This is a genomic window from Chryseobacterium sp. YIM B08800 (assembly GCF_026163565.1).
Classification (GTDB): domain Bacteria; phylum Bacteroidota; class Bacteroidia; order Flavobacteriales; family Weeksellaceae; genus Chryseobacterium.
On sequence record NZ_JAPDKN010000005.1, the window covers coordinates 1 to 57,671 of the forward strand.

The 57,671-nt window shown below is 32.6% G+C and carries 47 protein-coding genes and 1 riboswitch; of the genes, 22 read left to right on the forward strand and 25 right to left on the reverse strand.

Going from position 1 to position 57,671, the window contains the following annotated elements; translation table 11 throughout:
- Positions 1–49: 49 nt before the first annotated feature.
- Positions 50–1,696, reverse strand: coding sequence for an alkaline phosphatase PafA (gene pafA / locus OEW74_RS02645; RefSeq protein ID WP_265427017.1), 1,647 nt, complete (start codon positions 1,694–1,696; stop codon positions 50–52).
- A 409-nt stretch (positions 1,697–2,105) separates the two neighbouring features.
- Here pafA and OEW74_RS02650 point away from each other — a divergent pair, with 409 nt between their 5' ends.
- Positions 2,106–2,810, forward strand: coding sequence for a hypothetical protein (locus OEW74_RS02650; protein ID WP_265427018.1), 705 nt, complete (start codon positions 2,106–2,108; stop codon positions 2,808–2,810).
- Positions 2,811–2,861: 51 nt separating this feature from the next.
- Here OEW74_RS02650 and OEW74_RS02655 read toward each other — a convergent pair whose 3' ends face one another.
- Positions 2,862–3,236: a Fur family transcriptional regulator gene (locus OEW74_RS02655; RefSeq protein WP_265427019.1), complete on the reverse strand. Its 375-nt coding sequence runs from the start codon at positions 3,234–3,236 to the stop codon at positions 2,862–2,864.
- Between the two features lie 98 nt (positions 3,237–3,334).
- Between OEW74_RS02655 and OEW74_RS02660 the strand changes: the two genes are divergently transcribed.
- The 3 genes from OEW74_RS02660 to OEW74_RS02670 all read left to right on the forward strand — a co-directional run bounded on the left by OEW74_RS02660 (position 3,335) and on the right by OEW74_RS02670 (position 6,200).
- Complete coding sequence (locus OEW74_RS02660) at positions 3,335–4,240, forward strand: NAD(P)/FAD-dependent oxidoreductase (protein ID WP_265427020.1); 906 nt, start codon at positions 3,335–3,337, stop codon at positions 4,238–4,240.
- A 231-nt stretch (positions 4,241–4,471) separates the two neighbouring features.
- Positions 4,472–5,695, forward strand: a complete 1,224-nt coding sequence (locus OEW74_RS02665; RefSeq protein ID WP_265427021.1) for a glycine-rich domain-containing protein — start codon at positions 4,472–4,474, stop codon at positions 5,693–5,695.
- 127 nt (positions 5,696–5,822) lie between these two features.
- Positions 5,823–6,200, forward strand: coding sequence for a hypothetical protein (locus OEW74_RS02670; RefSeq protein ID WP_265427022.1), 378 nt, complete (start codon positions 5,823–5,825; stop codon positions 6,198–6,200).
- Between the two features lie 72 nt (positions 6,201–6,272).
- On the opposite strand, the gene OEW74_RS02675 is transcribed toward OEW74_RS02670, so the two are convergent.
- The 5 genes from OEW74_RS02675 to OEW74_RS02695 all read right to left on the reverse strand — a co-directional run bounded on the left by OEW74_RS02675 (position 6,273) and on the right by OEW74_RS02695 (position 13,109).
- Positions 6,273–7,199 carry a malate dehydrogenase gene (locus tag OEW74_RS02675; RefSeq protein ID WP_265427023.1) on the reverse strand — a complete coding sequence of 309 codons (927 nt, stop codon included), beginning with the start codon at positions 7,197–7,199 and terminating at the stop codon, positions 6,273–6,275.
- A gap of 161 nt (positions 7,200–7,360) precedes the next feature.
- The gene (locus OEW74_RS02680) at positions 7,361–7,912 is read right to left on the reverse strand and encodes a biliverdin-producing heme oxygenase (RefSeq protein ID WP_265427024.1); all 552 of its coding nucleotides are present in this window, start codon (positions 7,910–7,912) and stop codon (positions 7,361–7,363) included.
- A gap of 9 nt (positions 7,913–7,921) precedes the next feature.
- The gene (locus OEW74_RS02685) at positions 7,922–10,129 is read right to left on the reverse strand and encodes an ATP-binding protein (RefSeq protein WP_265427025.1); all 2,208 of its coding nucleotides are present in this window, start codon (positions 10,127–10,129) and stop codon (positions 7,922–7,924) included.
- Positions 10,130–10,336: 207 nt separating this feature from the next.
- Positions 10,337–12,064, reverse strand: a complete 1,728-nt coding sequence (locus tag OEW74_RS02690; protein ID WP_265427026.1) for an RDD family protein — start codon at positions 12,062–12,064, stop codon at positions 10,337–10,339.
- A 31-nt stretch (positions 12,065–12,095) separates the two neighbouring features.
- The gene (locus OEW74_RS02695) at positions 12,096–13,109 is read right to left on the reverse strand and encodes a nucleoid-associated protein (protein WP_265427027.1); all 1,014 of its coding nucleotides are present in this window, start codon (positions 13,107–13,109) and stop codon (positions 12,096–12,098) included.
- Between the two features lie 621 nt (positions 13,110–13,730).
- Here OEW74_RS02695 and OEW74_RS02700 point away from each other — a divergent pair.
- The gene (locus OEW74_RS02700; protein ID WP_265427028.1) at positions 13,731–14,129 is read left to right on the forward strand and encodes a hypothetical protein; all 399 of its coding nucleotides are present in this window, start codon (positions 13,731–13,733) and stop codon (positions 14,127–14,129) included.
- A 120-nt stretch (positions 14,130–14,249) separates the two neighbouring features.
- Here the strand turns inward: OEW74_RS02700 and OEW74_RS02705 are convergent, their stop codons facing one another.
- Complete coding sequence (locus OEW74_RS02705) at positions 14,250–15,788, reverse strand: RagB/SusD family nutrient uptake outer membrane protein (RefSeq protein ID WP_265427029.1); 1,539 nt, start codon at positions 15,786–15,788, stop codon at positions 14,250–14,252.
- 10 nt (positions 15,789–15,798) lie between these two features.
- Complete coding sequence (locus tag OEW74_RS02710) at positions 15,799–18,705, reverse strand: SusC/RagA family TonB-linked outer membrane protein (RefSeq protein ID WP_265427030.1); 2,907 nt, start codon at positions 18,703–18,705, stop codon at positions 15,799–15,801.
- 327 nt (positions 18,706–19,032) lie between these two features.
- Between OEW74_RS02710 and OEW74_RS02715 the strand changes: the two genes are divergently transcribed.
- From OEW74_RS02715 to tenA, 5 genes are all read left to right on the forward strand, one after another.
- A complete protein-coding gene (locus OEW74_RS02715) occupies positions 19,033–19,389 on the forward strand; it encodes a response regulator (protein WP_139423057.1) in 357 nt (118 codons plus the stop codon).
- A 205-nt stretch (positions 19,390–19,594) separates the two neighbouring features.
- Positions 19,595–19,687: riboswitch (TPP riboswitch) on the forward strand.
- Positions 19,688–19,746: 59 nt separating this feature from the next.
- The gene (thiM, locus tag OEW74_RS02720; protein ID WP_265427031.1) at positions 19,747–20,544 is read left to right on the forward strand and encodes a hydroxyethylthiazole kinase; all 798 of its coding nucleotides are present in this window, start codon (positions 19,747–19,749) and stop codon (positions 20,542–20,544) included.
- Positions 20,541–21,179 (forward strand): thiamine phosphate synthase, encoded by a 639-nt coding sequence (gene thiE / locus OEW74_RS02725; RefSeq protein WP_265427032.1) that lies wholly within the window; start codon positions 20,541–20,543, stop codon positions 21,177–21,179. The genes thiM and thiE overlap by 4 nt, the downstream gene beginning before the upstream one ends.
- Entirely contained in the window at positions 21,176–22,009 is an 834-nt protein-coding gene (thiD, locus tag OEW74_RS02730; RefSeq protein WP_265427033.1) for a bifunctional hydroxymethylpyrimidine kinase/phosphomethylpyrimidine kinase, read from the forward strand. The genes thiE and thiD overlap by 4 nt, the downstream gene beginning before the upstream one ends.
- The gene (gene tenA / locus OEW74_RS02735) at positions 21,996–22,646 is read left to right on the forward strand and encodes a thiaminase II (RefSeq protein ID WP_265427034.1); all 651 of its coding nucleotides are present in this window, start codon (positions 21,996–21,998) and stop codon (positions 22,644–22,646) included. The genes thiD and tenA overlap by 14 nt, the downstream gene beginning before the upstream one ends.
- A gap of 50 nt (positions 22,647–22,696) precedes the next feature.
- Here tenA and OEW74_RS02740 read toward each other — a convergent pair whose 3' ends face one another.
- Positions 22,697–24,274, reverse strand: coding sequence for a GMC family oxidoreductase N-terminal domain-containing protein (locus OEW74_RS02740; protein ID WP_265427035.1), 1,578 nt, complete (start codon positions 24,272–24,274; stop codon positions 22,697–22,699).
- Between the two features lie 170 nt (positions 24,275–24,444).
- Between OEW74_RS02740 and OEW74_RS02745 the strand changes: the two genes are divergently transcribed.
- From OEW74_RS02745 to OEW74_RS02775, 7 genes are all read left to right on the forward strand, one after another.
- Positions 24,445–24,894, forward strand: coding sequence for a hypothetical protein (locus OEW74_RS02745; protein WP_265427036.1), 450 nt, complete (start codon positions 24,445–24,447; stop codon positions 24,892–24,894).
- Positions 24,895–25,231: 337 nt separating this feature from the next.
- The gene (locus OEW74_RS02750) at positions 25,232–25,741 is read left to right on the forward strand and encodes a hypothetical protein (protein ID WP_265427037.1); all 510 of its coding nucleotides are present in this window, start codon (positions 25,232–25,234) and stop codon (positions 25,739–25,741) included.
- 359 nt (positions 25,742–26,100) lie between these two features.
- Positions 26,101–26,571: a hypothetical protein gene (locus OEW74_RS02755; RefSeq protein WP_265427038.1), complete on the forward strand. Its 471-nt coding sequence runs from the start codon at positions 26,101–26,103 to the stop codon at positions 26,569–26,571.
- A gap of 55 nt (positions 26,572–26,626) precedes the next feature.
- Positions 26,627–27,325 carry a hypothetical protein gene (locus OEW74_RS02760; protein WP_265427039.1) on the forward strand — a complete coding sequence of 233 codons (699 nt, stop codon included), beginning with the start codon at positions 26,627–26,629 and terminating at the stop codon, positions 27,323–27,325.
- Complete coding sequence (locus OEW74_RS02765; protein WP_265427040.1) at positions 27,322–27,870, forward strand: hypothetical protein; 549 nt, start codon at positions 27,322–27,324, stop codon at positions 27,868–27,870. The genes OEW74_RS02760 and OEW74_RS02765 overlap by 4 nt, the downstream gene beginning before the upstream one ends.
- A 211-nt stretch (positions 27,871–28,081) precedes the next feature.
- The gene (locus OEW74_RS02770; protein ID WP_265427041.1) at positions 28,082–28,525 is read left to right on the forward strand and encodes a hypothetical protein; all 444 of its coding nucleotides are present in this window, start codon (positions 28,082–28,084) and stop codon (positions 28,523–28,525) included.
- A gap of 9 nt (positions 28,526–28,534) precedes the next feature.
- Positions 28,535–30,007: a phytoene desaturase family protein gene (locus OEW74_RS02775; protein WP_265427042.1), complete on the forward strand. Its 1,473-nt coding sequence runs from the start codon at positions 28,535–28,537 to the stop codon at positions 30,005–30,007.
- Positions 30,008–30,488: 481 nt separating this feature from the next.
- Here the strand turns inward: OEW74_RS02775 and OEW74_RS02780 are convergent, their stop codons facing one another.
- The 5 genes from OEW74_RS02780 to dcm all read right to left on the reverse strand — a co-directional run bounded on the left by OEW74_RS02780 (position 30,489) and on the right by dcm (position 40,412).
- On the reverse strand, positions 30,489–32,261 hold the full coding sequence (locus tag OEW74_RS02780; protein ID WP_265427043.1) for a UvrD-helicase domain-containing protein: 1,773 nt from the start codon (positions 32,259–32,261) through the stop codon (positions 30,489–30,491).
- The gene (locus OEW74_RS02785) at positions 32,261–33,979 is read right to left on the reverse strand and encodes an ATP-dependent nuclease (RefSeq protein ID WP_265427044.1); all 1,719 of its coding nucleotides are present in this window, start codon (positions 33,977–33,979) and stop codon (positions 32,261–32,263) included. The genes OEW74_RS02780 and OEW74_RS02785 overlap by 1 nt, the downstream gene beginning before the upstream one ends.
- Positions 33,980–35,122: 1,143 nt before the next feature.
- Entirely contained in the window at positions 35,123–36,802 is a 1,680-nt protein-coding gene (locus OEW74_RS02790; RefSeq protein ID WP_265427045.1) for a hypothetical protein, read from the reverse strand.
- A 2-nt stretch (positions 36,803–36,804) separates the two neighbouring features.
- A complete protein-coding gene (locus tag OEW74_RS02795) occupies positions 36,805–38,859 on the reverse strand; it encodes an McrB family protein (RefSeq protein WP_265427046.1) in 2,055 nt (684 codons plus the stop codon).
- Between the two features lie 59 nt (positions 38,860–38,918).
- A complete protein-coding gene (gene dcm, locus OEW74_RS02800) occupies positions 38,919–40,412 on the reverse strand; it encodes a DNA (cytosine-5-)-methyltransferase (protein WP_265427047.1) in 1,494 nt (497 codons plus the stop codon).
- Positions 40,413–40,482: 70 nt separating this feature from the next.
- Here dcm and OEW74_RS02805 point away from each other — a divergent pair, with 70 nt between their 5' ends.
- Complete coding sequence (locus OEW74_RS02805; RefSeq protein WP_265427048.1) at positions 40,483–40,914, forward strand: very short patch repair endonuclease; 432 nt, start codon at positions 40,483–40,485, stop codon at positions 40,912–40,914.
- Positions 40,915–40,996: 82 nt separating this feature from the next.
- Here OEW74_RS02805 and OEW74_RS02810 read toward each other — a convergent pair whose 3' ends face one another.
- Positions 40,997–41,254 carry a helix-turn-helix domain-containing protein gene (locus OEW74_RS02810; protein WP_322645503.1) on the reverse strand — a complete coding sequence of 86 codons (258 nt, stop codon included), beginning with the start codon at positions 41,252–41,254 and terminating at the stop codon, positions 40,997–40,999.
- Positions 41,255–41,610: 356 nt separating this feature from the next.
- Between OEW74_RS02810 and OEW74_RS02815 the strand changes: the two genes are divergently transcribed.
- Positions 41,611–42,426 carry an RNA polymerase sigma factor gene (locus tag OEW74_RS02815; protein WP_265427050.1) on the forward strand — a complete coding sequence of 272 codons (816 nt, stop codon included), beginning with the start codon at positions 41,611–41,613 and terminating at the stop codon, positions 42,424–42,426.
- Position 42,427: 1 nt separating this feature from the next.
- On the forward strand, positions 42,428–43,522 hold the full coding sequence (locus OEW74_RS02820; protein WP_265427051.1) for a hypothetical protein: 1,095 nt from the start codon (positions 42,428–42,430) through the stop codon (positions 43,520–43,522).
- A 307-nt stretch (positions 43,523–43,829) separates the two neighbouring features.
- Here OEW74_RS02820 and OEW74_RS02825 read toward each other — a convergent pair whose 3' ends face one another.
- The 9 genes from OEW74_RS02825 to OEW74_RS02865 form a co-directional block, all read right to left on the reverse strand.
- Complete coding sequence (locus OEW74_RS02825) at positions 43,830–44,990, reverse strand: hypothetical protein (RefSeq protein WP_265427052.1); 1,161 nt, start codon at positions 44,988–44,990, stop codon at positions 43,830–43,832.
- A 278-nt stretch (positions 44,991–45,268) separates the two neighbouring features.
- Positions 45,269–46,252, reverse strand: coding sequence for a toprim domain-containing protein (locus tag OEW74_RS02830; protein WP_265427053.1), 984 nt, complete (start codon positions 46,250–46,252; stop codon positions 45,269–45,271).
- Positions 46,253–46,472: 220 nt separating this feature from the next.
- On the reverse strand, positions 46,473–47,702 hold the full coding sequence (locus OEW74_RS02835) for a primase-helicase family protein (protein ID WP_265427054.1): 1,230 nt from the start codon (positions 47,700–47,702) through the stop codon (positions 46,473–46,475).
- Complete coding sequence (locus tag OEW74_RS02840) at positions 47,699–48,076, reverse strand: helix-turn-helix domain-containing protein (RefSeq protein WP_265427055.1); 378 nt, start codon at positions 48,074–48,076, stop codon at positions 47,699–47,701. The genes OEW74_RS02835 and OEW74_RS02840 overlap by 4 nt, the downstream gene beginning before the upstream one ends.
- Before the next feature lie 125 nt (positions 48,077–48,201).
- Positions 48,202–48,981 (reverse strand): hypothetical protein, encoded by a 780-nt coding sequence (locus tag OEW74_RS02845; protein ID WP_265427056.1) that lies wholly within the window; start codon positions 48,979–48,981, stop codon positions 48,202–48,204.
- Positions 48,978–50,225 (reverse strand): site-specific integrase, encoded by a 1,248-nt coding sequence (locus OEW74_RS02850; protein ID WP_265427057.1) that lies wholly within the window; start codon positions 50,223–50,225, stop codon positions 48,978–48,980. Before OEW74_RS02850 ends, OEW74_RS02845 begins: the two co-directional genes overlap by 4 nt.
- Positions 50,222–50,791, reverse strand: coding sequence for a helix-turn-helix domain-containing protein (locus OEW74_RS02855; protein ID WP_209787873.1), 570 nt, complete (start codon positions 50,789–50,791; stop codon positions 50,222–50,224). Before OEW74_RS02855 ends, OEW74_RS02850 begins: the two co-directional genes overlap by 4 nt.
- 237 nt (positions 50,792–51,028) lie before the next feature.
- Positions 51,029–52,918 (reverse strand): molecular chaperone DnaK, encoded by a 1,890-nt coding sequence (dnaK, locus tag OEW74_RS02860; RefSeq protein WP_265427058.1) that lies wholly within the window; start codon positions 52,916–52,918, stop codon positions 51,029–51,031.
- Between the two features lie 154 nt (positions 52,919–53,072).
- Positions 53,073–54,356 carry a zinc-dependent metalloprotease gene (locus tag OEW74_RS02865; protein WP_265427059.1) on the reverse strand — a complete coding sequence of 428 codons (1,284 nt, stop codon included), beginning with the start codon at positions 54,354–54,356 and terminating at the stop codon, positions 53,073–53,075.
- A gap of 112 nt (positions 54,357–54,468) precedes the next feature.
- On the opposite strand from OEW74_RS02865, the gene ppk1 reads away from it, so the two are divergent.
- Together ppk1 and OEW74_RS02875 are read left to right on the forward strand one after the other, a co-directional pair.
- Complete coding sequence (gene ppk1, locus OEW74_RS02870) at positions 54,469–56,541, forward strand: polyphosphate kinase 1 (RefSeq protein ID WP_265427060.1); 2,073 nt, start codon at positions 54,469–54,471, stop codon at positions 56,539–56,541.
- A 101-nt stretch (positions 56,542–56,642) separates the two neighbouring features.
- Positions 56,643–57,527 carry an exopolyphosphatase gene (locus tag OEW74_RS02875; RefSeq protein ID WP_265427061.1) on the forward strand — a complete coding sequence of 295 codons (885 nt, stop codon included), beginning with the start codon at positions 56,643–56,645 and terminating at the stop codon, positions 57,525–57,527.
- Positions 57,528–57,671: the final 144 nt, after the last annotated feature.

The following is a 57,671-nucleotide window of genomic DNA, read 5'->3' on the forward strand; positions in this document are numbered from 1 at the left end:
TCGGGCGCAGCAAAGCTGCGCCCGACTCTTTATTTAAAATACCAAAATATTACTTTCCTAAAACCTCAGTAATCGGATTACCCACATTTCCACTTGGAAACTGAATGTGTAACAAGGCTGAAACCGTCGGTGCAATATCGGTCATGTGATATTCTTTGTTGCTTTCGCCATGCTTAATTCCCCATCCCATAAAAATCAAAGGAATGTGTGCATCGTAAGAATTCCAAACACTGTGTGTAGTTCCTGTTTTCGAATAAGGAGGAAGCATAGAATCATGAGAAATCAATTGAATATCGCCACTTCTCTGTCTGTTGATCCCATTGATAATTCTTTGTTTTATCGGCTCAGGAATTGTTGCTTCCTGTACTTCTGTTGTAGAAACTGCGTATAAAACGGTAGGATCTTTTTCCAATTCGTGAATTGCAAATTCTTTAATATCTTCAAGCTCAAGCTTATTATCAGCCATTAATTTTCTGTCGAAATAAATTTGATAATTATCAACTCCGTTAATTAATTTATCAACTCCAAACTTAGCTTTCAGTTTTTCATTTAAGCTTTTTTCCATTCCTTCGCCAAAAAATCCGGTATTGATCTTATGTTCTTTCAGAAAACCTACAGAATGCGCTCCACCATGATCCGCAGAAACAAAAACCGTATATTGATTTTTCCCTACTTTTCCGTCCAAATATTTGAAAAATTTGGCTAAATCCTGATCTAATCTTAAATAAACATCTTCTACTTCAATAGAGTTCGGACCAAATTTATGTCCGGCATAATCTGTTGAAGCTAAATTGATGGCTAAAATATCAGTGATATCATCTGCTCCTAAATTTTCACCTTCTACAGAAGCTTCAGCCAGTTTTAAAGTTAAAGTATTTCCGAAAGGAGTGTAACGGATGTTGTCTTTTTTAGTTTTATAATCTTCAGCCAAATTACTATAAGGAAAAACAGGCGTTTTTGAACTTCCTAAAAGTCCTTCCCAAGGAGAATTGTCTGGCGAGCTCTCTGTGTATTGATTGATTGGCAATAAAGTATTCCAACCGTTTGCTACCAACTGGTCAGGAAGATTTTGAGAATTGAAAGACTTTACCCATTGTGGCAAATCATTCATATAATAAGTACTCGTAATAAAATCTCCGGTAGAATCGTCAAACCAATAAGCTCCATTTGGCGTGTGACCAGCCGGAAGAATTGAAGCTCTGTCTTTCAAAGAAACTCCAACTACTTTTCCCTGAAAATTAGTCGCTAATCTCAGTTCGTCTGTAACGGTTGTAGACCAAAGATTTTTCGGAGAATGACTTCCTACTTTTACATTGGTTGTACCAACAGGCTGTACGTTCTCATCGGTTGTGCAGTAAACATTTTTACCGGTTTCTTTGTCTGTCCAATCATTTCCGGCAATCCCATGAATCGCTGGAACCGAGCCTGTATAAATAGAAGTATGCCCTAAAGCTGTGACCGTAGGAACATATGGAATATGTACATTATTTAAAGAGTATCCTTTATTTAAAAGTCTTTTAAAACCATCATTTCCGTATTTGCTATAATATCGGTAAAGATAATCCCACCTCATCTGATCAATGACCAAACCTACGACAAGTTTGGGTCTATCAACCTGATTGTTTTTATTTTTCTGAGCATTGATTGTAATTACAGACAGCAATGCAGCTGCAGCAATTGAAATTTTCCTAAACATTGAATAACTTTTTAGTGACCACAAATTTACGGGTTTTGAAAGTTTTGGTGTGTGAAATTTTAATTAAATTTAATGAAACACAATTGTATTATCTATGCAAAGGGCAATGTAGTAAGATAAAATCTTTTCGGAAATTATCTTTTAGAATTTACAGGGAATGAAATTTTTATCCCGACAATTCGCAAACACAACAAACTGGAATTAGGATTGATGAATTAATTAAATATAAAGATCAGGATTTTTTGGATAAAAAAGATTTGGAATTTGAAAGGGTTTTAAATGCTTTAAAATAATTTCAACTTAGTTCGATTATTTACAATTTAACATAATTTTAAACTTTCTTCAAGCTCTTTAGCACCAATTTTGCTACCACAAAAAGGCAGAATTGCATCTCTCAACCTATTGAATTATGAAGAATACGCTTTTAACAAGTGCTTTGGCAGTGCTTACTTTGTGGTCGTGCAATAATAAGGATCAAACTGTAGCTCAAACAGAAAATACAAACTCTGATAAACATCAAAATTCACCCGAAGTAATTTCAGATACAGGTTATAACATCAGCAAAATTCCTGTTACCGATAAATTCCATGGGACTTTCCCTTACTTCCAGCTTCCAGAAGGATATACGTTCACCGACCCAAATTCTTATCACGGAGACGGACAAATCAAAGATTTTGACAAAGAATATTTCTACGATCACGGCTCATATACTTCAATGGAGGGCAAAACTTTCAAAGCCGAAATTCGAATTTCTGAAGAATTTAAAGACAAGAAATTTTCACCACTTGAGATCCAGAAAAGTTTTGATGAATTAATTAAAAACGTCGGAGGTGTAAAAATCAATACTGGAGAACCTTTACGAGACCGCGAAGAAGAACGCATAAAAAGAGAAGATCCAGAAGCTTATAACTTAGGTTATATGCATTCTTGCAACAACTGGAAAAATGTAAATACCTACATCATTCGATCTGCCGAAAAAACAGTTTTTGTACAATACAATCTCGGAAAAGACCAAACTAGCATCACCGTTTTAGAAACTAAGCCTTTTGAAAATAAAATGTCGATCGTGGGTGAAAAACCTAAAGCGGATTCTTTAAATAAGAAGAAAAAGTAACTTTTTAAAATACTCAAACATAACCTATATATTTTTGCAGGGGTTTTTATTTCATGCACAATCTTTACAAATCCCAGTCAAAATACAATTTACGCTTTCTACCAAATAACCTTTCTCCAAGGAAAACTGAACTTCATTCGGCAGACATTCTATTGTTTCGCATTTTGTACATCTGAAATGAAAATGATGATCTGCCAGTTTTTTTTCTTCATATTTTATACAAACGGCAAAATACTGCTTTCCGTCTTCGGCAACGATTTTATGAAGAATTCCGTCTTCGCAGAATCTATTGAGAACACGATAAATAGTTGCACGATCAATACTGATATCAACTTTTTGCATCACTGCATCTGAACTCATCGCTTTTCGAGAGCCTGCTAAAACATTCAAAACTGCTTCTTTGGTTGGGGTACTTCTTCTTATCATTTTATTAATGCGATTGTGTTGCAATAATAAAAATTTATTCTAACTTTGCCAAACATTCAAACAAAAATATTTTTGCAAACCTCTTAAAATCAGAAATTATGAACGAAACAGAATACGAAGTGATCATTATCGGCGGAAGTTACTCCGGGCTTTCTGCAGCAATGGCTTTAGGAAGATCATTAAGAAAAACTTTGGTGATTGACAGCGGAAAACCATGCAATGAACAAACACCACATTCTCATAATTTCCTGACTCAGGATGGAAAATCACCTAAAGAAATCGCAGAAAGCGCACGAAAACAGGTAAGCGAATACGAAACCATACATTTTTATAATGGAAAAGCAGTCGATGCTAAAAAAACTGAAACCGGTTTTGAAGTCACCACCGAAAAAGAAGAAAAATTTCATTCAAAAAAACTGATTATTGCAACAGGAATTGTAGATGAAATTCCGAACATTAAAGGTTTTAAAGAATCTTGGGGAATTTCTCTGATTCACTGTCCTTATTGTCACGGTTACGAGTACAAAGGCAAAAAAACAGCAATTATTGCCAATGGCGATAAAGCCGTACATATTTCTTCGCTTGTTAAAAATTTAACCGAAGATGTTACACTTATCACAAGAGAAGAAGCCAATTTAACCGATGAGCAAAGAGAAAAATTAAAGCGAAACAATATTCAAATTATTGAAACTGAAATTTCAGGATTGAAGCACCATAACGGAATTGTTGAAAGCATTGTTTTCACAGACGGCACAGAAATAAAATTTGAAGCAGTTTATGGAGCTTTTCCTTTTCATCAGCATTCAGAAATTCCTCAAAATTTAGGGTGTGAGTTTACAGAATTTGGTCATATTAAAACCGATCAGTTTCAGAAAACAAATGTTCCAGGAGTTTTTGTTTGTGGTGATAATTCTTCGATGATGCGCTCGGTTTCTAACGCAGTAATGACCGGAAATGTAGCCGGAGCAATGGTAAATATGGAATTGGTGACGGATTGTTTTTAAATAAATGTTAAATCTTTTTATCTAAAGATCTATATTGAATATTGAGCTTAAAAATTATTTATATTTAAGTTCAATATTCAAAAAATGATGAATAAAGATCTTTGGACTAAAATTGAGCAGTTTGATTTTGATCAACCTCCAAGTGAATATGATTTTACATTGCGGTTGGCTCATGAAAATTACTAGACTCAGAATTTCACAAAGCAGGCGGTTTTAGAATATAAAAAATTCATGTATCTGGCTGCAGTTTCAGATATGATGGTTTCTCCTTCAGAAACTGTAGATACGGTTTGGCATCAACATCTTATTTTCACAAAGTCTTATTCAGATTTTTGCACGATTTTAGGAAAACAGATTCAACATATTCCTTCCACGCACAATAAAGAAGATTTTCAAAAATTTAAACTCGCCAAAGAACGTACTACAAAATTATATGAAAACTTTTTTGGAACACAACCAGAAAACATTTGGAATCATGCAAATCCATTTGAAAGTTTGAATTTAAAAAAATCAAAATTTAAATTGAGAACTTCATTAATTATAGGAATAGTTGCATTCATAATTCTAAGTTTCCCACTCTACTTTTTACTGAAACCTTTATATCTCAGCATTAAAAATCCTGATTTTATTTTTTTATTTTTAGGATTAATCATCGTTTCCATTCTTGGATTGGAATGGTACAATCGAAGAAAATTTGCACAAACTATTCATTTATTCGACAAAGATTCTTTTATATTTGATCTTCAGCCTTATGAATTAATTTATCTTAAAAACAAAAATATTTCATCTGTCATCAACGGAGCCGTGAACGAATTAATTGATAATGGTTCGATAAAAACAAATGAAGACCAAACGATCAGCACTAACAAATTAACGTTTATAAAATCACGAGAACATCAACAGGTTATTGACTTATTGAATGAGCTTGGAAAAACCTCTTATCCCAATTTTTTAATTCAGTTGATTACAAAACCCGTGTTTTCAAACATTATTAAATCAATGGAAGCTGTTAAAAAATATTTTAACCGATCGAAAGCTTTCTCTAATTTATTCGTTCTAAATTTTGTTATTTTTCTAGCATTAATTATGCTTGGATTTCTAAGATTGGTGACTGGAATTTTACGTGATAAGCCAGTTTTACTGATAAGTTTTGCTGTTATTATTCTAAGTTTTATGATGATAGGATATTTATTCAGACTTACCACTTTATTTAATTCTAAAGTTTTACCCTATTTATACAAAACCGTGATATTGCCAAAGAAAGACACCAAAAACGATTGGCAATGGAGCTATTTTCTTATGGGAACGGCAGTTTTAACAACTTCTTTCGTTCCTTTAACCAACCGATCTGTATCAGTCAATTCGGATGGTGGTTGTGGAACCTCATCTTCATCATCAGATTCTTCATGTGGAGGTAGTTCTTGTAGCAGTTGCGGAGGTTGTGGTGGAGATTAATTTGAATATAGGGTTGAAAAATTTGAGTTAGATTCTTAAAACTACTTCCTTAATTGAGATTAAAGTTTTTCTTGATTTGAATCGTCATACAAATTATAGATAGTCTATCAAATTAAAAAAACTAATAATGAAATATTTAAAGATATTCTCAATTATCTCTTATTCTCTAATCATGCTGATAGGACAAATGATAGCAATTCCTTTTATTTTTTGGTTGGGTTTTACTGTTTTTGACTTTGGAAATATTGATCAGCTTTTTGCATTTTTAGGTCTTGTAGGAATGATTCTCAGTTTTACAAAAAGTAAACATCCTATTTTAATTTCATTAATCAGTTTTACACTTATGATTTCTGCAGTTGCAAGCAGATTGATTCACGTTTCTATTGAAGCTTTAAATTATTCAGCTTTTACAATTCCATTTTTTATATTTATTGCAACTCAAATATTATTTATATTCTTAAACATAAAAGCTAAGAGAAAATCAAATCTATTTTACAAGATTTGATTTCACATAAGAAAATAAACAAAGAATCCGCGCCCTTCGGGCGCGGATTCCATTTATGTAAAATCTAATTAATTAGAATTTCAAATCACCATTTACTTCTCTTACCGCTTGTGCAGCTTCAGCAAATTTAGCTTGCTCTTCTTCAGTTAAAGAAATATTTACGATGCTTTCAACACCGTTTTTCCCGATAATTGCTGGAACACCTAGACAGATATCGCTTTGTCCGTATTCTCCGTCAAGCATTAATGAGCAAGGGATCATTTTCTTTTGGTCACAAGCAATTGCCTGAACCATTACAGAAACTGCAGCACCTGGAGCATACCAAGCTGAAGTACCCAATAATTTAGTTAATGTAGCACCACCAACTTTAGTTTCTTCGATTACATATTTTTGTTTAGCTTCGTCAAGGAACTCAGTTACAGGAACTCCGTTTCTTGTTGCTTTGCTCAATAAAGGAAGCATTCCTGTATCACTGTGAGCAGCGATTACCATACCATCTACATCAGAGATTGGAGCTTCTAAAGCTTCAGCCAATCTGTATTTGAATCTTGCAGAATCTAAAGCACCACCCATACCGATGATTTTGTGCTTAGGAAGACCTGAAGTTTTGTGTACCAAATAAGCCATAGTATCCATTGGGTTAGAAACCACGATAATGATTACTTCAGGAGAATTTTTTACTAAGTTTTCAGTAACTTCTTTTACGATTCCCGCATTGATACCGATCAATTCTTCTCTGGTCATTCCCGGTTTTCTTGGGATACCAGAAGTGATTACTGCTACATGAGAACCTGCTGTTTTGCTGTAATCTCCTGTTGTTCCTGTAATTTTTGTATCAAATCCGTTCAAAGATGCAGTCTGCATCAAGTCCATTGCTTTTCCTTCAGCAAAACCTTCTTTGATATCCACTAAAACTACTTCTGAACAGAAGTTTTTCATTGCGATGTATTCTGCACAACTTGCACCTACAGCGCCTGCACCTACTACAGTTACTTTCATAATATATTGATTTATTGTTTTTAATGGTATTATGGAACTTTACAGTTTCATAATGTTACTTTTTATTATTTATTTGTTAGTCTAATTTTTTGCTTCCCAAATGTACAAATTCCCGAAAAATTGAGCAATCTTTCGGGAATTTTAATTCTTATTTAAGGAAATTAATTAACGTTTAGTAAAAACGTATATAATTTTTTAGCTCCAGATAATACTTCGTTGTAGTTTTCTTCAGTCACTTCAGTGTCTAAAACCTCTTTAAAGTTTTTCCACATTGGTCCTGTATTTTCCTGATAACATCCGAAAAAATTGAATGTTACATTATCAAAACCTTCCGTTTTAGAAAGCTGTTTTGCAATAACATTTCCACCTAAAGTAGAACCTTCAATGACATACATTGCTCCCAAAGCCTCATGCTCATTCGCCAATTCAAAATCGTGAGAAGCTGTTTGGTTTTCTAAAGCTAAACTTGCCAGATCTTTTTCGATTAAAGGAAGCTTTACTCTTTGATCTAACTGAAGTTTTTCAGAAAATCTTTCAGAAAGGTTGCTGAATATTTTGTTTTCACTGTGAAGAAGCATCAAATAATTGGTATTGATGATTTTTTTATAATCTTCTAAAGTGAAAGTTTTATTAAAAATTTTTTCAGAATTAAAAAGCTTTTCGGCAGCATCATGATACTCCGCCGTATTTTGTTTTAGATATTCAGATACCATATTTTTGTTTTAAAGTTTCACAAATTTAGGTTTTTGAAACGTCAAAATAAAACAAGTTCCTTCTTTATTGCTTTCATAATCTACATTTCCACCCAATCTATTCATAATTCTGTGAACGATTGAAAGCCCTACTCCATTTCCTTTAAACTTTTTGGCATTATCCATTCTGTTGAAAATTTTAAACATTCTATGTTTATTTTCTTCAGGAATACCAATACCGTTGTCTTTAATTCGGTAGATAATCTGATCTCCGGCTTCCGTACCTTCTATTTCAATAATCGGTTGCTCCTGATCTGAAGAATATTTTACAGCGTTATTGATGATATTTAAAAATACCTGATGCAACATCGTTTTATCGGCCAAAACTTCCGGACATTCTTTAATCACTACCATACTTTTCTGGCTGTCGTAGGTAATTTTAGCATTCTCGGTAATTTTCCGAATGGTAAGATTGGTTTCAATGGTTTCAAGCTGTATTTCACTGTGTTTTGCACGGCTTAGCTGAAGCACATTTTGCATCATTTCTGCCATATTATCGATCTCGCCGATAATAGAATTGATTTTATTTTTATCCTTGTCTGTAATATCTCCTAAACTGTTGAGCAACATTTGCGCATTTAGTTTCATCACGGTAAGTGGCGTTCCCAAATCATGCGAAATTGTGTATGAAAAACTGTCTAATTCTTCATTTACTTTTTTCAGCTGGTCATTCAGCTTTTTTATGGTAATATATTGTTTATGCGAAGTTTCAAGAATCAAATCGCGGATAAGGTGTACTGCAATAATGTTTTTCGAACTCCATCTTTTAGAATTACCACGAATATTTTCTGTAAAAATCTGAAAAGAGGTACGCGGAGAAACAAATTGCGTTTCTATACCATCTTTTGAAATCACACCGATGTTTTTCTCCGGATTTCCTGCCCAATTGATATGTTCATCAAATTCTTTTCGGAACCAGATTAAAATCTCTTTTTTACTTCTTTCAACAAAATAAATGATGACACCTGCAGTATCAGAATTTAATCCTAATTCTAAACCGTAATCTTTCAGAAAGCTATTGCTTATAAAAATATTGTCTGAAGTATTTTCATACGCCCAGTTTACAATATTATTGATAATTTCTCGCTCCGGAGTTGCTCCGTCGGTTACAATTTCAGTGTCTGAAATAATGGCCAAACCATCTGCTTTTGGCATTAATCTTAATTCAGATTTGTTGAAATCTAACGACTCAAACAAAGTCCCGTGTTTTAAAAACTCAGACTTAAGCGCATACAATTTTTCATTAAGATCAATCCTGTATTCTAATTCTTTTTTAGATTTAAAAGAAGAATAAGCGTTGGATGCCAAAACAGTAAAAATTCCCGCCTGTACACGATCTTCGAGGTCGATATGTTTCGCTTCAGAATTTTGGCAGGTTACTAATCCCCACAATTGGTCATCAATAATAATCGAAATACTGAAACTTGATGAAGCTCCGGAATTTTTGATGTATTGACCATGAATAGGCGACATTGCTCTGGAAGCCGCAAAAGTAAGATCGATATTTTTTTCATTGCGACTCAAGATGCGTACTGGCTCTGAATACACATTAGAAAAGATTCTTTTTCTTTTCTTTTTATAAAGTTCACGTGCCTGTCTTGGGATATCGTGTTCAGGATAGTGAAGTCCCAAATAACTCTCGAGGTGACTGTTTGTTTTTTCTGAAATTACCTTTCCTGAACCGTCGTTCATAAATTTATAGACCATAATTCGGTCATAATTGATGATCTTGGAAATCGTATTGAGGAGTTGATCCCAAATTTCCTGTTCGTTATCGATAATATAAAAATTATCATATTTATTGGTAATTCTTTTGTTTGGGTTTTCATAAACCGCTTCAAACTCTAAGAAAATATAATCATTTGCCCTGAAAACCGAAAAATGGTATTGTTTTTCGGCAATTATAATTTTGTCGAAATAGGTTTCATTTTCTCTTTTAGAAAGAAATCCTGCATCTTTGAAAATATCAGAATCAATCACAGTCTGAAAAACTTCAGGAAATTGTGAAAGTTTTTTTCCTAAAAGATCCTCACAACTTTCTATTGGGAAAACATCAGAGATATTTTCGCTAACGAAAGAAACGGTAAGAGAAGTTGTCTCGATGCCAATCAAGTATCCGAAACTTTGTATGTAGCCCGGAATATGAATGGGCTCATCATGACATTCAACAAAATTCATAATATGGTAATAATAATCAAAGATAGTTAAATATTATGCTAAATCCCTCTTCCTGTGGTACGCAATGTGATATTTACATTATTTATTAACAATAATTATGATTTATTAAAAATAATATTAGAATAAACCAATCTCAACATCTTTTTTATTAATATTTTTTAACATATCAATTAAAAAATATATAAAAATTTTTCCTTATTTTCAAAATCACTTCTGCTCAGTTACTTCTGCCTGCAAACCATTGGTTTTCAACAGATAGATATGTTTTTGCTTTAAAGAATCCAAAACTTCAATTCTTGAAATATTTCTTTCACCTGATTTAAAATTTTCTATCGGAATAACTGTTGGATACTGCACATCATGTGTTATTTCTAACGGAAAAGAAGTATTCCATTTAATATCATTATTGGTGTTTTTTATACTTAGTATCGTTCCGCTTCCACCAACATTCTGAAAATAGACAGATGCTTTATTATTACCATAATCGCTATTTTCACGGCTAATTGCCACTTCAAAATAAGGTGCGCTAAAATTGTAAACATTTTCAATTCCGTAGCGAATTCCGGGTTCAAAAAACTCTAATGTTTTTACCGGACGGTAAAGCTCATCCTTATTGGTCGGAAAAATATTGACCAGATCATTTTTTCTGATGACAAATGTTTTTGCAGTATCTTTCTGCTGCTCATAAAGATATTTTGCCTGTGCAAAGTTAGATTCAGACAGAGATTCACCGGTAATTCTTTTAATCGTTATTTTATTGCCTTCAATTTTTTCAATTTTAAAACCGTAATTGTTTATGTTTCCGTAATAATCAACATCATTTACTACAAAAAACTGATTGGTATTTGGATTTTTAATTTCAGATGTTAAAAAGTCTATCTTTTCAGACTTCATATTATTGTATTCAATATTGGCTTTGTATTCCGTATAATATCGTTTTCCGAAATACATTACTAAAAGATAAATTGCTAAAACCGGTAAAATCCATAATAATCTGTTGGTTTTAAAGCCGGTTCGTTTTTCTTTTACCACATACGTTTCAGAAAGCGAATCGTGCCATCCTCTTTTTGAGAAAAAAGACAGCGCATCAAAAGGAATATTCCTGCATAAAGTTCTTAAAAATATTGTGGAAGAATTGGGAGATTCTGCTTTTGAATTTACAACTCTTGATTCTGTTAAAAATTTTGCAGGTGTAGATCCAAAAAGAATTTCGGAAAGCGGATAATAGATAAAAATGAAAAATATAACAAGAAAATAAAGTGCCCATCTGCTTTCTAAAAACATTGCTAAAGCCTCATTTTTCATTAAAAAATCAGATTTCATCAGTGAATATCCTAAAGCAATTATTATTGGAATAAATATCAATGACATTACCGTCACATCTACAATCCAATGAAAAAAACGCTGCCATTTCGGAGTATCTGTAACGGTAATTTTGTTTTCAGTTTCTAAAATATCAATTTCTTTCTCGCTTTTAATTATTTTTAAAATACGAAGACTGATGAAAATAAACATAACAAGCGTAACAGTACCAAACGTAGAATAAAATATCTGTAACGAACTAAGCTCTCCCCATTTTATTATAAATATCTTATAAAGTAAGCTTTGTAAAAGTATAATGATAGAATTTAAAAAAATAACAGAAAACACAAAACCTACTAAACGTGTTTCACGTCCTTTAGTCTTTATGAACCGAAGACCACCAATAAAAAGCAAAACATAGAATACGAAGTTCCAAATTTCAAGATGATCAAAATTATTAGTAAAGTTGAGATTAAGAGGTGTGAAAAAAAAGAGAAACTGTATGACATCCGGAATTGTATTAAATTCTGAAGAGCCTTTCCATGTACCGTAAAACATATACGAACAGCAAAATATGCCAATGAGGGAAATTGCCAGCGAAGAGATGGCAATAAATCTGTAGTTTTTTTCCATAAAATGATCGAAATTTATTTTATACTAATCTCTATACTTCTTTATCAAAATAAAGCATATAAAATTTCCCTTTCTCATCCTGCCCCTGCTCAAGCATTTTTCGATCACCATGAATGTAAATATGGAAATTTTTATCTAATTTAATAATACTTTTGAAATGTCGCTGAGTTTTTTTCACTGCCGCTTCACTGATCGGGAATTCTTCAGCAATATTGATCTGCATTTCCTGTTCGTAATCGGTTTTATAATTATTAAAACTTTCAATTACATGTTCGTCTTTTAAGACTTCAGCAGCAAATTCATCCAGTTTAAACTCTTCTTTTTCTTTGAAGAAATTAATAGACTGATTCAGAAAATCGGCCTGATCTGCTCTTGAAACTTCAAATTCCTGAGGAAGCTGTTTTGTGATATAGTCTTTGTAAACCATCAAAGCTTCCTGTGTGTGGAAATACTCATCGTCACGCTGTTTTACCTTTAAGAAATCTTCAAACCAGTAATACATATCTCCGTTTTTGTTGTTATCAACCACGGAAAGTACATAGCCGCTTTCTTTATTGTTATTGTAAATTAAGGCTGCTTTATCTATTTTTGAAAGACTGATTCCCTGGTCTTTTTCAATTTCGAAAGACTCGTTTTTAGGGAAAATCTTTAAGAAAGAATCTCTTTTTTCGGTTTTAAAAATTCCTATTTTATCTACTCTTTCGTCACTTTCTCTTTCGTCTTCAAAGAATATGATAAATAATTCTCCACCCTGAACTCTAGGATTTTCTGCAGCTTCGAAAAGATGTTTTGCAATATTTTCTGCTTCCCAAAGAAATTTGGCTTTATCATCAAAAATTTCAGATACCGAACTGAAAACCGGGTTGTTTACCAAATAAGAATCGCTGTAAAATTGATAGGTTTCTTCTGTTTTAAAAGAACCTAAAAAGTAATTTTCAAGCATTTCTACCGTGCCTTCATCCAATTGAAGCTCTTCCTGTGAAAGTATAAGTGATTCTCCGTTGATTTTATTTCCGACTCTGTGGACTACAATTTTTGTAAACATCTCTGATTTTTATGGATTGCAAATATATTTATTCTGAAAATTAAAATCGACTAATTGTATCTTTTCTTTAACTGAATATCTTTAATTGATAATCCTTTGTGCATTTTGAATCTTTGTCTTTCAAAAAATAAGTGAAATCACAGATTAGATGTAGTCAAACAGCTTTATATATCCTTGCATTTTTTACCGCCAAGGCAAACAAAGTTTTACAATAAATGCTTTTTTTTAAGATAAACAAAGGCATTTTATTTAACAAAGAAATACAATTGTTTAAATATCAATCATTAAAGGTACACACACTTAAAATCAAAGCTTTTTTCTAAAATTTTAATTTTTAGAATTTCATCAAAATCTTAATTAAAAATTTTCATTACATAATTTAAATGTTTCATTACAAAACAATAAAAATCAATCTCTATTAATTGTGTTAGAAATCAATTCATTATAAATTTAATCACTAAACAAAGAAATAAAATCTCATTAAAATAACTATTAATAAAAGACTTAGCAAAAGATATGAAATTAAAACAAAATTAATATGAAGAGCGATTTTTTAACATTTCGATGGAAAAATTGGTACGCTTTTAGCTAATACAAGAATGTTTTGAAAAAATATTTAAAATGAAAAATATTGAGAAGAAAGCAATTAATGAAAATGGGGCAATTGAACATTTAAAAGTATTCTATCCTTCACTACAAAAGGAAATCGTGCAACTTTCAGCACAAGATAACTTTGCAGGAATTATTCAGACAACGGTAGATCATCTAAAAAATCTATTGCAGGAATCAAAGATTAATATTGTAAATCACAACATCAAAATGATGGACTGGTTGTACAGAAACGGAACACAAAACGTAAAACAGATTATTGAGAATCTTTTTGTGAGATCATTCAGAAGCTTTAAAAAACAAACCGACACCCACCAATGGAATATTTTGTATCAATATATGCCGGTGAGTTTTCAGAAGATTTATGTAAAACAATCAAAAATGGACGAAATCTTATTCAAACGACACTAAATCACATCATATATCACGAAAAATCCCGGAGCAAATTTGCTCCGGGATTTTCTATTTTTATAAAGGTAAAATTGACTGATATTCATTTTTCAGAAACATCAATCAACTTTTAAAAAAAAATTAAGGATTCTGTTCATATCCCGCTATCTGAATTTGAGATAAAGGAATCTGATACAGATAATCATTGGTAGTAATGGTAAAGTTATAATTAAGACTTGCCGCAGCCTGATTAATAACATCCACAGCAGTATTCCAACGTACCAGATCGTGCCAATAAACACCTTCACCTGCAAATTCTACTCTTCTTTCTTTACGAAGCGCCGTTGTAAAATCATTTGCAGAAATAGAAGTAGAAACCGGAGTAAGACCAGCTCTTTGGCGGATTCTGTTTAAGTATAGAACAGCTGCAGCCGTATTTCCCTGATTGTTTAAAACTTCCGCATACATCAAAAGAACGTCTGCATAACGTATAATCGGGAAATTAATTGGCCAGTCGTAACGGTTACTGATTACCAACCCCGGCTCACGGAATTTAATAAAATAATTAGCATTGTCGGGCTGACCATTCTGTGCAATAAATGATGTTTTTATCGTAAGGTTTTTTCTTAAATCACCTGTTTCGTAAGAATTTATCAGTGAAGTAGAAACTCCCAATTCGGCAGAACTGTAAAGACTGCTCTGTGCATTATAAAGAGGGTCGCTTACACCAAAGTTTGGCGACACATAACTTGGTAAATAAGATCCCTGAGAAACTCCTCCGCTGATATGCTGGATTTCAAATAGGTGATACTTATTATCGTTAGTACTTTTGAAAAGATCTGCATAATTGGGTGCGAAGGTGACATATTGCCCTTCCGCCTGGATAACCGCAAATAAATGATCTTTAGCTTTGATAAGATAAGAACTATTATTTAAAGGATAACCATAGCCTGTAAGATACATTCTTCCTAACATCGCATGAGCCGCTGATTTGGTGATTCTTCCTTTATTTTTTGTATCATAGGTATCTTTTAGACCTACAACAGACGCTTCGATTTCTGATGTAACAAAATCATACAAAGTTTGAAGATTAGTTCTGGGAACTGCTGCCGCTTCTGTCGGAGTCATCGGATGATCTATTAAAGGAACTTTTCCGAACATTCTCATTAACTCAAAATAAGCATACGCTCTTAAAAATTTAGTTTCTGCACGATACTGTTCTTTCGTCGCATTGTCAGCAAAAGGAACCTCATCGATTCTTGCTAAAATATTATTGGCATAACTTATCAATTGATAGGCATCATCCCAAAGAATTGACATTTCTTCGGTAGAAGAAGTATCCTGAAAACGGTTGATGGCAAAATAATCTCTGTTTCCGTTCTGAGAAATAGCATTAAAGTTATTTGAACGAACCTCTGATGCCAAAAGGTAGATATTTACATCATACCCACCTCTTGAGGAAGAATTGATCATCGCAGAATAAACTCCTGAAACCGCCTGCTGAATTTGTAATTCTGTGGTGTAAAAAGACGTTTGTGTGATATTATTTTCCGGCTCGAGCATCAAATCTTTTTCACAGCTAACTGCTGACATCGTAAGTGCTCCAAAAATCAAAGCTTTGCCTAAAGTTTTAAAATTCAATGGTAAAAGAAATTTATTTTTAATATGTATTGTTTTCATTATAATAAAATTAGAAGTTAAAGTTTAAACCCATCATATAGACTTTTGCATTAGGATATGCTCCGTAATCGGTTCCGTCTGACTGTACAGATTCTGGGTTGTAGCCTCCATAATAGTGATCTTTTCTCCAAACGTTTTCTAAACTCACATAGAGTCTGAGGTTTGAAATTTTAAGTTTTTCAGTAAGTTCTTTATCGAAACTATACCCAAGTGTAATATTTTTCAACTGAATATAAGTGGCATCATACAACCATCTTGTGTCTAACAAACCTCCTGTAGTACCATCCAGTCTCGGTGTTTTTCCGTCTCCTGGGTCTGCATCAGAACGCCAACGGTTTGCCCAGTTCCCCATCACGTTTTGCGTAGTTCCCATACTTGTACGGTCGATAGCTCTCCCTAATAATGCGTAGCTGTAGCCTCCTTTCTGCCCTTGGAAAAATACCGACAAATCGAAATTTTTATAAGAGAATGTATTGGTAAAACCCCAATAATAATCAGGAGTCGGTCCACCGATAATGTGACGGTCGTTCTCATCAATTTTACCATCACCATTTACATCTCTATATTTAACGTCACCTGCAATAGCTCCTACAGTTTTTGCAACACCTGCATTAGCTATATCAGCACTTGAAAGCACCCCGATTGCTTCATAAAGATAAAAGGAATTAAGCTCCTCTCCCACCATAATAATATTAGTAAGGTCGCTGAAACCCGTCGGAATCGGCTTGTTGTTATTTCCTAATTTTGTAACTTTATTATTATTAAATGCGATGTTGGCAGAAGTATTCCATTTGAATGCGCCCACTAAGTTTTTTGTACTTAAATCTAGTTCCAAACCTGTGTTTCGTACAGAACCTACATTCCTCCATATTGTGTTATATCCGGTAACTGAAGCAATAGGTTCCTGAAGAAGAAGATCGTTGGTATTTTTGATGTAGTAATCTGCGGCGAAATCTATTCTTTTAAATAAACCTACTTCTAAACCAAAATCAGAAGATTTTGTTTTTTCCCAGGTAAGATCCGGATTTGCAATGGTATTAGGAATAAGACCTGTAGAAACTGCCCCTCCAAACGAGTAATTACCTCCAGATAGTGTTCCGAATGCTCTGTAATCTCCGATAGAATTGTTTCCGTTTTCACCCCAACTGTATCTCAGTTTTAAGTTGCTCAGCCAAGTCTGATTTTGCAAAAATTCTTCTTTATCGATTTTCCAACCTCCGCCGAATGCGGCAAAAGTTCCCCAAAGATTATTCCATCCAAATCTTGAAGATCCGTCTCTACGAATACTCGCAGATAACATATATTTACCTTTATAATTGTAGTTTACACGCCCAAACATGGAAACCAGCATCCATTCTGAAGCAGTATACTCTGAATTTAAAACAGCCACCGACTGTGTGAAGTTGAAGGTTTTTAAATCATCATTAGGAAAACCTTTGTTCCTGTTGTACTGAGTTGTTGTTCTGTAATTTTCTGCACTATATCCTGCAATACCATCTAACTCATGATTTCCAAAAGATTTTTTATAGCTTAATAAACCTTCCCCTAAATATCTGTTGTAGTTTACCGTTCTTCTGCTTCCAATACTTACCTGCCCCGGAACGTTGGTAATTAAATTAAACGTTGGCGTATAACCTGTGTTTGTATTAAAATTGTTGGTTGCCCCTCCTAATAATTTGAAATTTAAACCCGGCAAAATATCATACGAAACGTACAAAGTTGATAATAATCTGAATTCGTTGGTATCGTTGGTTGTGTTTTCCATTAACCCAATCGGACTTTGAGTAGAACCCGCCCATCTGTATTGTAAATTTTTCCAGAAATTGGTATAAACGCCTGCTTCCAATTCGGCAACAGGAACCATCGACAACATTTTGTGAGCAGTGTTATCTTTTCCGTCAACAGTAGCTCCATAACTTTTAGAGTAGCTTGGTCTTAAAGTTATTCCTGCTTTTAATTTATCTGAAAGATTTACATCAATCGCTGCACTCAGATTAAATCTGTTGAAACCTGTATTAATAGCTAAACCTTCCTGATCAAAATAAGCTCCTGAGATGGCATATTTTATTCCTTTACCACCTCCTCTTACAGCAAGCTGATAATTCTGAATGGCAGCCGGACGATAGAATTCGTCCTGCCAGTCGATGTATGCTAACTTATCGGTTCCCCATCTTGGGTCAATCATGTATTGAATGTTGGCTAAATTATAATCTGTAGTATTGGCTAGATTAAAATATTGTGCTCTTTTCTCATAACTGTCTGAAGCCGAATTTCCGGGTGCTAAAGCTGTCCATCTTTTATTGATCGCTTCAGTCGCAAAATCAATCCACTCCGAACTGTTCATAATATCTAGTTTTTTCTCAATAGTCTGAACTCCATAATATTGTGAAAAACTAAAAGTTGGTTTACCTGAAGCCCCTTTTTTAGTGGTAACAATTACAACTCCGTTTGAACCTCTGGATCCGTACATCGCTGTGGAAGCAGCATCTTTAAGTACATCAATCGATTGCACATCATCCGGAGAAATATTTGCCATATCGTCAACTACCATTCCATCTACAACATATACCGGTGAATTGCTGGCCGAAATGGATGCCGTACCACGAACTCTGATTTCCAATGGCTCTCCGGGTTTTCCTGAAGTAGCACGGGTTTTAACACCCGCAATCTGACCAGTTAATGCCTGATCAACTCTTGCAATCGGACGATCTTTAAAAGTTGATGTATTTACTTTACCGACAGCACCTGTAACCTCTCCTTTTTTTTGGGTTCCGTAGGCAATAATCACAACTTCCTCGATCTCCTTTGTTTTAGATTTTGTACTATCAGTAGCCTTATTGGTAGTTTCTTTTTCCTGTGCGAAGATAAAACTTGTGGTACTTAGTAAAAGACCAAGAGTTATAATAGATTTCTTCATTTCGTGACTGGTGATTAATAATTATTATTTTTATACTTTCTCGTAAATTAAAACGTAAGAAAAGTTAAATCTGAAAGACATGATATTTCTCATATTTTTATTTTTATAAAAGTATACTTATCGAAAATTTCTGCTATCCTGCTGTTACCTGCTCAAATCTCATTAGAAAGAAATAATGGTAGAGTAATTTATTTACAGCCAACTTTTAAGCTTTATTTTTTCAAAAAATAAAAGATATAAATTTATGAATGTCGATTTAATAATGATTTGTTTCGAAATATTTCTTTACAATCTCAATGTTGGCTTTGTTTTTGCCAAGCAAGAGGTATGAAAACAATTTTTATCGTAGAAGATGAGACAGGCATCAGAGATGCATTACAATTGCTCCTGTCATTTGAGAATTATGACGTACGTTCATTTGCTACCGTTGAAGCTTTCAACAATAGAGATCAATCGGTCGTTCCGGATGTTTTTATTTTAGATGTAAGATTACCTGATGGTTCAGGAACCGATTTATGCAATCAAATAAAAGAAAACGAGGCTACCTCAAAAATTCCTGTAATGATTATCAGTGCTCATGCAAAAGCCGAAAATGTAATCAATTCTTGTGATGCCGATGAATTTATTTCTAAACCATTTGACATTGATGATGTTCTTGTTAAAATTGAAAAATTAACAGCTTAATATTCTATCAATTATTATAAATAAAAACACTCTGAAACACTCTGTTTTGGGGTGTTTTGTTTTTTTTAAAAAGATAAATTCAACAGTTTACAAAATTTAAATTTTCATTTAATACTTGTTTTTCTAATTTTTGAATAACTTAATTTCATCATAAAATCTTTTGTCGTTTTTTATGGTTTTAAAAAAATATTTTTCAATACTTTTGTGTACGCTTTAGGGGTATTCTGAAAAGAATTGAGAGAGTCCCTTTGAACCTGATACGGCTTACACCGACGTAGGGAAAAGCAATATGTCATATTCTTAACTATGACTGTTGTTCCGGATTTATCCTAAAGCTTTTATTGAAAAAATATTAGAATGGAAAATAATCTGTGGAATAACATCCTTCAAGTACGAAGCACCTCTCCCCTTGTTCACAGCATCACCAATTATGTGGTAATGAACAACACGGCAAATGCTCTTTTAGCAATTGGTGCCTCTCCTATAATGGCTCATGCAAAATCTGAAGTGGAAGAAATGATAAATATTTCTCACTCATTGGTCATCAATATTGGTACAATCGATGAATATTGGGAAGAAGCAATGCTTCTGGCTGCAAAAAAAGCGAATGAATTAAACAAACCCTGGGTTTTAGATCCAGTTGGAGCCGGAGCGACCTCTTATCGTGATTCGGTTTTAAGCAAGATTCTTTCTTTAAACCCAACTGTCATCAGAGGAAATGCATCTGAAATTATCGCTCTTTCAAAAACCAGTAATACGATTACAAAAGGAGTCGACAGTACTGCAAAAAGTGATGAAGCGATAGAAGCTGCCAGAACATTAGCACAGCATCACAAATCGATAGTTTGTATTTCAGGTGAAACTGACATTATTATTAGTAAAAATCAAGAGATTCATTTAAAAAACGGCCATCCGATGATGACAAAAGTTACCGGATTAGGTTGTACAGCAACTGCGATTATCGGTTCTTTCATTGGGGTTATTGAAAACAAAACTGAAGCGGTTGTCTCTGCAATGAGTTTACTAGGTATTGCTGGAGAAATAGCTGCAGAACAAAGCGCAGGTCCGGGAAGTTTACAGCTTAATATTACTGATAAGCTGTACAATATTACAGAAGATGAGTTTTATGATCATTTAAAAATAATAAAACAATGATCTTAAAACCATCATTTCCTTATCAGCTGTATTTAGTTATTTCCGAAAAAGATTGCTTAGGAAAAGATATTCTTGAAGTTGCAGAAAAATCGATTCTGGGTGGTGTTGATATTATTCAGTTGCGCGAAAAAAATACCTCAACAGAAGACTTTCTTCGAAAAGCATTTGCTTTAAAAGAGGTTACCGATAAATACAATATTCCGCTTATTATTAATGACCATTTTGAGGTTGCTGAAAAAGTTGGTTCAGCAGGAATTCATGTCGGGAATAACGACAAATCTCCGGCAAGTCTCAGAAATGAATTGTTCTTTAAAGATAAAATGATTGGATATTCCATTGAATATTTAAGTCAACTTGAAAGTATAAACACAGAATTGTCAGATTATCTGGGAATCAGTCCCATATTTAGCACTAATACAAAAAAAGACACAGTGACAGAATGGGGATTGGAAGGTTTATCAAAAATAAGATATCTTACAGACAAACCACTCGTGGCTATCGGAAATATTAATTCCTCAAACGCAGCCTCCATTATAAAAGCCGGAGCAGATTCATTAGCTGTTGTATCTGCCATTTGCAGCGCCAAAAATCCGGAGAAAGCAGCTTACGAAATTAAAAATGAAATAGTAAAATGAAAAAATATACTTATCCTACTGTTCTTACGATCGCAGGTTTTGATGGCAGTGGCGGCGCAGGAATACAGGCTGATATCAAAACATTTTCAGCTTTGGGATGTTATGCAACATCGGTACTTACTGCACTTCCGGTTCAAAATACAATGGGTGTGAGAAAAATATATCCTGTTGCAATGGAAGCTGTTGCAGATCAAATAGAAGCTGTACTCGAAGATATTTTTCCTGATGCCATTAAAATTGGAATGGTTCACACTTCTCAATTGGTCGAAACCATTGTGAAAACTTTAAGTAAATATCCAAAAATCCCTATCGTATTTGATCCTGTAATGGTTGCTACAAGTGGACATCGCTTGATTGAAGAAGAAACCATTCAAACCATCATTGAACAATTATTTCCCATCGCAGAAATTATTACCCCGAATATGGATGAAGCTTCTATATTGGCAAAAATGGAAGTTAAAACGTTAGAAGATATGAAAATTGCGGGTGAAAAGATTTTAAGATCAGGCTGTAAAAATATTCTTCTTAAAGGTGGACATCAGGAATTACCAACTGTCACCTCATTACTTTTTGAAGAAAACGGCAAACAATCTAGTTTTGAAACGATTAAGTTTGCAACGAACAATACTCACGGTTCCGGCTGTACACTTTCTTCAGCAATTGCAGCTTTTATTGCACAAGGCGAAGATTTGTATCATTCGGTTGAATTGGCACAGCAATATGTTTTTGAAGCTATTAAAAATGGAAAAGATGTTGTCGTCGGAAAAGGAAATGGTCCTCTTAATCACTTTTTTGATCCTCATAAAATAATTAAAAATGAATTGGTCTGAATTAACCTGGAAACAAACTGAAGAGCGCTATCAAGCCATTCTTACCATGCCTTTTGTTTCTCAATTGGCAGACGGAAGTCTTCCCAAAGAAAAATTTCAGTTTTACATGGCTCAGGATTCTTTATATCTCGAGCATTTCGGAAGAGCATTGGCGCTGATTGCAGCCAGAGCGCATGACATCAGTAACACTTTGCAATATCTGAAATATGCAGAGACGGCAATTATTGTAGAAAATGCTCTTCATGAATCGTATTTTAAAGATTTTGGCTTAAAAGATAAAGGTACAATGCAGCCTGTCTGTCATCATTATGTACACTTTCTTAAAAGTACAGCTGCCCTAGATTCCGTAGAAATAGCGATGGCGGCAGTATTGCCATGTTTTTGGATCTATAAAAAAGTAGGAGATCATATTTACAATACCTTACAATCTGAAAATAATCCTTACCAAAAATGGATTGAAACGTATGGCGGTGAAGAGTTTGCAGATGCCGTACAACAAGCTATTGCAATTTGTGATGAGGTAGCCGCTTCTACAACTCCTGCGATTAGAGAAAAAATGACAGAAGCATTTCTGACCTCATCCCGAATGGAATATTATTTCTGGGAAGCAGCTTACAACAATAAAACTTGGATTTAAATGTAAAGCTGTTTAAACTAATTTGAAATTCAACCAGTAATTAAACCCTATCAATAATCTTCAGAAATAATATGCTCTATACAATATTCTGCCAATGCCGTAATCGTTAAAAACGGATTAACACCAATTGTTCCGGGAATTAAAGAACCATCAATAATGTAAAGATTTTCAGATCCCAAAAGTTTGCCCTTCATATCCGTTGCTTTTCCCAAAACGGCGCCACCTAATGGATGGTAACAAATATCAGCACCAAAACCATTATTGAAAAGCAAATGCGCTCTTGTTCCGCCGTTTGCTTCATTCATTGTTTTAATAAAAAATTCGGCATTTTTTCTGGCAAGAGCTACGTTATCTGCAGACCATTTTAAATCTATTTTTCTAGAAATCGGATTAAAAAACACAGCACCTTTTTTAGGCACCGGATTAATCATTAAATAAAGTGAAGTTGCGACATTCATTCCCATTGGAAGCGGTGCAATTTCAGCAAAAAATGGATGCTCTTTATCTTCCCAATTATCAATTCCACCAACAGGAATCGTAGAATGATTTACGCCAGTTCCGCCAGAAAATGTTTTGACAAAATTTCTGCCCGTCATGAAGTTCCCGTTGTTGCCCCAGTTTTTTCCAACTTCAGAATTTAGGATTAACTTATTATCGTTTGATGATTTTAAAAGCAACTCTAAAGTTCCCATTGTACCGGCGCATAAAAACAGTTTTTTGCCTGTGATATTCTTTTTCGCAACTGTTTCACCAAGAGTATCTGTCTGGATAACTTCTAGAATGTAGGTGTTATCTGAAGATTTTGTTATGCTTTCAACTCTATGCAAATCATGAATTTGAACTTTACCCGTTTCTTGGGCTTTTTTAAGATAAGTTTTGTCTAAAGATTTTTTACCATGATTATTTCCGTAAATCACTTCACCCGCCAAAGCAGAACGGGGAACTTTATTTTCGTACTCAGCTTCCATGTATTTAAAATCGTAAACATTGGGAACACGCACGGTTTTAAACCCAGCTTTGTGAGCTTCATCTTCACCCACTTTATTGAATTTATAAAAACTGCAGTTTTTGAGAAAATTTTCATCAGCAGAATTCACTTCAAGCTCCTTTTCAGCCAATGGAAAATATTTATTATAAAAATCTTCAGTACTCAGTTCGGGAAATATTTCTCTGAAATAATCTTTTTTGGGTAAAACAGCCATTCCTCCGTTGACAAGAGAACCGCCACCAACTCCCCTTCCCATCCATATTTTGATGTTATCAAAATCCCATCGGTCAAGCGTTCCTGTATATTTTGGGGTATTGAAAATATTAAAAAATGGAGCAATCGTTTTCGTTCGTAACCAAGCTGCAGATTTGCCGGGACTAATCATTGGAGAAAACTTTTCACCCGACTTTTCCCAATTAAGACCCATTTCAAGAATCGTTACCTCATGTCCGGATTCAACCAAACGCAGCGCAGCAACAGCTCCACCGTAACCGGAGCCGATAATAATATTATCAATTTCTAGATTTTCCGTCTCGACTTTAACTTCATTATTTTTTGCAAACAAAACTGATGAAAAGCTTGTGAAATACAAGGCTCCCATACCTAAAAGTGAATGTCTGAGAAATTCTTTACGGTTCATAAAATGGTCTTTTGATTTGCTATAATTTTTTTTAAAAACTATGGTATCTTTAGTAACTACTTCTTTTTGCAAAATCAAGACCACTCTGAGAAATCCTTTATAAATAATAAAATCAACTATTTTTATAAGTTTGTTGTACTTAATTTATGCAATAGTTAAATTTAAAACGTATGAATATATCAGACTTAATTTTAGAACAAAAGCTTCTGAATATCAAAATTGGAGATAACATAAATCATATTTCAAACCTGGAATTAATTTCTGATCAACAAGGAGATATTCCCGCATTATTCGGATATTATATCGATTATTTGTACTTTGAAATTACTGTTATAGAACATACTGTTATCGGCATACAATTCGATTTTTCGTATGATATCGGAAAAATTTCAATAGAAATACAAGGGAACAAAATTGAACTTGATAGAAAAACTACAGGGTCTGATTTAATTTATTTTTTGAAAAATATAAACTGTGATTTTGAGAATATAGAATCAGAAACTGAACCCAAAAGAATTGTTTTGCCTCAAACTAAATGTTGTTTTTATTTTGGTGATGATGACAGGCTTTTAAAAATAAATAATTTTGATATGAAATTTTATAAAAAACTAATAACCTGAAAGAATAGGGCAAAAATAAAAGCCTGCAATTAGCATTATTTATTACATTTACAAAAAATGAAAAAGAATTGAAACTAATTTCCTTTGTTCTAACAATTTTTATTGAGTTTTTACTCATTGTAACCCTAAAACTATTAGATAATTATTCTTTAATAGTATTGATAATGGCATTTTGTGGTTTAGTGGGACTTTTAATTACTTTAAATCGCCCGAAAAAATCAAAAACACAAAAGTTTGGATGGGGTCTTTTGTACGGATCATTAACCTCTTTAATCCTGACAATATCCTTTGTAACCTGGTTATCAAATAACTTTCCACAATAATTACAAAAACAATTATGTTAGAAAGTTTATTATTTATTTTGTTGATTTTAGTGAGTGTATTATTCATTATCATTGCTTTAATCACAATGTTAATTGGTTTTTTAAAAAAATCTTCTGCATTAAAAAAAACTGCTCTTACCATTGCCATTATTCCCATTGTATGTTGGGTATTAATTGCTTTTTGGTATTTGGTAACACTACCGTCATTCAATAAAAGTAATATGAAAAATTTTGCAGGAACTTATACTTCGAATATTTCAAAAAATAAAATAAATAGTCCAAAATTAATCTTATCTGAAGACGGAAATTACCAGTTTGACGGACTTGAAGGAATTGGTCTAAAAAAACAAGGAACATGGAAAACAGGTGGTAATGATGGATTAATAGAATTTTATGACAAAAATGGTAATCTGTCTGAATGGGCAAGTCCTTATGACAATGACGATGGATATAGCTTATCATTTGAATATCGAGGAACGCAAGATTTTGAAACAATAATTTTTGTAAAATCCAAGCATGAATAATCCAACTTAACAATCTATCTTTCAATATTTTAAAACAAAATTAAAATTACTAACTTAATACTTTAAAATCAGAAAAAAATTTAAATTTTAAAGATTTCATGAAAGAACTAAAACTAATAACCCAAATTCTAATAATAACATTCGTTATTCTATTTTCATTATCATTCTTAGCCATGATCATTGTATGTATTGCTATGATGGCTTCTTATTGGGGGAAAACAATGGGCAATGAGACCTCCGGATTTTTTAATGCAGCCCTCTTGTTAACATTCTTTATTGGGATAATTACATTTATTTTATGGACAATCTTACTTAAGCAAAGAAAAAAAAACGATACGAAATAACTAACTAATACTACAATGAAAATCATTATTTCTTCTTTATTCATGATAGTCACCGTTCTATTCTTTCCGAAAAAGGAAATAAAGAAAGATATTTCCGGGACCTGGAAACTGAATCTCTATACAATGGATTCTGACACCATTTATTATGAAAATACCGAAAAATACACCCTCAATTATTTTGAAAAAACGCTGGGTCACGTTAAAGATTCAGACGAAAAGAAGAAAATAGGTGAAAAATTGTATAATCAGTTTAAATCCACCGAACTTCGTATCAATAAAAACACCATTACAACCTATACGTATGATGGAAATCAAACAGAAATCAACTTAAAATATAAGCTTGTGGACGGAAAAATTGTTCTTGATGAAAAAGCCAACCGCAAATACAAATACACCGTTAATTATAATCAAGAAACAGATATTCTGACAATACACCAAGGCGATGCTAAAATGAGTGTGGTTAATAGATATTCGAGAATAAAATAAGGAAAACAATCTTAAAAAATATAAACCAATTGTAATCAAACTGACTGATAAAAAAATGACCGTATTTTCGTATCATCTTGTAAAACTACCCTTCATTTCTGCACTCAAAATGATGTTTTCTCCTGTTAAGTCTAAACAGGTAAAAGGATTAATGTATGCGGAAACAATGTCTGCTATGGTTTTAGGCTCACCGATTCTCTCTAGATCTAGGATTTTTAACCGAGAAATTGTGTTTTTTGCTCAATGGGAAAATGAAAATTACCTGAATGATTTTTTACAATCAAATGCTAAAGGACAAAAAATAGCAAAAGGTTGGCATATAAGGCTGGAGTTTTTAAGACAATGGGGAAAAATTTCAGGATTTCAAATTCCTGACAAAAAATTAGAAATAGAAAACGAAAACATTCCTGTTGTAGCTGTCACCATCGCTCGAATGAAATACATCCAAATACCAAGATTTCTTCGTTGGGGAAGACCTGTGGAAAAACAAGTTCGAGATGATGATGGTACCACTCTATCTTTGGCATCTATTCGATATCCAAACACGATTTCTACTTTTTCCATCTGGAAAACGCAAAAGGCAATGACAGATATGGTTCATGGTCACAGTAAAATGCCACAACCCAAAAGACATATTAATGCAATGAAAGAACGGGATAGAAAAGATTTTCATTTTGAATTCACAACATTACGTTTTAAGCCATTAGCAGAATATGGTGAATGGAAAAATCAACAATATTTAAAATACTTATGAAATTTTTCGTCTTCAAATTGCTATTGATTTTAATTGTATTTTTTTCATCTTTTTCTGAAATCAACGCTCAGGAATCGCATTTTTTCGATTTTGACCAAGTAGATTATTATTCGACAGATATTAGTACCCAAGGTATTTCTAAAATAGAATATCAGAGAAAGAAAAACTCATACGAGTATAAAAAAATAAGTAAGAAAGATGCTTTGTTTTTATCAATATTAAGAAATAATTATCCTGAAAAAATAGAAGAAGATTTTCCCAAAAAACTTATAAAATATGGTTTTAAGAAAAATAATATCAATAAAAAACTGTACCCTGAAATAAATGATATTTTCAGCGAAAAGAACTGTAATGATAATTTGGAAAGTTTATGCATCCCTACATTTAGAGATATTTTAGTTTTCAGGAAAAAAAATAAAATTGTCGGCATCGCCAAGATTTGCTATAGTTGTCATCTTGCAACAATAATCGGAACCGAAAAAAGCATCAGGAATTTTGGAAGTTGCGGAGATTTTATCAAGCTGGAAAAAATAATGGGAAAATAGACTTTAATTTTCTAATCGACCAATGTAAAAATACGCCAAACAATGGCAAGAATACCAAGAAAAATAAAACTTGCAAAGCATAAAAAATTAATTTTACACTATTATCATTATTACTTATTAAGTCAAAAAAAAAAAGTTTATTCATAAAAATTCAGATTGACTAAATTATATATTTTTCAATTATTCAAGACTTTAACAAAACGACGCAACTATGAAAAGTATTATTAAAACCATTTTAATTGTAAGTATTGTAATTGGCGGAATTTTAGGAATTCTATATTACATTTATACACAAATTGATTTTGTCGGGCATAAAGATCCAAAAATTGTAGCAGAAAATGTAAAACGCTGGAATAACACAATCCTTTCTGCGGAATACAGAAATGGGACAGATTATTGTAACGTAGATCTTTTAGACTCTGTTAATATTCAAATTAATACTGGTAATAGTTCTTCCGGGGTAATATTGGATAAAGAATATAAAATATCAGGTGATACTATCATTATTGTAGGAGGAATTGAAGATGCTGCAAAATATATAAATAGTGACAAATTTTTAATACAAAAGAACAAGCTTCTTTATAAAATTAAATCTCCCGGTAATTTCGATACCATTCAGGCAATGACAATAAAATTTAATAAAATCAAGAAATAGAAATCTAAAATGATTGAAGAGTATGATATAGCGATTTTCGGAGGCGGAATATCAGGGTTTTCAGCAGCATTAAGACTACAAAGTAAAGGATTGAAAACAATCGTTTTTGAATCTCACGGGCAGTTGGGAGGATGCGCCGGTTTTTTTACCAAAAAAGGCTTTTCATTCGACGTGGGCGCTACAACTTTAGTAGATTTTACAGAAGGCGGAGTAGGAGGAAATTTTTTCAAAGATATTAACTTAGATATACCAAAAGGAAAATACATTGATTATATAGCATGGCTTCCTGACAGACAAATTACGCTTTATCAGAATACTGAAAAATGGAAAAAAGAAAGACTTGATAAAATAGGCTCAACCCAAAATCATATAGAATTTTGGAAACTTATGGATGAGGTAACAAAAGTGTTCTGGGCAGCAAGCAGAAAAAACATTAAACTCCCCGTTCGTACTCCGAAAGACATTTATATTCTAATAAAATGCATTGGAATTAAAAACATTTATTTAGCCAAATATCTGAATTCAACAATGCTGGATATTTTAAAAAAATATAATCTGGAAAATGACAAACCTTTAATTGGGTTGCTCTCAATGTTGATAGAAGATACCGTTCACAGCACTATTGATAAAGCTCCGTTTATTAACTCAGCTTTGGGGGTTACCATCAGAGGAGCCGGATTAATGAGAGCGGAAGGAGGGATGAAAAGTTTTTGGAATCATTTATCAAATCATTATTTAAAAATAGGTGGCACTGTAAAAAAGGGAAATAAAGTTTTAAATTTTAAACAGGAAAACAACGGTTGGGACATCAAGACGAGCAAAGGCTATTTTAAAGCAAAAAAAGTAATCAACTCTTTACCTATCGACTCACTACAAACAATTTGTCCTGATTCAATAAAAAATAAATTACAGCCATTCATTATAAAAAATGAAAAAAATCTAGGAAGTGCAATCGTTGTTTTTTTAGGAGTTCCGGAAGAGGAAGTTTCCAATCAGATTTTAGATCATCATCAGGTTTTAATTGATTATGAATCGAAATTAGGCAATGGAAATAATATGTTTATTTCTGTTTCTGAAAAAGATGATCTTATTTCTGCGCCACAAGGATTTCGTTCAGTAATGATTTCAACCCATTGCGAACTTGCAGAATGGCAGAATCTTTCGGAAAAGGAATATCAAATAAAAAAGGAAAACATTGGAGAGTATTTAATAGAAATTGCAAGAAAAATCTATCCAAACTTAGGGAAAAATTCTGTTATTTATGAAATCGGAACACCGTTGACCTATCAGAAATTCACCAACAGAATCCATGGAAGTGTTGGCGGATTTAAACAAACTAAAGAAACTACCAACCTTAAAGCAGTTCCTCATGATATCGGAGTTAAAAATTTTTGGCTTACCGGCGATAATACCTGGCCCGGATTAGGTACAGTCGCAGGATTAATTTCAGGACGAATAGCAAGTGAATATGCAGAAAAATAATAAAATTTAGACGAAAAACTATCCTATAAACTAAAAACAAAAAAAAATCCCCAAGCTTACACTCGGGGATTTCTATTTATACTGACTCTCTGAGTCTTATTTTCTTCTTCAAAAATAACATATATTGAAAATCAATTATTTATGATTTTACGGTACAAATAAGATACCGATTATTAGTGTAGTTTGTTGATATATAGATAAAAATTAACATCTCTTTCATTAGTAGATTCTTTTATTGCCATCTAAAAAAGAATTATTTTTCTCGACGAGATACAAAATCAGTACTTTCTCTTCCAAATTGGAAAAAATCATTTTCTCTATAACCTTTCACTTTTTGAGCAATTAACTTTGAATATTTTAAATTGAGCACATTATTCGGATTTGCAAAATTATTCAAATACAAATCATTTTTCTATCAAGCTATTTGCTCAAATCAGTTTTAATAGCTGTTAAATTGCCCTTTTATTAATTGTGAAGCATTTTATTTAGCTTTAAACTCAATTCCAGGAAGTTTAAGCAAGCAACTTATATTTCTACTTACATTTTGATTTTTAAAATCTAGTTGAGTTTTACTAGCAGAAAAATATACTTGTTTTCTTGCTCTTGTTACTGCAACATAAAAAACACTTAACTCTTCTAAAAATCTATTTTCAATTTCTTTCGTGACATTTAGATTGCAATTTGTTCCACAACCGCAATATCCACATAGTCCATAATAATTGGGAAAAGAAAAGGCCTCCATGTCAGGCAATATTACAAAATCCCATTCTAATCCTTTTGAACCATGAACGGTTGAAATAATAATTTTTGCTTCAACAAATTCTACATATTGTTTTAGACCATAACTTTCAAATGTATCTTTGATTAAAGACACTTTTTCATCGTTTGATAAAAAAGAAAAATCAGTAAAAACTTTAGATAAAAAAATTTCTAAAAGGATAAATAAAGAATTTGTTAAAGCATCCGAATTAGTTATTTTTGATTTAATTTTATTAATTAATGACGTTGTCATTTTTTTAGTCACTTGATCTTTAATTCTAATAAGTTCAATAAATTCAAATAAACATTCGCGATTGAATTTCAAATAATTTGGGTCATCATCTGTAAATAGTCCATAAAAAAATGCAACCTCTTTGTCGTTAAATTCGTCAATAATTGCATTTATATTATTTCCTCGTTGTTTTACAAGTATTGCTATTTTTGAATCTGGATTTTTTTCAATTAATTCTAAGGATTGATTTATCAAATACTCTGCTTCTAATGATTGGCTATCAAATACTGAAAATTCAATTTTTGCTATTTCCGAAATATTTGGCGATGTTGGTGTTTCTGCATTCTTCCTTATATTACTGTCTAACAACAACATTTGTTTATTATGTTGGAATCTATAATTTTTATTTAATTCAATTTTATTTAGTTTAAATTGTTCTTCGGAATGAGAGATTAAGTTTGGAATAGCACCTATAAAGCCATAAATGCGTTGTAATGTATCACCCATTAAAATTATTTTCGATTTTTCTGTAAATAATGAATTTAGAAGCACATAACTTAAAATATTTGTATCTTGATATTCATCGACTAAGATTGTACTATATAATCTTTGATAAAAATTTCGAATCACCGAATTATCGGTTAATAGTTTAAAAGCTAAAGATAATATTGCATTGTACGGAATTATTTTTAATGGCAACAATTCTTTAATAACAGTTGTGTTATACGAGTCAATATTTTCCTTAACATATTTTCCGCTTACATTTTTTACTGCTGTATTAAAATTTGAGAGTATTTCAGCATTTGCATAACTTAATCCTGATATTGATTGCATTAATTTTTTTGTATCACTATCATCAACTGATTGTAATTTTTCAATTTCAATTAAACTTGTGTGAATTTTATAACCATAACGTTTTAAAATTCTTCTGGCAAATCCATGATAATTTGTAACTAACATTTTATCTGAAATACTAAAATCTGACTTTGTCCCTTCTAAAATAATTGGTATATTTTGAGTTACATCTTTTTTAATTTTATAAGCTGCATTTACACTAAAAGTAAGGGCTAATAATCTTTTTGGATATGGAATTTGGTTGGAGGCCAACATATAAGCAATCTTACTTACCATTGTTTTTGTTTTTCCATAACCAGCAGGGGCTTCAATTATCAATCTACTTTCTTGAGAAAAGATTATTTCTAATTGTTTCTCATCTCCAAAGTGACTTTCTCTAAGTTTTTCTTCTATTATTGAATTATTCATTATTCGGAAAGTTCGACTGCTTTTGCAATAACTGTTTTGTATACTAAAGGAATTTCGTCAATTAACAATTTTTCACCAATTAATTTCCCTAAGGGATATGATTTTTTACCAGCAAACCATGATAAATAAAATGCTTTAAGGCTTAAAATATCTGTTTTTAGGATATCCAATAACCTTAAGTCGGAAATGAAATTTGTTGGTTGAATATTGTAAGCTTTTACTGCATATTTGTTTAAAGAATTTATTTGAACAATTGCATTATCACTGTCAAACTCTTCTACAATTTCAGATAAAACACTTTCTTTACCATTATCAATTAGTGAAATTAGTTCCTCTTCAAAATCCTTTTTTGTAGTTAAATAAAGAGGTGGTAAAACAGGACTGTTATTATCTCTATCGCCTATCCCTGTTGATGGTATATCAAATTTACTTACTAAGTCAATTAACAATTTTATGGCAGCAACTTCTCCTCCACGTGATTGTATTACACTAATTCCCAATTCATCAAAATCAATTGACATTTTTTCTGCAAAATGAGAAAATGAACTTTCTTCAGAATCACCTTCTACAAAAATAACACATCTAGAAAAAAAAGCTTCCTTAATTGAAGGAAAATGCATGTGCAGTCTTTTAGAATGTTTTTCAGTTAATATTACTTGTGACCCCGATTTTATATTTGTTATGCCATTTTTAGGATAAAGTCTGATTATCTGAGTATAATCATCTAATAGAATATTTGGAGAATGTGTTGCTACAATTATTTGTCCGTTAAAACCATCAATGTCAAATAGTTCTTTTACAAGTTTCTGGAATTCGACGTTTTTATTTGAAATAATATTGTTTAAGTATTTTATAAGAGATCTTTGCATATAGGGATGTAAATGAATTTCCGGTTCATCTAAACCAATAATTAGAGATATATGTTTAGTATGATTGGTATCATGTTCAAAAATTCCTTTTTCTTTTCTTTGTTCCTTTATAGATTGTATGCGTTCTAAAATTGACAATGTAATAAGAATTAAGAATTGTACACCGTATCCTGATTTCGTTAGTGAATTCCCTTTGTCATCTTTTAAAACAATAATCTTTGAAAGTAAGCTTTCTAAATCACTTTCTGATGTCGCATTTATTTTAAAATCATTAAATGTCTTTAATTTTGAAATTTTACCGTTAAGATTTCCTAATAATTCATTTAGTTTCTGCTCATTTATAAAGTCAGTGTCTTTTAATTTTTTCTCTGCTAAATAATTAGCAACAATATTAGATAAGAATTTACCAACGCCTCGACCTTTGTCAAAATTGATTTCTGAAATAGGATTGCGTAAAGAATCATAATGAATATAATTGACGCATCTGATAACAGTTGGATGAATATATGTGTTAGTTTCTGTGTGATAAAATTCAATATTATCATCAGTAGTTATTTGCCTACAAGAAATATTGATTAAATGATAATCATTAGTATCGAAAAGGTCTTCAAAGTGTCCTATTTCAATATCTTCCAATTTTACTTGAAGAGAAATTTCTATCGGTTTTGAGATATCCGTAAAATCATTAAATTTAAATGCTCTGTTAGTAAATAATATTTGTAAAAGATTTAGAAGGTTTGATTTTCCTAGATTATTTTCACCAACTATAAAATTACAATTATCAGCGAATGATACAGATTGACAATCTAGATTTCTATAATTGTTGATAGTTAGTTTTTTTATTTGCATTGTTTTTTTTTATTTACGTGAATTATTTGGTTAACTTTTTCCGTCTTTTGTAACTAGGGTTGCTAGTACCCTTTATATACCCGCTATATTATTCAGTGTACTCACCCATACTCGACTTTATATAAAAAAAAGTGAGCGTTTGTCTTTTTATAGTTTAAATAACCTGCTCAAAGATAATTGATCTAATATAGTATCAATTACGTGTTACCGTAAATTGCTTAAAATTCAAACTCCAGTTGTTGTTTTTTATTGAGACAATCTTCAGCAACTTTTTAAAAAACGGAATAAAATACATCTGTTTATTTCTTGTTCCCAAATTCCTTATTTCTTCATCTGTATGATTAGCAAGAATCTTGGCAATCGGTAAAATGTTACCCGCCTCAATCCTAAATGGTTTGTAAATATCTTTTGGACGTTTAGTAAATTTTTTGTTAATAGCACGAAGCAGCAGCAGTTTGGAAATTGTTTCAGCAGTATAATCTTTCGGTGTACATCCCTATCTTACGCTTGTTCTAGCAGATTGCAATCCTACACTGTCTCTTTTTCTTATTAATTCCTTTTCCTAGTAGGCAAGAGAAGCCATTAAATTTCAAAATAGTCGCCATCAATAGTTACAGTATCTATATCCTTAACAAGACATTTCATTATGACCTTGATCACTTAAACTTAAGATTAGATCAATTATGCTTTTCAAACTTCAGCCTAACCTCCTATATGATTTTAAACAAGGAAAAATAAATATGATCTAACGTCCTTATAATTTTCGATACGATACAATATCTAAAAAAATTTTTATTAATTTTTGTTTATATAATAATGTCGTACAGAATTTAGATGCTGTAACATCTTTTATTTCTATCTTTCCGCTAGAATCTCTCCTTCGCAAACACCTTTAAATAGAAGGTTATAACTAACTTAAAGTCAAAGTAAAAGTAACATTTGTACTACTTTTGTATACCTGTAATCTTGTAATTCAATGTAAATCATATAATTAAAATTTCCCAACTAACCCCTAATAATTGATAATTCCGTTTGTACAGTTTCATGTACAGATACTTTAAGATAAATAAAGTTTACATTTCTAACAAGTAAAGTTAGGATATTATTTTTGTAGATAACGAGCGCAAAGAGGAGAGTTATAGTTTAAAATAATTTTGTGATTTTTTGAAAATTTTGTAATAAATGATCTATATTATTATCATCAACCGATTTTGCAACAATCAATTCTTTTGTATTTGTTAAAAAGCATTTACCATTAAGTTGTCTGAAATTATCATTTACAAAAATTGCAACATGTTCTTCACTTAAATTACATTTATAGAACGAGTATTTGCATTCAGTTTCATTATTAAAGTAGTTTAAAAAATTATTTCTAAAGGTCTCTTTTATTTCGTTTCTAAACTTTTCGATATCGGAATTGTTGAATGTAGTGTATGATTTTAATACATAAAGAAAATTTATCTTATATTGATGTACAAATAAGGTATCTCTATCGAATAATCGATCTTTAAAATGGTATGAAGTTATAGGTTCCCCTTTCTTAATAATTGAATGCTCATCGTAGTTGTCAACATTGTCAATATAACCATAAATGAAGAAATTTGGTGAAATATTGTAGCCTTCAGTTACTTTATCTCTATATCGCAGAGGTTTTATATGCTCTTCTCCTTTCTTATTTAAAAGGTCAATATTGAATTGAATTACATTTTTTGCATAAGTGAACTGCTTATACTTTGATATTTTTCCAGCCTGACTATTAGATTTATAATATTTAGAATCTCCTATGTAAAATATATCGCTGGTGTCAATTAAGGATTTATAATCGTAAATATGGTCAATGATTTTACCATCGTCATTATGTTTCAACTTATCGATTGTAACCCCATCAACTTCGTATTTTTTAAGTTCATCTGAGAAAAGCTTATCTACCATATCTTCAAAAACTAAGTTGTAGTTGGTAATTGCCATATAATCCTCTCTTTTTCGTTTAATGCTGCTAAAATCATATTGAGAGAAATACATTTCACAAAGTCCGTACATACGTCTTAATACATCACTAAAATAGCGGTACTTAATCTTTCTTAATTTCGATAAACCCGTTGTACAAAGATACTGGAAAGCAGTACCTGATATGATTTGGTAGGATTTATCAATTTTTAAATTAAGATGGTGCTCGTGGTTAAGATGGTTGAGAATACTAAAGAAATAAGTAATCAATTCTTCTTCGGTATTTATGACTTTCTTTCTATTTGCAATCTCAGTATAAATTGGCGTTTTACCCCCAATAAAAATAGGTAATGATTTTCTTATCGTTTTCTCCCACTTTGGTTTCCTAGCTTGGTTGGAAGTGAATTCAATATGTTTAAATAAGATTTGCTGCTTGTTTTTCTTATAGAAATTGACAAAACTTAAAAGTATATCTAGAAATGAATAATCCTTTACTCCTAAATTTGTATTCAGTTCAAAGGTTTCAGTTTCATGGATAATTGAAGTATCATTATATCTTTTGCGGTATTCAATTAAACTATTGTAGAAATACACCGAAAGCTGCCTTACCCAATTGTATTCTGTTTTATGCTTTATTGATTCCTCTTTAATTAAATTAAGCAAATTGTCCTTATGTGTTCCCAAAACGGTTTCTTCGCCATCTTTCATAAACACTTTTGGAAGCATGAATACCAATTTGTTTTTATCAAAAGAATGATAATAACCCACGGACGTAAGAGTTCCTTCGAGTCCGTTAAGTTTATAAAACTTTGGATCCTCGAATAAATCTCTTAAAAGATCTTCGGAGTAATTTTCGCCTTCAATCAGAATATGCATTTCTATTCTATTATCGGTTGATTTTCTTCTGCAACTTGACCTAAATCTTGCTCTTCCTCTCTAGAAGGATAAGCTGTAATTGATGCTAAATCTATTCTTTCGAAAAGTTCCTTTACTTTGGTTAAACCATTGGTAAAAATCGGAAAAAAATCTTCGTAAGAACCATTCGATTCAAACACTTTGTTATCTTCGTCTTTAAATACATCGTTCCATAGGTAAAAAATAACTTTATTGATAAATGGCTTGAGCGAAATGTTATTGGCGTCATCAGGTTTAATAAAGTAGTTCCCAATACATTTATCCATTCCTAATGCCTGATTGTTTTTGATGTGATTGTTATTGATTTTTGCAATAAAATCTATCCATTTGTATTTTGAACCATCGCCCAAATCAATTTCAAAATTGAAAGACTCGTTACTTTTTCCTTCTTCATTTTGTACATCATAACAAATTGGAACATACTCCCATTCCCATCTTCTTTTAAAGGCAGAATCCATCGGGAAAAGCGATTGGTCAGAAGTATTCATTGTTGCCAAAATATGCAAATTAGAAGGTAATTTTAAACCTTTAGCAATGCCTTCATGTTCTTTATTATTATCAAACTTCTCAATTAAATGATCATTAAGTTCTTTTGATGGAGTAACCGTATAATTAGAATTACGGTCTAGTAATTGGAAAATTTCACCGAAAATTTCGGCACAATTTCCTCTATTTATTTCTTCGATTACCAAATAGTAATCGTTATCCAAATCTTTCCACGCTTCTGTATAAATTTTAGCAAAAGCTTGTGGTACAAACTTATAACTAACTATATTTTCCCTATCATCTTTTTTTTCTGATGAAGGTTTATAGCCGCCAACAAAAGACGCGTTGTCAAATTCAGGATGAAAAGTTACTCTCTGGTAAAATTTAGGATCTAATTTTTTTATTATTTGGTCAACCTTGTAAGATTTACCTGTACCTGGAGCACCGTAATAAATAGTATTTGATGCTTTTTTCGCTGTACTGATTAGTTTAAAAAGATCTCCATCTTTTATTATCTTTAACTTATTTAAAGAAATTTCTGCAATATACTTATTAAAATTTTCAAGTCTTAAAGCTCTATCACTTATTTCATACCATTGATTATTTAAATAGTTGTTATCTTTATTTAATAAAGTAAATTTATCTAAAAAGAAGCGACGAGTATCAGATGATTTTAAATTTTCAATTGATTGCTCTTCATTAAATTGTCCAAACACAATTTCAAAACCAAAATATTTGGGAATTGTAATGCCTACATATTCTCTGTCTTCAATTGTTGCATTTTTTGTTTGGTAGCCTGACAGTATTGTTGCTTCATCGTAATTATTAAATAAGTATTTAAAACTATCACATATTGCTTGACGTAAATTTTTATTTTCAAATAAAACAATTTCCTTTTCTGATAGTTCTGCTTCTTTAGTTTCTTGATTAGATATACTAATTTCCAAGAAATCAAAAAAACCTTTTTTATCACCTCTTGTTGGAAGAGAATAATCATAAATACATGATTGTAAATCTTCGTATACAATGCCTTCTTTTAGTTTTAATTTATTATTTTTAACTTGATAAAGCTGCGAATATGTATTTATAACATTTATTAAAATATCATCATTGCCAATTGCTTCTCCGAAAAGTTCCATTTTAACTACAGACCAATCTAATTCGGTTTTGCTTTCAAATAAAAGTTTAGAAATTTCAACATTAAGTATTTTAGGTTGGATGTTTTCAAATCCACGAGCAGTATATGGATTAGGTACATAATAATTCTTAAACCAATTGTCAGAATACTGTATTATTTCGAAAGGATGAGGGTTATAGTGAAACCTAGTGTGTAAAATAAGTTCATCTTCGTAATATAGACCAAGTTGAGCAGCTAATTGATAAGGAGTACGAAAAAAATCTTCAGAGCCGAATGCGCTATTAGTTTGTTGTCTTGCAATGTTCTTTACTAAATCTTCTTTTGGTAGAACAGTAATTAATTCTCTTACAGTTTTAAAATATGGATTTCTCCATCTACAAATTGGGTCAGCCATTATTATTAGTTATTTTACAAAATTAAAATTATTTAAATATCCGAAAATACTTACAATAATCAATTATAACTTGTTTTTTTTTCTCTTGGTGAACTTTTCTTTTTATCAGCAAATTGTGTAATATCCATTTGCTTTAGTAAGGCAATTAGAACATCAACAACGATACTATTACCTGCTTGACGATACATTTGGGTATCACTAACAACTTGAATAAAATCGTCCCTAAAACCCATTAATCGTAGACATTCTTTAGGTGTAAGTTTTCTTATTCTACCAGTGTGTGTAACATAATTATCTACACCAGCACGATGCATTTTATGCATGGATTGTAGCAAAGGCCTAGCAACTTCCAAATCAGTTTTAATTGACGTTTTAAAATTTTTAGTACCTTCACTTAAAACATAATCTCTTACTTTGTCTGATAAATAATATTTTTCTTCGACTGTATTAACATCAAATATGAATTCGTCAAATTCTTTTTCCTCTATTGATTCAAAAATAAAATCGCCATGCCAATTAAACTGCTGATTTGCTTTTTGACATAAAGCAATATCACCATTAATTTGTGTATAGCGTTTATTTCTGTTAAATGTACTTGTTACAAACTTTACCCCCTTTTCCTTTAAATAGTATTTGCTTTCGGTATAATCTTCAAGAAAATCCTGCATGCGATGTTCTAAACTTATAGGTTCAGGGAATGTAAATTCAATATTATGATCTCTAAACCCAACTACGAATATTCTCTCTCTATGTTGGGGCATACCATAATCTTTTGCATTCAAAACTTGATACGAATATTTATATCCTAATTCATCAAAAGTTGCCTTAATAGTTTCAAAAGTGTTTCCGTTATCATGGTTAACAAGTCCTTTTACATTTTCGAAAATAAAAACTTTTGGTTGAGTCTCCTTTATAATCCTAGCAAATTCGTAAAATAGTGTGCCTCGTGTGTCCTCAAAACCTCTTCTTTTACCTACCATAGAAAAAGATTGACACGGGCTTCCACCCACTAGCAAATCAATTTCATTATGATATTTTTCAGCATTTAACTCACAAATATCGCTATACCAGTTTTCATCTTTGATTTTATAATTTGCGATGTAACTTTCTTTTACATGTTTATCAATATCACAAGCAAATTTGATTTCAGTATTAATGTTAAGTCTTTTAAAAGCATACTCTATTGCACCAATGCCAGAGAATAAAGTGCCAATTTTGATAGTGCTATTGGGATTGCTAAAATTTTTATTTCTCCAATCTGTATCAAATTTGGCACTTTGTTGAGCAAATTTTTCTACAACAATATTAAAAAGATTATGTCCCTTAAAATTTTCTGATAGTTTTTCTTTGCAAAAAAGATTAATCAATATATCTTTATCCAAATTTAAACTGCTTGATACCTTTTCCAACAGAATGGGGTTAAGTTTCCTCTCATTTTTTTCTATTTTGGATAAGGTTGAAGTACTAACATTTAATTCCGCAGCTACTTTCCTTAAAGGCAAGCCTAATTCTGTTCTTCTTTCCTTAATAAAACCACCCACAGTACGCTCCATACAATTATACAATTTTGTCCAAAAATATGGAATATTTTTTGAATCTCAATAACAGATTATATATTATGATATGACAGATAGACACACTCCTGCACAAAGAAAATATAATATGCAGCAGATCAAGGGAAAAAACACAAAACCTGAAATATTGTTACGGAAAATTCTTTTCTCCAAAGGTTACAGATATAGGATAAACACTAAAAATCTACCGGGAAAACCCGATATTGTCCTAAAAAAATACAACACAGTAATTTTCGTTAATGGATGTTTTTGGCACGGACATAAAAACTGCAAATATTTTGTTATACCAAAAACTAGGACAGCTTTTTGGACTGAAAAAATTATTACAAATATTAAGAGGGATCAAAATAATATCGAATCATTATTAGATCTAGGATGGAATGTTATTACTGTTTGGGAATGTAACTTAAAGAATAATAAAATTGAGGAAACGGTTGACAAGTTGATTAGTAAATTAAACAATAGTTCACCCATTTTTTAAAATTTTATTTCCTATATTTAAAAAGGAGAAGGAATTTGAATTCTGAACTCCCTTATAATAAAATACCGATTTTCGTCGGTATTTATTCATTTATAAGTTTAAAAAATTGTTCAAGAGTAAGCTTTCTTGCCTTGCAAATTCTATAGAGTGTTTCAACAGGAATTCTATATGTATTATCACTCTTAATTTTTCGTACAGTACTTTCTTCAATATCATGACTTTTAGCAAACAAGTTCTGTGACTTATTTTCTTTAAGCCAAGGAATCAACCAATTTTTAGTTATATACGAACAGATTTTCTCGTTTATGTCAATCATATAGCAAAAGAAATATTTTGACATTGAAATATTACGGTCGTTCGACCGTAATTAAATTATTTTTATTATATTTGGAATAAATTATTTATAAAAGTAATTTTGCGATAGTTTAAGGAAATATAGAAGCTATTGCTTAGATTCTCGACTGGAAAACTGGCACTTTTCAAAAAGCAACGAGAGGATAAGTAAATGTGCCCACGACTTCGGCGTGGGCTCACTTATCGTTGCTTGGTATGCCAGTACCACCGGTCGGTAAGTTGAGTTCCACGCCTTTCTTTTGGGCAAAATGTAGTGGCTGAGTATTTTCCAATGAAGTATACAGTTCGACTTATTTAATCAAAGCAGTTCTTCAAGCAATAATTAGCTCAAATACACTGCTTATGAAAAGAACAAACTCTCTGCCCCGAAACCTCACCGATTTTCAGCTATACAAACTGTTGAAAGAAGGAAACCCCGTTGCTTTGGAACACATTCATCTACGCCACAAGAGACTTCTTTTCTGGCTTGGATGGCAGGTGTTGAAGGATGATTTTGTAGTAGACACTATTGTTCAGGATACCTTTCTAAAATTGTGGACACACCGTGAAACCATTGAATCGCCTGATCATATTATAGGCTTTTTACGTTTTGTTATGAAAAGGGATTGTATGGCATATGTCAGTGCTCCCAAAAATAAATTCACCCGCCTGATGCCTTCTCTTGACAGTTTTGAGAACTATCAGGATTATCTTGCAGGTTACGACCCCCTAAGAGATAAAGAGCACTTAAATATCCAGGAATCCGATCAAAACAAATTCGATGAAATCGTAAAGGTGTTGCCCGTCTTAAACCCAAAACGGAAACACCTGATAGAACTCTGCCTTGAATACGGCTTTCAGTACAAACCCATCGCAGAGGCTATGGGAAGTAGCGTGACAGGCATCAGCGCCGAGGTAAACAAAGCCATAGATAATCTTAGGAAAATTCTTAAAGTCGCTTCTTTTGAGAAGCCGGAGGAAAAAGCTTTCCATTATAACCAGCAGTCAGAAAAACTCAGCAGTCAGCAACGCGAAATCATCAAAAGAAGGTTTGAGCAGAAATCCTCTTTTACGGTAATTGCAAAAGAACTCAAACTGTCTGAAAAAGAAGTCCACCGCGAATTTCTTTACGCCTATCAGCAACTGCAAAATCAAAACCGATCTCAAATACTGCTTTAACATGGAAAAATCCACCATAACCCTGACCCGGAAAATTCAGCTGGTGATTGATGTTCCATCTGAAGATAAAAGCCAGATGTGGGAAAAACTCTACCGGTATCAGAACCGCTGTTTCCGTGCGGCTAATCTGATCGTTTCCCATCTGTATGTACAGGAAATGATCAAGGATTTCTTTTACCTCACAGAAGAAATCCAATACAAGTTAGCTGATGAAAAAAAAGATAAAATGGGAATGTTTGACCGCTCCAAAACAAACACCACAGCACGCCTGGTCTTTGACCGTTTTAAAGGCGAAATCCCCACCGACATTCTTGGATGCCTGAACAATACGATTCAATCCACCTTTTCCAAAAACAAAGCCGACTATTGGCAGGGATCAAAATCCTTAATGAATTTTAAAAAAGACATTCCCATTCCGCTTCCTGTCAAGTGTATCAGCAAAATGAAGTATGATCCAGAAAAGAAAGCTTTTTGCTTCAATATGTTTGCGATCCCAGTAAAAACATATTTGGGAAAAGATTTCTCTGATAAACATTTAATCATGGAACGCTTTTTAAAAGAAGAGATCAAGCTGTGCACATCCCAGATCCAGCTGAAAGACGGTAAGATTTTTTGGCTCGCGGTCTTTGAATTTGAGAAAGAAGACCACGGTTTAAAACCTGAAATCATTGCTGAAGCGTCTTTGTCTTTAGAACACCCAATCGTGGTAAAAGCCAGCAATGTGCGGATGACTATTGGTTCGAAAGAGGAATTTCTGTATCGAAGGTTGGCAATACAAGCCAGTAACAAAAGAATTCGAGCCGGAGTCGCTTATTCCCGTTCCGGAAATGGAACCAAACGGAAACAGAAGGCACTGCACAAAACAGAGAATCTGGAAAACCGTTTTGTCAGTCATCGACTTCATCTTTACAGCAGGATGCTGATTGATTTCTGCATCCGGCAACAGGCAGGCACCTTGATTCTTAAAGATCAGGAAGACAAAATAGGGATTGCAAAAGAACAGGAGTTTGTGCTTCGCAACTGGAGCTATTATGAATTGCAGACCAAAATAAAATACAAAGCAGAAAAAGCCGGTATCGAATTGATCATCGGATAACTAAAAAAAACGAGGGTGCTTGTAAACCCGTAGGGTGAGGTTTTGAACACTCACTAAATACTGGAAACTAAATACTTTTTCCGGTGTATACAACGGCGTGGGTTTCTTTTTTTTCAAAATGAAGAAAGCATTATCAAAAAGCAAAGTATTGCAAGTGGGATAATCCTACATCATCAAAGGTGTCATCTATCAATCTAGCGACATTGCCTGCTTGATTGGTTACTTGCCTGCATTCTTGCTTTACTGGCTTCTTGCTTCCTTGATTGCTATCAATCAAAAGAAATTACTTTGCAATAAGTTGCGGTTATCAGAGTCTTTTTATCTTTCTTTTATTTTGAATTGGAATATCCTCGATCTCATAATTTGTACTATTATTACCGAATTGCAACAAAGAGAAAAGCTGATATGTAATCTCAGTATCTTTAAAAATCTCATTGAAGGCAGCAAATGGAACCGTATTTTCTTGCGAAATTTTCTGTGCTATTTTTTCCATTTCCGATATCAAATTTTGCTTATTTGTTCTATCTAAGTTTGGACTTCTATATCTTGAAAATTTTATCTCTCTTTCAAGAATATATGTGACAGAATCTAAATATTTTTTCTTTTCAGAAGCAAAAACGGTCGGGTTGGACAATAGAACAGCGTTTTTGCTTTTGAATTGATATACTTGTTTTTTTAAATCATCAACCTTTGTATTGAGCTCAACAATTTGTTTTGACTTAGAATCTAATTCGGTTTCATTTTTAAAAATTGTACTTTTGTAAGTTCGAAATGCTTTTTCATAATTCGCAATTGTTTTGTCAGTCTTAATTTTTTTAAAACCTAAAAAATCATTTTCCTTTACTATCAGCTCTTCCGATTTTCTAGAACTCATCTCAGACTTCATTGAATTGAATCTTTCCTCCAAAACTTTAAGATCTTCTTCTCTTTGCTGAATTTTAAATTCGATAGCCTCTAATCTTCCTTTCGATCCAGAAATACCCCTTTCCATATTCAGACATTCAGCTGTCAGATCCTGCATTTTTGAATAGTGGTAAGATTGGTGTTTCAGTGTTTTACCAGTTTCCAAATCTTGCCAGTCAGCCACCAAATGAGCGTGGTAATTGGGTTTCCATTCTTTCGTGTCTTTATCGGTATGACCTTCGTCTTTATGAATAGCAATTTGAAAAACACGAATTTTCATTTCTTCTTCCAGTCTCTTCGCCAAGTTTTGAAGTTCCAACATGGTTGTGTCTTCTTTAATAACAACTACAGCTTCCCGAACTGGCATTGCATTCTTCTGCAATTTCCTTCCGGACTTTTCTTTACAGTATGCTTCGATTTGTTGGATTCGGTCTACTATTTTCTGCTCCATCCAATATTCATTCTTTGATGTCAGATCTTTACGGATATAGTCGAAAGTCTTCTTTCTGAAATTATGAGTTTCAGAATCCGATTTGACAGTTTTAAAATTAATTGAAGTCTTCATTATTTTTCATCTTTAAAAGTTTATCAAAGATTTCTTTGATTAAAATTGCTGTAAAATATTATGCAGAATTCCAATTTACCTGTGCATATTTTACGCACCTTTGAAATAGACCTGTGTGTTTTTTACACAGGTTTTCACCAGTCAACCTTAGTCTATTTAACTCAGGTTAGAAGCCTCGCAGAGCGTATTTGAAACTTTGTTGGGAGGAACGACCTTCAAAGTTGCGAATGCGCTCCTAACTTCTGCGGGTAGTTGGTAAAAACATACAGCACGATTTATCAACGTTTCATTTTAAAACCATTTGATTTTCTAATTTCTGGTTCCGGCTTTCTCTCTTCTGTTTTATCAGCTTCAGGAAATTTTATAGAATTCTTACATGAGTTAATCGAGGAATCATTGTTTATCCGATGCATCAAAAATTCGTTCAGATCTTTATGGTTTGAATAGACAATGGAATGATCTTTTGCTTCCGGAAAAGATTTTATGATTTCAGATTTACATTTAATTCCAGCATTATCGTTGTCCAGAAAAAGATTGATATCAGAGTAGTTTTTCAAATATTCTATGGACTTATTTAAAAGAGCAATGGAATTCATTACTAGAATATCTCCTGCAAAAGATTTCTGCATTTCTATAAAAGACAGGGCATCCATAAAGCCTTCAAAAACTGCTACACTTTTGATATTTTTATCTTGAAGATTTGATATATTCTGTACATTACTATTGAGATTAAGTATTGAAATATCCTTTTTCAACAATGAACCTTTATAAAAAGAATTGCGAAGCTCAAAGCCTCCGGATAAATTCTCGAAGCCAATTGCGTAGAGTTTCTTTTCTCCGATTGTAAATCGTACTTCTTTTATATAATCATAGATTTTAGGACTTAATCCACGTCCCTGCAAATATTGTTTTAGGTTTTGATTTTGGAGACCCAGTATTTCATCAATTCTGTAATTTGGTTCTGACTTTTTCACCTGTGCTTGCTGATGAAAAGAAGAAAAATTTTGTTTTTTCGCCCAGTCCAAAACTTCATTTACCGAGGTCTTTAAATATTTCTTCATAAAATCGGTGTTATTACCGCCTATTCCTTCTGAATGAAGATACCAAGCATTAAGTCTTTTATTTAATTTAAATGAGGCTTGGGATTCGCTGGCAAAGGGGTTGAGATACCAAGCTTCTTTTTCATTTTGTTTCGTGGGAAGGTGTCCGAGAGAAAGGAGGACTTCTTCCAACGATATGCTGTTAAATTGTTTGCAGTTCATAGAATTAAATTTTCGTATTGTGAATGAGATATTTTTTGTTGAATTGTTGAGTAAACATTGTAACCTATTGATTAAATACAATTTGGATATTCAACAAAGTCTCAACGATTCAACAAACTAGAGTTTCAGCACTCAACAGACATTCAACAAAAAGTTGGATCTTAAAGTTTGTTGAGGATTTTGTTGACTGTTAAGTATTTGATTTTATTTTCATTATCAGTTAATTCAACAGTTCAACATATTTACCAAGGATAAAATCCTTTTTTATGGTGAAAAACCGACCAACTGAATTGTTTTGGTAAAAGGTTCCAGCAAAATCAATATCGTATCTGATATAAGTCAAACCATTAGTTTGTGGAACTAATTTCCAAGTTTCTTTGAGTAGATTTCGAATATCATTTCTTGTCCAATATGTTGGTCTGAACATTCGATTCATCATATTCAGCAAATCTTGTGGAACAACATTGATCTGTTCATCATTATTGCTTTCAAAAAACTCATATAGCAACTCAATAATCTTAGATTCCAGTTTATTATTATTCTTGAAAACTAATTTTTGAAGTGCTTTAGTTCTTATTTCATCGGCAGAAAACCACATTCTGGTTTTCTTCTCCGTTGAAAATGATCGATCAATTAAAAACCGAAGAAAATAGGGGATCTCTGCAATGAGATTGCTTAGAAACTCGGTATTTTCAGTTTTAATAGGATTAATTTTTAGAATCCAGAATCGAATTTCATTTTCATCAATTTGAATGAAATTTTCTTCGTTATTGGAACACAAAATAAACTTGGCGAAAAAGTCGATTTCTTCTCTGTCTCTTCCTTTGGCTTCGAGTTTATCTTTATTGGTTGTCGATAGATATTTTAATCGTTCAGTAATTTCTTTTTTATCGAAGAAAACTTCATCAATAGCCACCACTAACATTGCTGCCCAATCGGAATTAAATTGGCTTCCAAAAGAATCACCTTTGATGTAGGTCATGTTCAAACCGAAAATCTCTTTCAACCATTTGATGAATGTAGATTTTCCGGTTGATCTCTCTTTAGAAACCAAACATAAAATTGGTAGAATTTGCGTTGGAAATTGTAAAAGAATTTTCAAGTAATCCAAACCCATTTCCAGCTGCTCGCCGAAAATATGGTCTACAAATTTTAGCGAAAATGAAATCGAGTTTTTTAAATCTTCCTTTTCACAAGAAGGCGCAAAAGGAATTTCATTGTAAATATTATAAAAACCTTTAACGATTTGTTGATAATCTAAATGTTCAGGAATACAGCAAAACCCATCATATTTCGGAATATCACCAACAAAACTTTTTCCGTGGTCGTTGATAATTGTTTCCCGATTCCAACGAACCAAAACCGAAGTTGTATCACCAGAGATTAAGGGCTTTTCTATGTTTTTATAGTAAGTGGTTCCAACTCTCAAATAAGGGGATTTCTTGCTCATCTTGACAGATTTTGACTAGAACCAATGTTTGACTGTCGTGAATTTTTCTTAAAGCTGGCTTCCGCTTCCGATTGAATTTCCTGTAACGTTTTCTTTTTACCTTTGGAAATCCAGTCTAAAAGTTCATCTTCAAAAAAATACAGTTTCTTTCCATTTTTATAGCAGGGAATTTTTCGGGTTCTGACCAATGTGTAGACAGTTGGTTTTGCTTTGCCAATTAATTGACAAGCTGCTTCAATGTCAATTGGAACTCTCTTTTGAGAAATCACAGGAACTTCTTTTCTTTCTACAAGAAACTTAATCTCTGCGATTTCGCTAACTAAATGTGCCACTGCTCGTGGCAGGTTTTCAAATGAAATTTCGTTACTATCCATAACTAATTGTTTTTAATTGTTATGGTGCAAAGAAAAAAAGTGATTCCTCCGTGATATACGTAAACATGCAATCACAGAGGAATCACTTTACAAACACTATGTTTTGTAATTTTTTATAAGTTTTATTAGTATGCCAAATTTTCTTGAATTTTGATTATGCCTTTTTTAGGTTCGTCCTTTAAATGTGACTTGATGGTATCAGCATCAATATCATCAAGCGAGACAAAAACAGTTTTTAATAATTTCGAAACCCGTTCTTGTTTTATCGGTTTAAAATGATTCCAAATATTCCAGCCAAAATGATAGAGATCAAGATTTGAAAGTCCTTTGGTAACGACTGAAGTGTGAAGTGGAATTTCTTCTTGTTTTGCATAGAGGCTTATTGAATTGCAAATTGCAGCAAGATCTTCGTCAGTTACATATAAAGCAAATTGATTGCGGGTATAATCAATAGCTATTTGTAATTTTTGATTTTCAATCTGTTGCTTTTCTTGAAGTTGAACTTTTCTTATAGACTCCAAATTTACCAATACAGAAGTTTGAGCTAAATTATTTTCCTGTGAATCTTCATTGAAATGAATTGATGAATTTTTGTTCATTATTGTTTCTTGCTCTTCAATTTTTCCATCTAAATTATTCGCTGGAAGTGATTTTATCACGTTGTTTTTTAAATTCTTCCGTTTCTGTATAAATTTTTTAATACCTACTAAAATTACATCCAGAAATAAAATAATAATGCCATAAATCAAAACACTGAAAGCGGTAATTGACCAAAAAACAATATTCGCAGTATATTCATCTCCTCCTTTATGAAGAAAAGAAAGTCTTGCCAAAGTACCTGCAACTACACATACGAGCAGAACAGAAAGATAAATAACTATATATTCGAAATATTTCAGATTCATTTTTGTAAGTTCTTTAGATGAATGGCTTGTGAAGCTTTATTTTTCTTTTCATCTACAACTTTTGCGTAAACTTGAGTAGTTTTTACATTTGTATGTCCAAGCATTTTACTCACGGTGTAAATATCTGTTCCACTCGAAAGCTGCAGAGTAGCAAAAGTATGTCTAAAATTATGAAAAGTTATTTTTTTGGTAATTCCTGCACTTTCAATCCACTTTTTAAGTGGCCGAGAAATCCAAGCTGGATTAGTCAGATTTTTAAAAATCAAATCAGTCTGAAGACCTACTTCACCACAAAGCTGTAATGCTTGTTTAGAAATCGGCATGTATTCTACACCTTTTGTTTTTTTCTGCGTGAAATTGATTTTTGCTTGCTCATTTTCGATAGTTATTTCGTTCCATGTTAGTTTTTGGATATCAGAATGGCGTAGACCGGTTAAAGCTGAAAATAGCGCTGCACGTTTAAGAACATCAAGTTCGCAAGGCGTTTCAACCAATGTATTAAGTTCTTCCAGAGTTAAATATTCTCGTCTTGATTCCTCATGTGGAATCGATTTTACTTTAGCAGAAATATCAGATGTAAAGTAACCATCAATAAAAGCTTCTTTTAACGCAGCTTTAAAAACAGAAAAATATGTTGAAGCAGTATTCTGAGAAATAGTATTCTCCTTATTACTTCCACTTTTTGCAGTCAAAAGATATGATTTAAATTTTTCACAGAATTTTGTATTTATCTCTGAAAAGGTAATTTTTTCACCTCCAAAATCTTTTAGAAATTTAATGGAGCGATACCAATTTATTTGTATAGATTCGGAACTGTTTTTATGCCGCTTAGTGACTAGCAAATCAAAATATTTGACAAAATCCTCCTGAGATTTTTCTTTTTCTTCCGCCTTTATTGCGTCGAGTTCACTGTAGAGTTCTATATTATCATATTCTCTTTGACGTAATTTGCGAAGAGAATCTGCGTAGATCATTGTTTCTCGGTCATTTTCACTTTTACAAACTATGATTCCGTTATCATCTCTTTTAGGTTTAAATGAAACTGAATCTTGCGTAGTTCTTGCAGGCCTTTTTTTGTCAAAATCTACAGTTGTGACACTTCGGTTCAAATATTCCCGAACTCGTTGTGCTTTCTCTTTACCAGGCAAAATCACAGGATAACTTTCCAAATAAATGAACCATTCTTTTCGGAACTCGGCCTTTCGCAATCTTACTGTAACTTTAGTTTTCAATAATTCTTTCATTTTCCGTCAAAAATTTTATCGATTAAATTTTTAGGCACATACACGAAACTTCCAACTTTTTTTGTAGGAATCTTGTTTCTTTTAATAACATTTGAAACCGTGCTAGGATTAGCATTGAACTTCTCGATGACTTCTGAAATCGTATAGCAATTACCGACTTCAAAATTGGGTTTCTCAATTGCTATTTCTTTTTTCTCAGGTACTTCAACAGCTGAAAACAAAGCTTCCAAATCTGACCGCTTCACACGGGTCAGTCTTGTTCCTAAGTTAGTTCCAGTAATTATTCCTCTTTTTATATACCTGTGAATAGTATCTTTAGAAATTCCAAACATAACTGTAGCTTCAGCAACAGAAATAAATTCCCTTGTTTGTACTTCAGCAATCTTGTTTTTATATTTTAGTAAAAGAATTTCTTTTTCAACTTTTTCTTTTTCAAGTTTCTTCTTTGCCTTTAACGATTTATTATTACAAGAAGTAGAACAAAAACGACTTGTAACTGTCTTTGCTTCAAAAGGCTTTGAGCAATGCTCACAGACCCTCGGTATTTTTAATTTACTAAATCCCATTCTGAAATAACATCCTGCACATTTTCTGTTTTTTGGCTTCTAAAATAAAATAAGACGCATAAGACGCACATATTATCCAAATAACGATTGGTACAAATAAGAGACAAAAATACAATAAAAAATGATTAAAATCAACTATTACCAAAAATTACAAAACAAAAAAAATCGCTGTAAACATTACATTTACAGCGATTTGCTAATTTATTTCAATCGATATTAATCGATGATAATTGCTACTTATTTGACTTCTTCGAAGTCTGCATCCTGAACATCTTCTGCTCCGTTTGCGTTACCTTGAGTTTGTTGAGCTCCTGCATCAGCACCTTGACCTTGTGCGTACATTTCTTCTGAAGCTGCCATCCAAGCCGCATCTAAAGCTTCAGTTTTAGCTTTTACATCATCTCCGTTTTTAGCTTCAAAAGCTGCTTTCAATTCTGTGTGAGCAGTTTCAATTGCTGCTTTTTTGTCTGCAGATAATTTATCACCAAACTCTTTTAATTGCTTTTCAGTTTGGAAAATCAATCCGTCAGCTTTGTTGAAGATTTCAACTTCTTCTTTCTTCTTAGCATCAGCTGCAGAATTTTCCTGAGCTTCTTTTTTCATTCTTTCGATTTCTTCGTCAGAAAGACCAGAAGATGCTTGGATTTTGATAGACTGCTCTTTACCAGTTCCTTTATCTTTAGCAGAAACGCTCAAGATTCCGTTTGCATCGATATCGAAAGTTACTTCGATTTGAGGAACTCCTCTTTGTGCTGGTGGAATATCTGTAAGGTCGAATCTACCGATTTCTTTATTATCGTTAAACATTGGTCTTTCACCCTGTCCTACTCTGATGCTTACAGCTGGCTGGTTGTCTGAAGCTGTAGAGAATACTTCAGATTTTTTAGTTGGGATGGTAGTGTTTGCTTCAATTAATTTGGTGAAAACTGAACCCATTGTTTCGATACCTAAAGAAAGTGGCGTAACGTCTAACAAAAGAACGTCTGTAACGTCTCCAGTTAAAACCCCACCTTGAATAGCTGCACCAATTGCTACAACCTCATCCGGGTTAACTCCTTTTGAAGGTTTTTTACCGAAGAATTTCTCAACTTCTTCCTGAATGATTGGGATTCTTGTAGAACCACCTACCAAAATCACTTCGTCAATATCGCTGATAGAAAGACCTGCATCAGAAAGCGCTTTTTTACAAGGCTCCATAGAACGTCTTACCAAATCTGCAGATAACTGCTCGAATTTAGCTTTAGTTAAAGTCTTCACTAAGTGTTTAGGACCTGTAGCTGTAGCTGTGATATAAGGAAGGTTAATCTCAGTTTGAGGAGAAGAAGACAACTCAATTTTTGCTTTTTCAGCTGCTTCTTTCAATCTTTGTAATGCAATTGCATCAGATTTCAAGTCAACACCTTCTTCAGCTTTGAATTCGTCTGCCATCCAGTTGATAATTACATCATCAAAATCATCACCTCCTAAGTGTGTATCTCCATTTGTAGACAATACTTCGAAAACTCCGTCTCCTAAATCCAAGATAGAAACGTCGAAAGTACCACCACCTAAATCGTAAACTGCAATTTTTTGGTCTTTGTGAGATTTATCCATACCATAAGCCAAAGCTGCTGCTGTAGGCTCGTTGATAATTCTTTCTACTTTAAGACCTGCAATTTCACCAGCTTCTTTAGTCGCTTGTCTTTGAGCATCGTTAAAGTAAGCAGGAACAGTGATTACCGCTCTTGTTACTTCCTGTCCAAGATAATCTTCAGCAGTTTTCTTCATTTTCTGAAGTGTCATTGCAGAAATTTCCTGTGGTGTATATTCTCTGTCGTCGATTTTTACTTTTACAGTATCATTTGGTCCGGCTACTACTTCATAAGGTACTCTAGAGATTTCCTGAGTATCTTCTTTGAAGTGAGTTCCGATGAATCTTTTGATAGAATATACTGTTTTCTTTGGGTTGGTTACCGCCTGTCTTTTTGCAGGATCACCTACTTTTCTTTCACCATCTTCTGTAAACGCTACAATAGAAGGTGTAGTTCTTTTACCTTCTGCATTAGGGATAACTACAGCATCTTTACCTTCCATTACTGCAACGCAAGAGTTGGTTGTACCTAAGTCAATTCCGATTATTTTACTCATAATATTTATATTTTTTCTAATTTTTAAATTTAATTTACATTCTCAATTTCTCAATTTCTGTACCATTAGAATTTTTGTGACAAATTGACATAAAAAAACAAAAACTCCGATTATATCGAAGTTTTGTTTTAATAAAAGCTGGAAATATTTTCACTTATTTTTTGATAAATTTCATAGATTTCACAATATCTTTTCCGTTATAAGTTCTTACATAATAAATTCCGGAAGCAAAATCTTTCACATCAATTTTATCTGTTTCATTTTTAATGAAGGCTTTTTTAACCAATCTTCCTTCAGCATTAAATATTTCTATTTCATTAATCTTCGTTAATGGTGATGCTATTGAAATATATTGTGTTGTAGGGTTTGGGAAAATATTAATTGCTTCTACCTTTTCAGTTTCATTAACAGATAAAAGAGAACAACCATTTGCATTCAACAGACTTGCTCTGGGACCAATCATTGTATTACTTGTAATCGTTTTCTGATCATTCGTAAACATTGCCATCTGATAATCAGCCACATAATCCATATAATTCATAAACATTGCGCCATTTGCACTTGAAGTACAAGTATACTGATTATCAGGGAAAACAGGATTGTCCTGCTCATAGTAAGGACCATTAGTTGCTGGTGTATCTGCACAACCGTCACTTCCGCCGGAAGTTCCACAAACACCGGTATTACCCCAAATATGATTCAGACCGAAATAATGGCCAATCTCATGAGTAGCAGTTCTGCCTAAGTCATACCCTTGCCAAAGAGTACCTACTGTACCCATATTAAAACATCCTATAACTAATCCATCAATTGGCATTCCTGCAGCACTAGGTAAATATGCAAACCCTAAAGTACCATCCCATGGCTCACCTTGCGAATCAAAACCATCAAAATATCCTACCCAGATATTCAAATATTTTGTAGGATCCCAAGCTGCCAAACCGCTTGATGTATAATAACTGTTTCCTAATACAAAACTTTGTGGTACTGATTTTCTCTCAATCCCTGTAGTAGCATTACCGTTCGGGTCTCTTGTTGCCATACAGAATGCCAATTCTAAATCAGCAGCATTTGGTTGAAAAGCAGCCGGTACAACTGTATTAAAATCTGTATTTTGCTTTCTGAAATCTTGATTAAGTGCAGTAATCTGAGACAAAATTTGTGCATCAGAAATATTTTGCTGCGCAGTTTTGTACAAAACGTGTACTACAACCGGAATTGTCACTACAGCCTTTTTTTTCTGAGTTTTGTAATCATTATTAATTAAAAAATCTCTCAAATCTGCTTCCTGAAGTTTTGCTTGTGGGTTTTTTGCAAAGAAATCTGTCATTACTTTGTCTGTTGCGCAAATTCGCTTCACTTGTGGAGCTACGGGTGCTTGCTGGGCTTGTAAAGAAAATCCAGCAGCAGCTAATAGAATAAGGTAGAATTTTTTCATATGAATTATTTTTCTTACAAATATAATGATTACAAAAATTAATTAAAGATTAATATTTACATCTGTTGAAGTTTACGTTTTTTAGCTATTTTTGATAAATTTTACACAAAATATGTCTTTACATTTTAATCCCAGAGATGTTACCTGGTTAGCATTTAACGAAAGAGTTTTACAAGAAGCAATGGACGAAAACGTGCCGCTTCATCTCAGAATTCGTTTTCTTGGGATTTTCTCAAATAATCTGGATGAGTTTTTCAGAGTGCGTGTTGCCGGTTTGAAGCGTGCGATGGATTTTAAAGAAAAAGTAATTGCCGAATCATTTTATCAGCCACCATCGAAAATTCTTCAAAGAATTAATGAAATTGTTATTACCCAACAAGCAAACTTTGATAAAACCTGGAAAAAAATTCAGGTTGAAATGGCAGAGCAAAAAGTTTTTATTAAAACTTCAAAAAATCTTAGCGCCAAACAGAAAGAATTTGTACGACAATATTTTGATGAAGTGGTAGAAGCCAATGTTATCCCTATCCTTCTTCACGAAAACACACCTATGCCATACATGAGAGACAAAAGTTTGTATCTCGGTGTTGCTATGAGAAAAAAAGACTGGAATTACCACAGCAACTATGCAATTATAGAGATTCCTTCACGTTTTGTTGGGAGATTTGTTTTGTTACCTACCGAAGATCCTGAAGAAAAAAATGTCATGTTGCTTGAGGATGTTATCACTTTCAACCTACCGCATATATTTTCTTATTTTGGGTACGATGAGTTTTCTGCCCATGCTTTTAAAGTAACAAAAGATGCCGAGATGGATATTGATAACGACATCAAAACCAACTTTGCCGAAAAAATAGAAAAGGGACTTAAAAACCGTAGAAAAGGAAAACCTACCCGTTTTGTTTTTGATAAAGACATGGATAAAGCAATGCTTGAATTGCTTATCCGAAAATTAAATTTAAGCAAAAAAGACAGCATTATTCCCGGAGGAAAGATTCATAATTTTAAACATTTCATGGATTTTCCTGATGTCATTGAGTACAGCCAAAAACCCGTAGAAAGAACATCTTTTACGCATCAGGCTTTTGAACATGGCGAAAGAGTGACAGATGTTATTTTGAAACAAGATGTTTTATTAAGCTTTCCGTATCATACTTACACGCCGGTAATTGATTTATTGCGTGAAGCTGCAATGGATCCGGATGTGAAGTCTATTCAGATTACCGCTTATCGTTTGGCAAGTAATTCAAAAATAAGTAACGCATTGATTTATGCTGCCAGAAATGGTAAAGAAGTAACGGTAATGCTCGAACTTCAGGCAAGATTTGATGAAGAATCGAACCTGATGTGGAAAGAAATGTTTGAGCCTGAAGGAATCACTGTTTTAATAGGAATTCCGGACAAAAAAGTACATGCCAAATTGTGCATTATCAAAAAACGGGTACACAATAAAACCCTTCAATATGGTTTTGTAAGCACCGGAAATTTTAACGAAAAAACTGCCAAAATTTATGGTGACCATTTGATAATGACTTCCGACAGAAGCATAATGGCAGACATCAATAAAGTTTTCACTGTACTAAAAAAACCGAAAGAAGATTATTTATCTGTTCTAAAAACCTGTAAAAATCTGATGGTTTGTCCGCAGTTTATGCGTGAAAAAATCGTACATCATATCGATAAAGAAATTGAAGAAGCCAAAGCCGGAAGAAAGGCAGAAATGATCATCAAAGCCAATTCTGTAAGCGACCGGGCTTTAATTAATAAAATGTATGAAGCTGCGCAAGCCGGAGTGGTAATCAGAATGATTGTAAGAGGTATTTACTGCGCAATCAACCAGAAAGAATTTAAGCAGAAAATTAAAGCAATAAGCATTGTAGACGAATACTTGGAACATGCAAGAGTGATGTATTTTTACAATAAAGGTTCTGAAGACATCTATATTTCTTCTGCCGATTGGATGAATAGAAACTTAGATTACAGAATAGAAGCAGCCGCAAAAATATCTGATAAAAATCTTAAAAAAGAACTGAAAGATATTCTTGATATTCAGCTAAAAGATAATGTAAAAGCGAGAATTTTAGACAAAAAGCTGAGCAATGAATACATCAAAAACGGCGAAAAAGAATGCCGTTCACAAATCGAAACCTATAAATATCTGAAAGCAAAAACTACAGGAAAATAACCTTAACAAAAAAGGCACAAAATAATATTTCCGTAAATTTGGCTTTTAAAAATCGCCCAATCACAAATTAAAAAACTAAAATTCAATAAAATACATTCAAAATGATCATTGCAGCGATAGACATAGGAAGTAATGCAGCCCGACTTTTAATCAATGAGGTAAAAATTCAAAACGGGAAACCTGAGTTTATTAAACTCAACCTTCTCAGAATACCTTTACGATTAGGAATGGATGTTTTCACTCTTAGAAAAATCGGTGCAGAAAGGGAACAAATGGTCTTAGATTCTATGAAGATTTTCAGTGATTTGATGAAAATTTACAAAGTAGAACATTACAGAGCTTGCGCAACGAGCGCCATGCGTGATGCCGAAAATGGTAAAGAAATTATTGAAAAAGTAAAAAACCACTCCGATATTACCATCGAAATTATTTCAGGGGACGAAGAAGCAACTTTAGTCTATGAAAACCACGTTGCTGAAGGTCTTGACAAAGATTTTGCCTATCTTTATGTAGATGTTGGAGGTGGTTCTACCGAGCTTACATTCTACGAAAACGGAAAAATGGTTTACGAAAGATCTTTCAACATTGGAACCATCAGATTGCTTAACGATCTGGTAAGCGAAGACAACTGGAAAGAAATGAAGGAAGAGATCCGAAAAAACATCAACAGCAAGAAACCTATTGTTGCTATTGGTTCGGGAGGAAACATCAACAAAGCCTTTTCGATGAGCAAAACCAAAGACGGAAAACCTATGTCTGCAACTTATCTTAAAAAAGTCTACAAAGAGATCAACGCATTGACTGTAGATGAAAGAATGAGCAAATATAATTTAAGACAGGATCGTGCAGATGTTTTGGGTCATGCTTTAAGAATTTACAACAATGTAATGACTTGGTCTGAAATCAGCAGGATTTTTGTGCCGAAAATTTCCGTTGCGGATGGTTTGATTCATAATATTTATGAGAGGGTTTCGGGGGAAAAGTAAAAAATATCATTCCTTCTATGAACACAAGCTATTATTTATATGGTGAAATTTAAATTTCTATTTTTTGCTCAGTCCTTGTTCTTGTGACAAATTCTTGTGACAGACAAAATAAAAAATTGCAATCACCGAAAAACAAAACCGAAA

Bases quoted from the DNA above. Each gene is read 5' to 3' on its own strand.
- pafA (WP_265427017.1), bottom strand. From the start codon at position 1,696: ATGTTTAGGAAAATTTCAATTGCTGCAGCTGCATTGCTGTCTGTAATT.
- OEW74_RS02650 (WP_265427018.1), top strand. From the start codon at position 2,106: ATGAAGAATACGCTTTTAACAAGTGCTTTGGCAGTGCTTACTTTGTGG.
- OEW74_RS02655 (WP_265427019.1), bottom strand. From the start codon at position 3,236: ATGATAAGAAGAAGTACCCCAACCAAAGAAGCAGTTTTGAATGTTTTA.
- OEW74_RS02660 (WP_265427020.1), top strand. From the start codon at position 3,335: ATGAACGAAACAGAATACGAAGTGATCATTATCGGCGGAAGTTACTCC.
- OEW74_RS02665 (WP_265427021.1), top strand. From the start codon at position 4,472: ATGTATCTGGCTGCAGTTTCAGATATGATGGTTTCTCCTTCAGAAACT.
- OEW74_RS02670 (WP_265427022.1), top strand. From the start codon at position 5,823: ATGAAATATTTAAAGATATTCTCAATTATCTCTTATTCTCTAATCATG.
- OEW74_RS02675 (WP_265427023.1), bottom strand. From the start codon at position 7,199: ATGAAAGTAACTGTAGTAGGTGCAGGCGCTGTAGGTGCAAGTTGTGCA.
- OEW74_RS02680 (WP_265427024.1), bottom strand. From the start codon at position 7,912: ATGGTATCTGAATATCTAAAACAAAATACGGCGGAGTATCATGATGCT.
- OEW74_RS02685 (WP_265427025.1), bottom strand. From the start codon at position 10,129: ATGAATTTTGTTGAATGTCATGATGAGCCCATTCATATTCCGGGCTAC.
- OEW74_RS02690 (WP_265427026.1), bottom strand. From the start codon at position 12,064: ATGGAAAAAAACTACAGATTTATTGCCATCTCTTCGCTGGCAATTTCC.
- OEW74_RS02695 (WP_265427027.1), bottom strand. From the start codon at position 13,109: ATGTTTACAAAAATTGTAGTCCACAGAGTCGGAAATAAAATCAACGGA.
- OEW74_RS02700 (WP_265427028.1), top strand. From the start codon at position 13,731: ATGAAAAATATTGAGAAGAAAGCAATTAATGAAAATGGGGCAATTGAA.
- OEW74_RS02705 (WP_265427029.1), bottom strand. From the start codon at position 15,788: ATGAAAACAATACATATTAAAAATAAATTTCTTTTACCATTGAATTTT.
- OEW74_RS02710 (WP_265427030.1), bottom strand. From the start codon at position 18,705: ATGAAGAAATCTATTATAACTCTTGGTCTTTTACTAAGTACCACAAGT.
- OEW74_RS02715 (WP_139423057.1), top strand. From the start codon at position 19,033: ATGAAAACAATTTTTATCGTAGAAGATGAGACAGGCATCAGAGATGCA.
- thiM (WP_265427031.1), top strand. From the start codon at position 19,747: ATGGAAAATAATCTGTGGAATAACATCCTTCAAGTACGAAGCACCTCT.
- thiE (WP_265427032.1), top strand. From the start codon at position 20,541: ATGATCTTAAAACCATCATTTCCTTATCAGCTGTATTTAGTTATTTCC.
- thiD (WP_265427033.1), top strand. From the start codon at position 21,176: ATGAAAAAATATACTTATCCTACTGTTCTTACGATCGCAGGTTTTGAT.
- tenA (WP_265427034.1), top strand. From the start codon at position 21,996: ATGAATTGGTCTGAATTAACCTGGAAACAAACTGAAGAGCGCTATCAA.
- OEW74_RS02740 (WP_265427035.1), bottom strand. From the start codon at position 24,274: ATGAACCGTAAAGAATTTCTCAGACATTCACTTTTAGGTATGGGAGCC.
- OEW74_RS02745 (WP_265427036.1), top strand. From the start codon at position 24,445: ATGAATATATCAGACTTAATTTTAGAACAAAAGCTTCTGAATATCAAA.
- OEW74_RS02750 (WP_265427037.1), top strand. From the start codon at position 25,232: ATGTTAGAAAGTTTATTATTTATTTTGTTGATTTTAGTGAGTGTATTA.
- OEW74_RS02755 (WP_265427038.1), top strand. From the start codon at position 26,101: ATGAAAATCATTATTTCTTCTTTATTCATGATAGTCACCGTTCTATTC.
- OEW74_RS02760 (WP_265427039.1), top strand. From the start codon at position 26,627: ATGACCGTATTTTCGTATCATCTTGTAAAACTACCCTTCATTTCTGCA.
- OEW74_RS02765 (WP_265427040.1), top strand. From the start codon at position 27,322: ATGAAATTTTTCGTCTTCAAATTGCTATTGATTTTAATTGTATTTTTT.
- OEW74_RS02770 (WP_265427041.1), top strand. From the start codon at position 28,082: ATGAAAAGTATTATTAAAACCATTTTAATTGTAAGTATTGTAATTGGC.
- OEW74_RS02775 (WP_265427042.1), top strand. From the start codon at position 28,535: ATGATTGAAGAGTATGATATAGCGATTTTCGGAGGCGGAATATCAGGG.
- OEW74_RS02780 (WP_265427043.1), bottom strand. From the start codon at position 32,261: ATGAATAATTCAATAATAGAAGAAAAACTTAGAGAAAGTCACTTTGGA.
- OEW74_RS02785 (WP_265427044.1), bottom strand. From the start codon at position 33,979: ATGCAAATAAAAAAACTAACTATCAACAATTATAGAAATCTAGATTGT.
- OEW74_RS02790 (WP_265427045.1), bottom strand. From the start codon at position 36,802: ATGCATATTCTGATTGAAGGCGAAAATTACTCCGAAGATCTTTTAAGA.
- OEW74_RS02795 (WP_265427046.1), bottom strand. From the start codon at position 38,859: ATGGCTGACCCAATTTGTAGATGGAGAAATCCATATTTTAAAACTGTA.
- dcm (WP_265427047.1), bottom strand. From the start codon at position 40,412: ATGGAGCGTACTGTGGGTGGTTTTATTAAGGAAAGAAGAACAGAATTA.
- OEW74_RS02805 (WP_265427048.1), top strand. From the start codon at position 40,483: ATGACAGATAGACACACTCCTGCACAAAGAAAATATAATATGCAGCAG.
- OEW74_RS02810 (WP_322645503.1), bottom strand. From the start codon at position 41,254: ATGTCAAAATATTTCTTTTGCTATATGATTGACATAAACGAGAAAATC.
- OEW74_RS02815 (WP_265427050.1), top strand. From the start codon at position 41,611: ATGAAAAGAACAAACTCTCTGCCCCGAAACCTCACCGATTTTCAGCTA.
- OEW74_RS02820 (WP_265427051.1), top strand. From the start codon at position 42,428: ATGGAAAAATCCACCATAACCCTGACCCGGAAAATTCAGCTGGTGATT.
- OEW74_RS02825 (WP_265427052.1), bottom strand. From the start codon at position 44,990: ATGAAGACTTCAATTAATTTTAAAACTGTCAAATCGGATTCTGAAACT.
- OEW74_RS02830 (WP_265427053.1), bottom strand. From the start codon at position 46,252: ATGAACTGCAAACAATTTAACAGCATATCGTTGGAAGAAGTCCTCCTT.
- OEW74_RS02835 (WP_265427054.1), bottom strand. From the start codon at position 47,702: ATGAGCAAGAAATCCCCTTATTTGAGAGTTGGAACCACTTACTATAAA.
- OEW74_RS02840 (WP_265427055.1), bottom strand. From the start codon at position 48,076: ATGGATAGTAACGAAATTTCATTTGAAAACCTGCCACGAGCAGTGGCA.
- OEW74_RS02845 (WP_265427056.1), bottom strand. From the start codon at position 48,981: ATGAATCTGAAATATTTCGAATATATAGTTATTTATCTTTCTGTTCTG.
- OEW74_RS02850 (WP_265427057.1), bottom strand. From the start codon at position 50,225: ATGAAAGAATTATTGAAAACTAAAGTTACAGTAAGATTGCGAAAGGCC.
- OEW74_RS02855 (WP_209787873.1), bottom strand. From the start codon at position 50,791: ATGGGATTTAGTAAATTAAAAATACCGAGGGTCTGTGAGCATTGCTCA.
- dnaK (WP_265427058.1), bottom strand. From the start codon at position 52,918: ATGAGTAAAATAATCGGAATTGACTTAGGTACAACCAACTCTTGCGTT.
- OEW74_RS02865 (WP_265427059.1), bottom strand. From the start codon at position 54,356: ATGAAAAAATTCTACCTTATTCTATTAGCTGCTGCTGGATTTTCTTTA.
- ppk1 (WP_265427060.1), top strand. From the start codon at position 54,469: ATGTCTTTACATTTTAATCCCAGAGATGTTACCTGGTTAGCATTTAAC.
- OEW74_RS02875 (WP_265427061.1), top strand. From the start codon at position 56,643: ATGATCATTGCAGCGATAGACATAGGAAGTAATGCAGCCCGACTTTTA.